General features: G+C 62.2%; 52 protein-coding genes (1 of these 52 running past the window's edge). 24 read left to right on the top strand and 28 right to left on the bottom strand.

Annotated features, from left to right (window positions below):
* The 4 genes from SADO_RS16440 to dbpA form a co-directional block, all read right to left on the bottom strand.
* Positions 1 to 147 carry the beginning of a restriction endonuclease gene (locus SADO_RS16440; protein WP_353113384.1) on the bottom strand. Its footprint begins 534 nt before the window's first position, so only the first 147 of its 681 coding nucleotides appear in the window; the start codon lies at positions 145 to 147; the stop codon falls past the left edge of the window.
* Between the two features lie 336 nt (positions 148 to 483).
* The gene (locus tag SADO_RS16435) at positions 484 to 1,236 is read right to left on the bottom strand and encodes a Bax inhibitor-1/YccA family protein (RefSeq protein WP_353113382.1); all 753 of its coding nucleotides are present in this window, start codon (positions 1,234 to 1,236) and stop codon (positions 484 to 486) included.
* A gap of 166 nt (positions 1,237 to 1,402) precedes the next feature.
* A complete protein-coding gene (locus SADO_RS16430; RefSeq protein WP_353113380.1) occupies positions 1,403 to 2,419 on the bottom strand; it encodes a WD40 repeat domain-containing protein in 1,017 nt (338 codons plus the stop codon).
* 383 nt (positions 2,420 to 2,802) lie between these two features.
* Positions 2,803 to 4,194, bottom strand: coding sequence for an ATP-dependent RNA helicase DbpA (gene dbpA, locus SADO_RS16425; RefSeq protein ID WP_353113378.1), 1,392 nt, complete (start codon positions 4,192 to 4,194; stop codon positions 2,803 to 2,805).
* 143 nt (positions 4,195 to 4,337) lie between these two features.
* Here dbpA and SADO_RS17220 point away from each other — a divergent pair, with 143 nt between their 5' ends.
* Positions 4,338 to 4,580 carry a hypothetical protein gene (locus SADO_RS17220; RefSeq protein ID WP_434547923.1) on the top strand — a complete coding sequence of 81 codons (243 nt, stop codon included), beginning with the start codon at positions 4,338 to 4,340 and terminating at the stop codon, positions 4,578 to 4,580.
* A 109-nt stretch (positions 4,581 to 4,689) separates the two neighbouring features.
* Here SADO_RS17220 and SADO_RS16420 read toward each other — a convergent pair whose 3' ends face one another.
* On the bottom strand, positions 4,690 to 5,346 hold the full coding sequence (locus tag SADO_RS16420) for a dimethylsulfonioproprionate lyase family protein (protein ID WP_353113376.1): 657 nt from the start codon (positions 5,344 to 5,346) through the stop codon (positions 4,690 to 4,692).
* A gap of 248 nt (positions 5,347 to 5,594) precedes the next feature.
* On the opposite strand from SADO_RS16420, the gene SADO_RS16415 reads away from it, so the two are divergent.
* Together SADO_RS16415 and SADO_RS16410 are read left to right on the top strand one after the other, a co-directional pair.
* On the top strand, positions 5,595 to 6,287 hold the full coding sequence (locus SADO_RS16415; protein WP_353113374.1) for a uracil-DNA glycosylase family protein: 693 nt from the start codon (positions 5,595 to 5,597) through the stop codon (positions 6,285 to 6,287).
* 166 nt (positions 6,288 to 6,453) lie between these two features.
* Positions 6,454 to 7,653 (top strand): CynX/NimT family MFS transporter, encoded by a 1,200-nt coding sequence (locus SADO_RS16410; protein ID WP_353113372.1) that lies wholly within the window; start codon positions 6,454 to 6,456, stop codon positions 7,651 to 7,653.
* A 22-nt stretch (positions 7,654 to 7,675) separates the two neighbouring features.
* Here the strand turns inward: SADO_RS16410 and SADO_RS16405 are convergent, their stop codons facing one another.
* Positions 7,676 to 7,948, bottom strand: a complete 273-nt coding sequence (locus tag SADO_RS16405; RefSeq protein WP_353113370.1) for a DUF4235 domain-containing protein — start codon at positions 7,946 to 7,948, stop codon at positions 7,676 to 7,678.
* A gap of 185 nt (positions 7,949 to 8,133) precedes the next feature.
* Positions 8,134 to 8,895, bottom strand: coding sequence for a glutathione S-transferase family protein (locus SADO_RS16400; RefSeq protein ID WP_353113368.1), 762 nt, complete (start codon positions 8,893 to 8,895; stop codon positions 8,134 to 8,136).
* 616 nt (positions 8,896 to 9,511) lie between these two features.
* Between SADO_RS16400 and SADO_RS16395 the strand changes: the two genes are divergently transcribed.
* The 3 genes from SADO_RS16395 (at position 9,512) to SADO_RS16385 (ending at position 13,026) form a co-directional block, all read left to right on the top strand.
* Complete coding sequence (locus SADO_RS16395; RefSeq protein WP_353113366.1) at positions 9,512 to 10,573, top strand: 3-deoxy-7-phosphoheptulonate synthase; 1,062 nt, start codon at positions 9,512 to 9,514, stop codon at positions 10,571 to 10,573.
* A gap of 225 nt (positions 10,574 to 10,798) precedes the next feature.
* Positions 10,799 to 11,536 (top strand): SURF1 family protein, encoded by a 738-nt coding sequence (locus SADO_RS16390; RefSeq protein WP_353113364.1) that lies wholly within the window; start codon positions 10,799 to 10,801, stop codon positions 11,534 to 11,536.
* Between the two features lie 290 nt (positions 11,537 to 11,826).
* Complete coding sequence (locus tag SADO_RS16385; protein WP_353113362.1) at positions 11,827 to 13,026, top strand: GGDEF domain-containing protein; 1,200 nt, start codon at positions 11,827 to 11,829, stop codon at positions 13,024 to 13,026.
* 52 nt (positions 13,027 to 13,078) lie between these two features.
* Here the strand turns inward: SADO_RS16385 and SADO_RS16380 are convergent, their stop codons facing one another.
* Entirely contained in the window at positions 13,079 to 13,396 is a 318-nt protein-coding gene (locus tag SADO_RS16380) for a YMGG-like glycine zipper-containing protein (protein WP_353113360.1), read from the bottom strand.
* Between the two features lie 247 nt (positions 13,397 to 13,643).
* Here SADO_RS16380 and SADO_RS16375 point away from each other — a divergent pair, with 247 nt between their 5' ends.
* Positions 13,644 to 14,843, top strand: a complete 1,200-nt coding sequence (locus SADO_RS16375) for a M24 family metallopeptidase (RefSeq protein ID WP_353113358.1) — start codon at positions 13,644 to 13,646, stop codon at positions 14,841 to 14,843.
* 267 nt (positions 14,844 to 15,110) lie between these two features.
* Here the strand turns inward: SADO_RS16375 and SADO_RS16370 are convergent, their stop codons facing one another.
* Together SADO_RS16370 and SADO_RS16365 are read right to left on the bottom strand one after the other, a co-directional pair.
* Positions 15,111 to 16,229, bottom strand: a complete 1,119-nt coding sequence (locus SADO_RS16370) for a GGDEF domain-containing protein (RefSeq protein WP_353113356.1) — start codon at positions 16,227 to 16,229, stop codon at positions 15,111 to 15,113.
* Positions 16,230 to 16,454: 225 nt separating this feature from the next.
* Positions 16,455 to 17,033 (bottom strand): DUF2452 domain-containing protein, encoded by a 579-nt coding sequence (locus tag SADO_RS16365; RefSeq protein ID WP_353113354.1) that lies wholly within the window; start codon positions 17,031 to 17,033, stop codon positions 16,455 to 16,457.
* Positions 17,034 to 17,220: 187 nt separating this feature from the next.
* Between SADO_RS16365 and SADO_RS16360 the strand changes: the two genes are divergently transcribed.
* Positions 17,221 to 17,694, top strand: a complete 474-nt coding sequence (locus SADO_RS16360; RefSeq protein ID WP_353113352.1) for a DUF6918 family protein — start codon at positions 17,221 to 17,223, stop codon at positions 17,692 to 17,694.
* A gap of 859 nt (positions 17,695 to 18,553) precedes the next feature.
* Here SADO_RS16360 and SADO_RS16355 read toward each other — a convergent pair.
* From SADO_RS16355 to SADO_RS16345, 3 genes are all read right to left on the bottom strand, one after another.
* On the bottom strand, positions 18,554 to 18,751 hold the full coding sequence (locus SADO_RS16355) for a hypothetical protein (protein WP_353113350.1): 198 nt from the start codon (positions 18,749 to 18,751) through the stop codon (positions 18,554 to 18,556).
* Between the two features lie 139 nt (positions 18,752 to 18,890).
* Positions 18,891 to 20,696, bottom strand: a complete 1,806-nt coding sequence (locus SADO_RS16350) for a putative bifunctional diguanylate cyclase/phosphodiesterase (RefSeq protein ID WP_353113348.1) — start codon at positions 20,694 to 20,696, stop codon at positions 18,891 to 18,893.
* 256 nt (positions 20,697 to 20,952) lie between these two features.
* On the bottom strand, positions 20,953 to 21,624 hold the full coding sequence (locus tag SADO_RS16345) for an OmpA family protein (RefSeq protein WP_353113346.1): 672 nt from the start codon (positions 21,622 to 21,624) through the stop codon (positions 20,953 to 20,955).
* 449 nt (positions 21,625 to 22,073) lie between these two features.
* Here SADO_RS16345 and ada point away from each other — a divergent pair, with 449 nt between their 5' ends.
* Positions 22,074 to 23,153 (top strand): bifunctional DNA-binding transcriptional regulator/O6-methylguanine-DNA methyltransferase Ada, encoded by a 1,080-nt coding sequence (gene ada, locus SADO_RS16340; protein WP_353113344.1) that lies wholly within the window; start codon positions 22,074 to 22,076, stop codon positions 23,151 to 23,153.
* 31 nt (positions 23,154 to 23,184) lie between these two features.
* On the opposite strand, the gene SADO_RS16335 is transcribed toward ada, so the two are convergent.
* A complete protein-coding gene (locus SADO_RS16335) occupies positions 23,185 to 24,012 on the bottom strand; it encodes an SDR family NAD(P)-dependent oxidoreductase (RefSeq protein ID WP_353113342.1) in 828 nt (275 codons plus the stop codon).
* 36 nt (positions 24,013 to 24,048) lie between these two features.
* Here SADO_RS16335 and SADO_RS16330 point away from each other — a divergent pair, with 36 nt between their 5' ends.
* Together SADO_RS16330 and SADO_RS16325 are read left to right on the top strand one after the other, a co-directional pair.
* A complete protein-coding gene (locus SADO_RS16330; protein ID WP_353113340.1) occupies positions 24,049 to 24,891 on the top strand; it encodes a hypothetical protein in 843 nt (280 codons plus the stop codon).
* A 358-nt stretch (positions 24,892 to 25,249) separates the two neighbouring features.
* Entirely contained in the window at positions 25,250 to 26,848 is a 1,599-nt protein-coding gene (locus tag SADO_RS16325) for an isocitrate lyase (RefSeq protein ID WP_353113338.1), read from the top strand.
* A 143-nt stretch (positions 26,849 to 26,991) separates the two neighbouring features.
* On the opposite strand, the gene SADO_RS16320 is transcribed toward SADO_RS16325, so the two are convergent.
* The 3 genes from SADO_RS16320 to SADO_RS16310 form a co-directional block, all read right to left on the bottom strand.
* Complete coding sequence (locus SADO_RS16320) at positions 26,992 to 27,513, bottom strand: hypothetical protein (protein ID WP_353113336.1); 522 nt, start codon at positions 27,511 to 27,513, stop codon at positions 26,992 to 26,994.
* A gap of 128 nt (positions 27,514 to 27,641) precedes the next feature.
* A complete protein-coding gene (locus SADO_RS16315) occupies positions 27,642 to 28,013 on the bottom strand; it encodes a DUF4186 domain-containing protein (protein WP_353113334.1) in 372 nt (123 codons plus the stop codon).
* Positions 28,014 to 28,025: 12 nt separating this feature from the next.
* Complete coding sequence (locus tag SADO_RS16310) at positions 28,026 to 28,667, bottom strand: class I SAM-dependent DNA methyltransferase (RefSeq protein ID WP_353113332.1); 642 nt, start codon at positions 28,665 to 28,667, stop codon at positions 28,026 to 28,028.
* Between the two features lie 281 nt (positions 28,668 to 28,948).
* Between SADO_RS16310 and SADO_RS16305 the strand changes: the two genes are divergently transcribed.
* The 4 genes from SADO_RS16305 to SADO_RS16290 all read left to right on the top strand — a co-directional run bounded on the left by SADO_RS16305 (position 28,949) and on the right by SADO_RS16290 (position 34,469).
* Positions 28,949 to 29,416 carry a GAF domain-containing protein gene (locus SADO_RS16305; RefSeq protein WP_353113330.1) on the top strand — a complete coding sequence of 156 codons (468 nt, stop codon included), beginning with the start codon at positions 28,949 to 28,951 and terminating at the stop codon, positions 29,414 to 29,416.
* A 52-nt stretch (positions 29,417 to 29,468) separates the two neighbouring features.
* A complete protein-coding gene (locus SADO_RS16300; RefSeq protein WP_353113328.1) occupies positions 29,469 to 30,164 on the top strand; it encodes a gamma-glutamylcyclotransferase in 696 nt (231 codons plus the stop codon).
* A 118-nt stretch (positions 30,165 to 30,282) separates the two neighbouring features.
* The gene (locus tag SADO_RS16295; RefSeq protein WP_353113326.1) at positions 30,283 to 32,886 is read left to right on the top strand and encodes a sensor domain-containing protein; all 2,604 of its coding nucleotides are present in this window, start codon (positions 30,283 to 30,285) and stop codon (positions 32,884 to 32,886) included.
* 206 nt (positions 32,887 to 33,092) lie between these two features.
* On the top strand, positions 33,093 to 34,469 hold the full coding sequence (locus SADO_RS16290; RefSeq protein WP_353113324.1) for an NAD-dependent succinate-semialdehyde dehydrogenase: 1,377 nt from the start codon (positions 33,093 to 33,095) through the stop codon (positions 34,467 to 34,469).
* Positions 34,470 to 34,566: 97 nt separating this feature from the next.
* Here SADO_RS16290 and SADO_RS16285 read toward each other — a convergent pair whose 3' ends face one another.
* The 4 genes from SADO_RS16285 to SADO_RS16270 all read right to left on the bottom strand — a co-directional run bounded on the left by SADO_RS16285 (position 34,567) and on the right by SADO_RS16270 (position 39,168).
* Positions 34,567 to 35,667, bottom strand: coding sequence for a diguanylate cyclase (locus tag SADO_RS16285; protein WP_353113322.1), 1,101 nt, complete (start codon positions 35,665 to 35,667; stop codon positions 34,567 to 34,569).
* Between the two features lie 419 nt (positions 35,668 to 36,086).
* A complete protein-coding gene (locus SADO_RS16280; protein ID WP_353113320.1) occupies positions 36,087 to 37,667 on the bottom strand; it encodes a BCCT family transporter in 1,581 nt (526 codons plus the stop codon).
* Between the two features lie 270 nt (positions 37,668 to 37,937).
* Positions 37,938 to 38,360: an alternative ribosome rescue aminoacyl-tRNA hydrolase ArfB gene (gene arfB / locus SADO_RS16275; RefSeq protein WP_353113318.1), complete on the bottom strand. Its 423-nt coding sequence runs from the start codon at positions 38,358 to 38,360 to the stop codon at positions 37,938 to 37,940.
* A gap of 10 nt (positions 38,361 to 38,370) precedes the next feature.
* Positions 38,371 to 39,168: a formate/nitrite transporter family protein gene (locus SADO_RS16270; protein ID WP_353113316.1), complete on the bottom strand. Its 798-nt coding sequence runs from the start codon at positions 39,166 to 39,168 to the stop codon at positions 38,371 to 38,373.
* Between the two features lie 158 nt (positions 39,169 to 39,326).
* Between SADO_RS16270 and SADO_RS16265 the strand changes: the two genes are divergently transcribed.
* On the top strand, positions 39,327 to 40,160 hold the full coding sequence (locus SADO_RS16265; RefSeq protein ID WP_353113314.1) for an alpha/beta fold hydrolase: 834 nt from the start codon (positions 39,327 to 39,329) through the stop codon (positions 40,158 to 40,160).
* A 65-nt stretch (positions 40,161 to 40,225) separates the two neighbouring features.
* Here SADO_RS16265 and SADO_RS16260 read toward each other — a convergent pair whose 3' ends face one another.
* A complete protein-coding gene (locus SADO_RS16260) occupies positions 40,226 to 41,155 on the bottom strand; it encodes a mechanosensitive ion channel family protein (protein ID WP_353113312.1) in 930 nt (309 codons plus the stop codon).
* A 175-nt stretch (positions 41,156 to 41,330) separates the two neighbouring features.
* Here SADO_RS16260 and SADO_RS16255 point away from each other — a divergent pair, with 175 nt between their 5' ends.
* Together SADO_RS16255 and SADO_RS16250 are read left to right on the top strand one after the other, a co-directional pair.
* Positions 41,331 to 42,608, top strand: coding sequence for a putative DNA modification/repair radical SAM protein (locus tag SADO_RS16255; protein WP_353113310.1), 1,278 nt, complete (start codon positions 41,331 to 41,333; stop codon positions 42,606 to 42,608).
* 10 nt (positions 42,609 to 42,618) lie between these two features.
* On the top strand, positions 42,619 to 44,100 hold the full coding sequence (locus tag SADO_RS16250) for a UdgX family uracil-DNA binding protein (protein WP_353113308.1): 1,482 nt from the start codon (positions 42,619 to 42,621) through the stop codon (positions 44,098 to 44,100).
* A 235-nt stretch (positions 44,101 to 44,335) separates the two neighbouring features.
* Here SADO_RS16250 and SADO_RS16245 read toward each other — a convergent pair whose 3' ends face one another.
* Positions 44,336 to 45,184, bottom strand: a complete 849-nt coding sequence (locus SADO_RS16245; RefSeq protein ID WP_353113306.1) for a PEP-CTERM sorting domain-containing protein — start codon at positions 45,182 to 45,184, stop codon at positions 44,336 to 44,338.
* Positions 45,185 to 45,590: 406 nt separating this feature from the next.
* On the opposite strand from SADO_RS16245, the gene SADO_RS16240 reads away from it, so the two are divergent.
* A complete protein-coding gene (locus tag SADO_RS16240; RefSeq protein WP_353113304.1) occupies positions 45,591 to 46,520 on the top strand; it encodes an oxidoreductase in 930 nt (309 codons plus the stop codon).
* A gap of 110 nt (positions 46,521 to 46,630) precedes the next feature.
* Positions 46,631 to 47,284 (top strand): helix-turn-helix domain-containing protein, encoded by a 654-nt coding sequence (locus SADO_RS16235; RefSeq protein ID WP_353113302.1) that lies wholly within the window; start codon positions 46,631 to 46,633, stop codon positions 47,282 to 47,284.
* A gap of 12 nt (positions 47,285 to 47,296) precedes the next feature.
* Here SADO_RS16235 and SADO_RS16230 read toward each other — a convergent pair whose 3' ends face one another.
* Together SADO_RS16230 and SADO_RS16225 are read right to left on the bottom strand one after the other, a co-directional pair.
* Positions 47,297 to 48,058: a crotonase/enoyl-CoA hydratase family protein gene (locus tag SADO_RS16230; RefSeq protein ID WP_353113300.1), complete on the bottom strand. Its 762-nt coding sequence runs from the start codon at positions 48,056 to 48,058 to the stop codon at positions 47,297 to 47,299.
* A 31-nt stretch (positions 48,059 to 48,089) separates the two neighbouring features.
* Entirely contained in the window at positions 48,090 to 48,701 is a 612-nt protein-coding gene (locus SADO_RS16225) for a class I SAM-dependent methyltransferase (protein ID WP_353113298.1), read from the bottom strand.
* 119 nt (positions 48,702 to 48,820) lie between these two features.
* On the opposite strand from SADO_RS16225, the gene SADO_RS16220 reads away from it, so the two are divergent.
* Positions 48,821 to 49,477, top strand: a complete 657-nt coding sequence (locus SADO_RS16220; RefSeq protein ID WP_353113296.1) for a DsbA family oxidoreductase — start codon at positions 48,821 to 48,823, stop codon at positions 49,475 to 49,477.
* A gap of 14 nt (positions 49,478 to 49,491) precedes the next feature.
* Here the strand turns inward: SADO_RS16220 and SADO_RS16215 are convergent, their stop codons facing one another.
* Positions 49,492 to 50,583: a mechanosensitive ion channel family protein gene (locus SADO_RS16215; protein WP_353113294.1), complete on the bottom strand. Its 1,092-nt coding sequence runs from the start codon at positions 50,581 to 50,583 to the stop codon at positions 49,492 to 49,494.
* A gap of 135 nt (positions 50,584 to 50,718) precedes the next feature.
* Positions 50,719 to 51,699 (bottom strand): aspartyl/asparaginyl beta-hydroxylase domain-containing protein, encoded by a 981-nt coding sequence (locus SADO_RS16210; RefSeq protein WP_353113292.1) that lies wholly within the window; start codon positions 51,697 to 51,699, stop codon positions 50,719 to 50,721.
* A gap of 408 nt (positions 51,700 to 52,107) precedes the next feature.
* Between SADO_RS16210 and SADO_RS16205 the strand changes: the two genes are divergently transcribed.
* From SADO_RS16205 to SADO_RS16195, 3 genes are all read left to right on the top strand, one after another.
* Complete coding sequence (locus SADO_RS16205; RefSeq protein WP_353113290.1) at positions 52,108 to 53,853, top strand: alkaline phosphatase family protein; 1,746 nt, start codon at positions 52,108 to 52,110, stop codon at positions 53,851 to 53,853.
* 97 nt (positions 53,854 to 53,950) lie between these two features.
* The gene (locus tag SADO_RS16200; protein WP_353113288.1) at positions 53,951 to 55,480 is read left to right on the top strand and encodes a flavin-containing monooxygenase; all 1,530 of its coding nucleotides are present in this window, start codon (positions 53,951 to 53,953) and stop codon (positions 55,478 to 55,480) included.
* Positions 55,477 to 55,788 carry a DUF3253 domain-containing protein gene (locus SADO_RS16195; protein ID WP_353113286.1) on the top strand — a complete coding sequence of 104 codons (312 nt, stop codon included), beginning with the start codon at positions 55,477 to 55,479 and terminating at the stop codon, positions 55,786 to 55,788. The genes SADO_RS16200 and SADO_RS16195 overlap by 4 nt, the downstream gene beginning before the upstream one ends.
* Before the next feature lie 290 nt (positions 55,789 to 56,078).
* Here SADO_RS16195 and SADO_RS16190 read toward each other — a convergent pair whose 3' ends face one another.
* Positions 56,079 to 56,618, bottom strand: coding sequence for a hypothetical protein (locus tag SADO_RS16190; protein ID WP_353113284.1), 540 nt, complete (start codon positions 56,616 to 56,618; stop codon positions 56,079 to 56,081).
* Positions 56,619 to 56,870 lie beyond the last annotated feature (252 nt).

Genomic DNA, 56,870 nt, shown 5'->3' with positions numbered 1-56,870 from the left:
TATTGAGCGAGACGTTTGAAGTAGTTGAGCCCGGCGCCGCTTCGCCAGGAGCGACATCAAAGCGGCTAGAAGCAGCATCGCCGGTGCGGCATATTGGCCGATCATGCCGGCGACGCGTATGAACTGCGCAACAACGACGCCGCCCATCTCCGACACGCCCGTGGTTTTGGGTATCGGCCAATCAACAAGCGCTGCGAAACCGAAGTAAGCCGGTAGCGTCAGTGCGAGACATACCGGCCACGGAAGCTTCGCGAATAGTGCGACCCATTGTTCGAAATCGGATTTTCTTCTACGCCGTGCCATTTGCCGTTGTTCCGCTCAGGTGCCGGCTTACGCCGACGGTTTGTTGCAGGGTCTGAGCGATGTATCGACCAGTAAGATGGGGCTCTTCAGTATCGAAGTCGATCCAGTTGAAGATCTGTGCGAGGGGCTTTCGTTATGCGCCCCAACGGCTATCCGTCAGGCTTCATATTCCCATTCGTGTCAGCGACTACGCGCTTTCCCCAGCAGGCGCAGCATCTCGAGATAGAGCCAGATCAGCGTCACCAGCAGGCCGAAGGCGCCGTACCATTCCATGTAGGCAGGCGCGCCGCGCTCGGCGCCTTTTTCGATAAAGTCGAAATCGAGCACGAGATTCAGCGCAGCGATGACCACCACCAACAGGCTGAAGCCGATGCCGGCCCAGCCGCTGTCGTGGATGAAGCCGATCGGCATGCCGAACATTCGCAGCACGATGTCGATGAGGTAGACGACCATGATGCCGCCAGTCGCCGCGACCACGCCGAGTTTGAAGTTCTCGGTCGCGCGGATCAGGCCCGAGCGATAGGCCATCAGCAGGCAGGCCAGGGTGCCGAACGTCAGGGCGGCGGCCTGAAAAGCGATGCCGGGGAACTGCAGTTCCATCGCCAACGAAATGATGCCGATTACCACGCCTTCTACGATCGCGTAGACCGGGGCGAGATAGGGCGCCCAGTGCTTGCGGAAGATGATCACGATCGCAATGATCAGGCCGAGAATCGAGCCGCCGATCATCCAGGGCCCGAGCGCGCCCATGGGGCTATAGCTCGTCGTCAATGTCGTCAGGGCCATGCGCCAGGCCAGGAATGCAGACGCGGCGGTCAACAGCAGCAGGATGGCGGTCTTGTGCACGGTGCCATTGATCGTCATGCGCGCGCCGTTGGCGGCGGGCAGGGCGTCGAAAGTCTTCTGGGTCAGAGCAGGGTTGCCCGATGCCATGTGATGCTCCGAATACGTGAAATAGACGCCAGAGCGTCAATGGGCTGGAAGAGATTGCTTAGCGGTTTGTTTTCGCTTCGAAGCGCCAGTGAGCGGCTCGTGAAACCTGCTGAAACAGTGCTGGGCGCGGGCGCCTATGCAGCCCGCGCCCTGTAACCCACTCGCTTCAGGGGGCGTCGATCAGAACGAGGCTCTGGCTGTCGCCGCCGACGGCGATCTGCTGTCCGTCCGGTGAGAAAGCGAGAGCACGGACCGAATCGTCCACCAGCACTTCGTCCTGCGAAAGGCGCTTCAGGGGTGTCAGCTGCCAGACGGGAACCATGCCGTCTTCGCTGCCTGCGGCAAGACGCTTGCCATCAGGGCTGACCGTCATCGTGTAGAGCGAGGGCTGGGAGTAGGGTTTCACTTCGTCGTCGGGGCCAAGGAAGGCGTTGCCCATCGACTCGACTTTCTGTTCGTCGAGATCGATCACGGCCAGGCCGCAGGCCTGCTTGCCCATGCACATATCGCCAGCCGCGACCTTGCTGTCGCCGGCGAACGCGATCTGCCCGGCGCTCTTCATCGGCTCGACTTTCATGTCGGCAATGACCTTTTCGTCCGCGACGTTCCAGGCGATGAGCCGCGCATAGCTGTCCGCCGGGGCCGACATGGACGTGCTCGCGTTCTTGCTGCAGACGACCGTTGTCCAGCTGTCGTTGATCGCGCAATCGCCGCTGCGCGGTGCATCGTCGCTGAAACGCTTGAGGATCTCGCCGCTGTCCGTATCGAAGATCAGTGCGCCGCCGGCCGACGTGTTGGCCATGAACAGCTGGCTGCCGTCGTCTGACAGGCGCAGGGTCGTGGTGTCGCTGACGCGGGTCTGGTTGGGCTCGGCCGGCAAGAAACGCGTGCCGATTTCGCCGCTGGTCAGATTCAGAGCCACGGTCTGCGGCGCCGTGCCCGAGTTGCCGAGGAACACGGATTGGGCATCGTCGCTCAGCAGTACAGACCCGACCAGCGTATCGACCTTGATCCGAGCCGTACTCTTGCCGTCGGCCGTGTTGATGAGCGTCAGATCGCCTTGCATACCGCCGGCGAGCAGATGATCGCCGCTGCTGTCATAGGACACGGCATAGACGTTGTCCGGTACCGAGATGGGCTGCGGGGCGGCGGCCGTCGCGATCACCGGAACGGTGGTGGCCAAGGCGGCGAGCAGCGATTTAATTTTTTATTCATGGGGATAGGGGTAAAAAGCCAGGCCGCATTCTAGTCGTTGGGTAATACATGCGCTAGCGTGGGTATTGCCATCTTCCCGTTGGGTAACAGCACGCCCGACCCCTTGGCGGCCATCGGGCATGGAATAGCCGAGCGTGCCTTTCAAGCTTAGTGATGAGCTGATGATTTGGTCGCGGGCGCGCGATGGGGCGTAGCCGTGAGTTCGCGACACACGAGGCCGGAAATCGCCGCTCGGCGACTACGACGAGCGAGCCGCGAATATTTCGGAACGACGTGTCGCAGAGCGGGTAGCCAATGAGCGTAGCTTCCGATCGTCGATCGGAGCCTCCGCCAGCTATTGAAACGCCAAGTTCAGTCGCCGAGCACGCCCACTCGGAAGCGCCGCTTCTTGATGCCGGCCTGGCGCAGCCGGTCGCGAGCGGGCTTGGCCTTGGATCGCGCGACGGCCACATAGGCACGCACAGTCGTGATCTCGATCTTGCCGACGTCGTCGCCCGAGAGGCCGCCTTCGCCGGTCAGCGCGCCGAGAATATCGCCCGGACGGAGTTTGTCGCGGCGACCGCCCTGGATGACCAGCGTGGCCATGGGCGGTTGGTCGCGTGCCGACCCCTCGTTATTCGGCAGGCGCGACCAGCTCAATCGAAAGCCGGCGGCTACTGCAATGCGCTCGGCGCGTTCATGCTCGCGCGGCGTGCAGAAGGACACCGCGCGTCCCGACTCGCCGGCGCGCCCGGTGCGGCCGATGCGGTGCGTATGGGTATCGATATCGCGGGCGAGATCCACGCTCACGACCAAGGGCAATGAAGCGATATCCAGACCGCGTGCGGCAACGTCGGTGGCGACCAGTACCGCACAGCTCTGGTTGGCGAAGCGCAGCAGCACTTCGTCGCGCTCACGCTGTTCGCGATCGCCATGCAGAGCCAGCGCGGACACGCCGCGTGAGTTCAGATGCGTGCTCACGCGGTCCACGTCATCACGCCGGTTACAGAACACCAGGGCCTGCGTGAACGTCTTCTGGCGTCGTTGCGTATCGGCCAGCACCCGTTCGAGCGCGGCGAGCTTGTCGGTATCCGCGACCTGATGAAAGATCTGCGCGATCCGCTGCGGCGGGCCATCGCCCGCGGCGGCAGTGATCTGCTTCGGATTACGCTGCAGTCGAGTCGAAACGCTGCGTATCTCCTCCGGCCAGGTGGCGGAGAACAGCAGCGTCTGTCGATCGGCCGGTAGACAGCCGACGATGGCCTCGATATCGGCAATGAAGCCCATATCGAGCATACGGTCGGCTTCGTCGAGCACCAGCGTCTGCAGCGCGCTCGTGTTCAGACTCTCGCGCCGCAGATGCGCGAGGATGCGGCCGGGCGTACCCACGACGATATGCGGCGGCTGGGCCAGCGAATTGACCTGCGCGCGCATCGGCGTGCCGCCACAAAGCGTCATCAGCTTGATGTTCGGGATGGTGGCGGCGAACTGGCGCAACGCCTGGCCGACCTGATCCGCGAGTTCGCGGGTCGGGCACAGCACAAGCGCCTGGGTTTCGGCCTGTTCGGCGGCTAGTTTATTCAGCAGGCCGAAGCCGAAGGCTGCGGTCTTGCCGCTGCCGGTCTCGGCCTGGGCCAGCACGTCCTCGCCGGCGAGTATCGAGGGTAGCGTCTGTGCCTGTACCGGCGTCATGCGGTCGAAGCCGCGGGCCGAGGCACTGTCGATCAGTTCGCGGCGTAGCGCGAGCGTTGTGAAGTCAGTCATGCGACATGATCCCACGACTGGCCTATGGCCGCGGCGGTTTCGGTGTCGCTGTTCGCGAACGCGCTTATGAAAAGTATTTCGTTCTTCGTGATCGAATTAGGACTAGACTGATTTGAACGGCACACACCGCCGGCGGGTCGCGAATCGATCGCGGCTTTCAATCGCCGACGGGTGGATGCCCGAGGCCGAGCGGCAGGCGGCATGCCTGCCGGCGGGCCGACGGCCAGTATTGCCAAAAGTTTTTGCCACCCAGTGAACAGCCAGGAGCATGTGTCATGAGTAAGGGAATGGACCGAAAGAAAACGGGCAAGAAAGCACCCACCCGCACGTTGAAAGAAAAGCGAGCGGAGAAAGCCGCCAAGACTGAGAACAAGAAGTTCATCTAAGCCGTTTGGCAACAACGAACCAGGGCGTCGGCGAAAGCTTGCGAGTGCAAGATGCGACGCCCTCGGCGCCGCTTACGGGGGCAGCGACCGGCTCGTGCGCCGTGCTGCGCTAGGGCGATGAAAGCTTGCGGCTGAAGCTCATCTTCTGGCCGATCAGCTTGTCGCGTTCGCCGGCCCATGCGTACGCCAACAGCACCGGCTCGAAATCGCCGGTGGTGATGCGATGCATATGATTGGGCGGGTTGTAGAGCAGCGAGCCGGGGGCATACACGCCGACATCGTTCTCCGACAGCGTGCCGCTCAAGCACAGATAGGATTCAGTGATGCCGTCGTGGGCGTGTGACGGATAGGTACAGCTAGGCGCGAGCATTACCAGGTCAAGGATTAGTCGCTCGCTTACGACCGGGCCGCTGGGGCCCATGATCTCGGCGAATGCGTACTTGTTGCGCAGGCCGCGCGGTACCCGGTCGTAGCCGTAGCGCCAGGAAAGCGTGGGTGCAATACGCGCCACGCTGCGCACTAGCGACGCGGTAGGCGCCTGGGTGCCCTGGTCGAGCGCACGGCCCAGCCAGTCGGTGACGGGCAATCGCTGCGGCTCGAGCTCGACGACCTGCGGGTCCGTCAGCATCTCGGCATTGAGCCGATTACGCACATCCTTGAGATGCGCACGGATCGGCTTGCTGCCGCCGGCCGAGCCGAAGCGATACGCCTGCCATAGCTCGCGCAACAAATAGTGCCAGTCGATATGGACAGAAAGCGTTCCCATGATTCGCTTCGGGGGCGGGCTGCGATGCGCATTCTACTTCGACCGATTGCATGCAGCGAGCGAAAGACAAGGATGCCGGCCCATGCTCGATGTCCGCGGCCCGGATCGCCTGGCGCAACATCACCAATGCGCTTCCGAATTTTGTAAGTGCTGACGCCTTCAAGTTGGAGTGCGAACACTGTATTGCCGGCGGGCGGAAGGGCGCATAGGCTGCGCGCTTTCAAGTAGTTGCAGGAAGCCAGCCGGCCATGCCGATTACCGACGACCAACGCCAGACCTTTCGCGCACTCGCGGCCGAGACCGACGGTATCGATCTAGAGACCTACGCCCGTTTCGAGAAGGATCCACTGGAGCCGATCATCGGCCTGGGTCGGCCGAATGCGCGTATCGGTTTCTTCGGCCGTGATCCGGGGCGGGACGAGGTCAAGCACGGCGAGCCGTTCATTGGCGCCGGCGGCCAGCTCGTGCGCAAGACCGTGTATCGCCATCTCCACGGCGAAGAGATGCCGGATTTCGACGCTTCGCGGCGGCTTGGCGAATCCTTTTTCTGGATCAATACGGTTCCTTACAAGCCGCTGGGTAACAAGGCCTGGTCGATGAAGGTGAAGCGCCGGTTTCATCCGCTTATGAATGCACTGCTCGTCGAGCAGTGGCAGGGCCGATCGTTGATCACGCTCGGCCGCGAGGCGTTCCTGTGGTTCGGCATCGGCCAGACGAAAGACGAGCGGGCGCGTATCGAGGCGTTCTGGAACAGTCCGGACCGTTTCGAGACCTCGATCGAAGTCACGCTTAGCGCGCCCGACGGCGCCGCTCGCGGTTTCGATATTCATCCTCTGCCGCACCCGTCGCCGCTGAATGCGACCTGGTACAAGCGTTTCCCTGATCTGCTGCGCCAGCGCCTGACGCAGCTGGATGCTCGCGAAGACAACCTGATCAGCTGATCGCTCCGCGACCGGGTCGAACGATCGTCGGATGCATCGCTCCCGCCGATTCGCAAAGCACGAGTCGGCGCACTATGTTTGTCTGCATTGCGCAGCTATGCCGCGACGCAGACAATAGCCGGCTGTTCTACCAGCCGGCCGCTCCGGGGCCGATCGGATTGTCTGCATGCCCACGCCGCGTCCTGCCCGCCACGTCGTCCTGATGTTGCTGGGCCTGATTCTCGTCGGACTGAATCTGCGTCCGGCTTTGACCAGTGTGTCTCCGGTACTCGTCGAGATTGGCCGCAGTTTGGGGCTGGGTTCGATGGGTCAGGGCGTGCTCACCACGTTGCCGGTGCTGTGCCTGGGTCTGGCTGCACCGATCGCACCGCGTGCCGCCCGGCGTATCGGCGACGAGACCACAATTCTGTGGACGTTGTGTGTGCTCGCGTTGGCCCTACTGATCCGGCCCTGGACCGGCACCGCAGGCCTGTTCGCCGGCACCGCGGTGGCGGGTGGCTGTATCGGCGTGATGGGCGTGCTGCTGCCGGGCCTGGTGAAGCGCGATTTTCCGAATCAAGTCGGCGTGATGACCGGCCTGTACACGATGGCGTTGTGTACCGGCGCCTCGGTGGCCGCGGGGGCGACCGAGCCATTGCGCCTGATCTTTGCCGGCGAATGGCGTTGGGCGCTGACGTTCTGGCTGACGCCGGCGATTGTCGCGGGGCTGGTGTGGCTGCCGCAGCTACGGCGCCCGCATGTGCCGCGGGCCCGCGTGGCTGATCAAACGAGGCTGCGTAGCAGTGGTTTGGCCTGGCAGGTGACGTTGTTCATGGGGCTGCAGTCGTCGTTGGCCTACTCGGTATTCGGCTGGTTGCCGACGATCCTGCAGGACCGCGGGCTCGACGAGGTCGACGCCGGGCTGTTGCTGTCGCTTTCGATCATCGTTCAGCTGATCTCGGCGATCGCGGCGCCCTGGATCGGCGGGCGCTGTCGCGACCAGCGCGGCGTGGTAGCGGTAGTCATGATCCTGACCTGGGCCGGCCTGCTGGGGTGTCTCTACGCGCCGGTTGCGAGCGTCGGCCTCTGGGCGGTGGTGCTCGGCCTCGGGCAGGGCGGCACGTTCAGCATGGGGCTGACGCTGATCGCGCTTCGCGCCGCCGACAGCCGGACCGCGGCCGACTTGTCCGGGATGGCGCAAGGCATCGGCTACGTGCTCGCGGCCATGGGCCCGCTGTTGGTCGGCGTACTGCACGACCTGACCGGTGGCTGGCAGAGCACGGGCGTGTTGTTCAGCGTGATTGTGATCGTGGGCCTGATCGCCGGCCTCGGTGCTGGTCGGGATCGACAGGTGGGCGCGCCGCCCGCTGCCGATAGGGACGGCTGACGCCGAGCCACGTTGCCGTCCTCTACTTGGCGGGCGGGTTACGCCCCAGGGCATGACGCCAGGTTTCGCTGGCCACGCCGCGGCCGACTACGCGGGCGAAGGCCACACAAAAGCCGCTCACCGCAGCCCACGCCAGTACGTGTGACCACTGCACGTCGCGGTCTTCCACGTTAAGCGGCGGCTCCTCGTCCAGGGCGCGGCGCCATGCGGCGCCCGCTCCGCGCCGCGCGAGCATGCCGGCGCCAATGGCTGCGCCGGCGCCCAAGGCAAGCCAGACTGTACGTTCTCGATTCATGGACATCGCGCTACGGGATCGCCGTGCGTCGTTGAAAAATTCTGAAATCATCGTACCGCAGATAACTTACGCCGGACTCGGTAGGACACCGGATAGCAACGCAAGCCCGAACATAACGGCCCCGCGTATTCGCGAAACGGATCGATCATCAGCGTGCACGACGGGCCCGGCGATGCGGCGGTGCCTCAAGCAAACGCATCGAGCTCCAGATAGTCGCCGCTGGCCTCACGAATGGTGCGGCCCTGTTCGAGTACTTCTTCCGATACGCGCTTGAAATGGTCGCGTTCCGCCATGCCATTCAACCACTGTGCGACCTGCGGGTAGCGGTCGAACCGATAGCCGACGGCCACGATCTGATACAGCTCACAGGTGATGGTGAGATCGGCCAACGTGGGGTGAGCGTCGCCACACAATGTGGGTGCGGCGGGTGTGTCCTGCGGCTGTCGTTCGAAATGGGCCTCGAGCGTGGCCAGTCCCGAACGCAGACCGTCCTGTAATGGCTTGAGGGCGGTGCTCTGTAGTTCGTATTTGAGCATCGGCAGCGTGAGATGCAGGTTCATGATGTCGTGGAACATGTCGTAGCGCCGAATGCCGTTGTGGTGCCACGCCATCCACTGGTCGATACGGGCGCTGCGTCGCGCATCGCGATCGCCCGGGTACCAGTGCTGCGCGTTCTCGGCGTCGCCGCCGGCATCCGCAGCGATACGGCAGAGATAACGCATGATGGCGTGGCTCTCGCCGAGTACGAAGTCGGGGTCGTCGCCGGACACGACTAGCGCCGGAATGGTCTGGAAAGGATTGATCTGCTCGGCGAAGTGCGGCTCCCGGGTTTCGCCGTTCGCGAAATCAACTTCCTGCCAATCGTAGGCAATGCCGAGTTCGCGTAGCAGTATTTCGGCTGCACGACTGGGCTGGGACAGGCGGTGGGCATAAAGGCTGATCGTCATCGTTTCTCCAGGGGATTTGTCGCGGCAGGTGATCACCATAGTGGTCGCGGATCGCATATTTATTAGCGGGCAGGGTACGAATTACGACGCTAAGAATCTGTGCGGATTTATCCCGAGATGCGTGTTTGTCCACGACGCTGGATAGCCATGACAAAGGGATCGATACGCCTGCATAAGCCGATATGACGTATTGAGCGTAGCTGCGAACCGGCGTAGGCTAATCTCGCAACAGGTCAGGAAGTACACGTCATGCATACGCTGCAATTGAAAACACAGCAGATGACAGCCGCAACGCGCGGTGCGGATGCGCGTGCGACCGCTATTTATTACTACGGATATTGGTTTAGCCGCTTAGGCGTCTGATCCGAATCCGGACAGGCGCCCCAGCACTCGGGACGCCTGCCAACGAAAAACCCCCGGTTGGCGTTCCAACCGGGGGTTTTTTCGTTTCAGGGCCACAAGATCGGCCAACGCACGACAAGGAGAACGCTCATGGTTCGCGATTATCGCTTCGAGTATTACGGCTGGCGATTTATTACCGGCCGCACGGCCACCGCCGCTTTCGACCCCTCTATATCGCTCGCGCATGCTGCGCCCGAATGCTCAAGGAATTGCCATGAACGCCTCTGTTGCCACTGTCCGTAACGATCTCGATAACTGCCTCGCCAACCCGGCGCGGCGTGCCTACGCTTTGCCCACGCCGGCCGGGCTACGCGAATCGCTGCCCGTCCAGCCGGCCTTGGCGGCTCGTATCCAGGCGCAGCGCGCCGCGGTGCGTGCCGTGCTCGACGGCACCGACGACCGCCTGCTGGTCATAACCGGTCCCTGTTCACTGCACGACCGCGAATCCGCGCTCGACTACGGCCGCCGTCTGGCGGCGTTGAACGAAGAACTCGGTGATCGACTGCTGATCGTGATGCGTGCCTATGTCGAGAAGCCGCGTACCACGGTGGGTTGGAAAGGCCTGCTGCACGACCCGCGCCTCGACGGCGGCAACGATTTGCACGCCGGTTTGCACGCGGCCCGCAGCCTGCTCATCGAACTCGGGGAACTCGGCCTGCCGCTGGCCACCGAACTGCTCAGCCCGATGGCGGCGCCTTATCTCGAAGACACGCTCAGCTGGGCGGCGATCGGTGCGCGCACGACCGAATCGCAGACGCACCGCGAACTGGTGAGTGGTCTCGACCTGCCGGTGGGCTTCAAGAACGGGACCGACGGCGATCTGGGCACGGCGCTGGATGCCATGCAGGCGGCCGCGCATTCGCACACGCAATTTGGCACGGACGACCACGGCCGAGCGGCGCTGGTCGCGACCGCGGGCAATCCGGATACCCACCTGATTCTGCGCGGCGGACGGGCCGGGCCGAACTGCGACGCGGCAAGCGTGCGCGCGGCCGCCGAACGGTTGGCGGATTCTCCAATTAATCCGCAACTGGTAGTCGACTGCAGCCACGCCAATAGTGGCAAGGACCCGTTGCGCCAGTCGACCGTGGCGGATGACGTAGTCGCCCAGCGGCGGGCCGGCGAGCGGGCGTTGGCCGGCATCATGCTCGAAAGCCATATCGAAACCGGCAAACAGGCGCTGAGCCCGGCGCTGCAGTACGGTGTGTCGATAACCGACGCATGTCTGGGATGGTCCGAAACGCAGCAACTCCTGCGTCGGCTGGCGGCTGGCTAATCAATGATGCAGTCATGCGGTGACACCTGGGAACAATGCCCGACTGTCTTGTCGAACATGGCAGTCGGGTGTCGTTCTCTTCGGCGCGCCGGCGCGTTACGCCATCGGCATGAATCGCATCCATTCGTGAGCGGCACGGGTTCTGCGGGCAATCGCAGTCGACCGGACGGGAAAGATCGCATGGAGGCCTGCACTGGAGTTGGACGTGGTTGAAGAAAGAAACCAATGAATCTGGGGCGTTACCGGTTCTCGCCGCCTTGGTGGGGCGTGCTCATGTTCGCCATCGGCGCCGTGATCTTCTGTGCGATGGGCGGCTGGCAAATCGAGCGCGCGCACTACAAGCAACGACTGGTGGCGGCAGAACAGGCCGCCCAGGCGGCGGGGACGCAGACGATACCGTCGAGGGGCGATGCGGGGGTCCCGGATCTCGTGCAGGGACGTGAATATATCGCGGCCGGCCGTTTCGACACCCGTCACCAGATTCTGCTTGCCGATCAGCTGCGCGGTACGCAGAGCGGGTATCACGTGTGGACGCCGTTGGTGCTGGATAACGGCGCTCGTGTGATGGTCGATCGGGGCTGGATCGAGCGCCCGCCGCGCGGCGAGGCGCTGCCGAATCCGACGGCGACGAATGACGCCGTGCGCGTAAAAGGCATTTGGGCCGGCTTCCCGCAGCCGGCATTGCAGTGGGGCGCAGCTTCGGCCTGCGATGCGCAAGGCTGGCCGCGCGCCTTGAGCTACCCGGACGTCGCGGGGATTCGTTGCCAGTACGACGCGCCGGTGCTGGACGGCCTGCTGCTACTCGACCCGCGGGGCGCCAACGGTTTCGTGCGCGAATGGGACGAAGACCGGGATCCCATCGGCCTGCGCCCATTCGGCCACTACGCCTACGCATCGCAATGGTTTCTGATGGCGATCGTGGCCGGCGTGATTCTCGTGGTGGTGAATCTGCGTCGTCGGTGAACGATGCATCGCTCGAGTCGTCCGTGCGAATCAACTGCCAACGCCTGACCAACGATCCGCAATAGAGCGCGGACAATATAATGGCGCCTCGCTGGCGGGCTCGCGGAATACTGCCTATAGTCGGGAATTCATTATTCGTTTCGCGGCCCGCATCAAGTAATGATGTGCCCGATATGGACGGCGGGATGAGGCAGGTCGCCGGTACGCAATGACGACTGCGCCCCAGGTGGTGGCGTAGCTGGCACGTGTGACTAGTGTGCGACGTCGATAGCCGCGGCATGCCGCGTAAATTGGCCGAGGGCATCAGCGCTCCGGGGGGAGTCATGTCGATTGAGCGATTGCCGCGTCGGACCACGGCGCATTCGGCGTTCTGGATGATGGTGCGCCGTGTGACGGTCCTTGCCGCGTGCGTGGACGTCGCTTTGTTCTGCTTCTTCCTGGCCGTGGGTTCACCGATTCTGGCGTGGATCAACGTGATCAGCGTGTCGCTGTACCTCGTGGCCTATCGGCTGCTCCAGCAGCGGCGTAATCGGGCGGCGTTGATCCTGATCTGGACCGAGGTGCTGGGCCATGCCGTCCTGGGGACGCTGCTGACCGGCTGGGGCGCCGGGTTCAACTACTACCTGCTGATGTTCATTCCCGCGATCATGGTCAGTGGGAACTGGCGAACTGTTGTTCCGCCACTGCTGGTTCTGTTCGCCGCGTACGTCGGACTCCATGAAGTGTCGCGGTTCTACGGTGCGCTCGAGCCGCTGGGCGCCACGGCGCTCACCGTCCTCTATGTCTTCAATATCTCGGTCTTCTTTGCCATGGCCAGTTCCACGGCGCGCTTCTACTACGCGATGGTGCGCAAAACCGAAGGCAAGCTCCGGGATCTGGCGACTCGCGACACGCTCACTGGCCTGTTCAATCGGCGTCATCTCATGGAATTGGCGCATGTAGAACGCAGGCGCGCGGATCATGAGGATGTGCCCCTGTCCCTGGTGATCGCCGACATCGACGACTTCAAGCAGATCAACGACCGACTGGGCCACGATGCCGGGGATCTGGTGCTACGACAGGTTGGCGAGGCCTTGCGTGAAAGCTGTCGCAGTCATGACACCGTCGCCCGCTGGGGCGGCGAGGAATTCCTGTTTCTTTTGCCGCAGACGAGCGCCGAAGCAGCGCGCGATTTTGCCGAGCGGGTGCGTCGGGCGGTCGAGGCCCTGGGCATCGGTCCGGACGCGCAGTCGTTCCACTGCACGGTATCGCTGGGCGTGGCTACGCTCGATGCGGACGAATCTCTGGAAGAGGCGATCGGTCGTGCTGATCATGCGCTGTATCGGAGCAAGGCCGAAGGCCGTAATCGGGTCACCGCCGCTACGTTGGAGGCGGATGTTGCCCTGGGCCAGGACAGCGCGCAGGTGATCGATCTGCACCCGGAGGCAACCGGGCTCGACGGGGGACCGGAAGATCGCCCCAGGCCGGGAGGGGTGCCGCTAGCCGGCTGAAAGAACGCCGCCCGGAGGCGGCGTTCATGAAGGTACCGTCGAGGGCTGCATCTCAGCGGCGATAATCATAGCGTCCGTAGTCGCGGCGCCGTTCCGCGCGGTAGCGGCGGTTATCGTAATCGCGGCTATCGTAGCGGTTGTCCTCGCGTTCGTTGATCAGCCACGAGCCGCCGGCGGCGCCGGCCGCGGCGCCGATCAGTGCGCCCTTGCTACCGCCGATTTCATTGCCGACAGCCGCGCCGAGCGCGCCACCGATGCCGCCGCCCAGTGCCTGGGAAAGCGTGTTGTTATCGAGCGCAAGCGCCGGGCTGCTGGCGAACGCGGTGAGTAGCGTGCCGACGGCGAGGCTGTTTCGGATCTTTGTATTCATGATGTGTCTCCTGTCTTTTCTACTGATACGTATTGTTCGTTCAGTAGGGAGTTAACGATAGGCAGCATGAATCGTTCATGAATCGGGCAACGCGGGTTCGTTTCCGTAGAAACGTGCTCGTCGGCATCGGCATTAAAGTGCGGGCGAGAAGGCGGCACCGGTGCGTGCCAATATCGTCATCGCCAGGCTGGGAACGAACGCGGTAGGGTGGCTGACGAGACCCTGCCCGCATTATCGGAGCCTGACGATGGACTACGGCGCGTATCGCGATCGCTTGCAGGAACGGCTGGCATCGCCCGAGCTGGCGTTTGCCGAAAGTGAGTATGAATCGCGGCTTGCCGCCCTGCGGCGGGCCGTGGACGCGCAGGGCTACGAGCTGTTGATGCTCAGCGACCCGTCCGACCTGTGTTATCTCACCGGGTACACGACCTTCGAAGTCTCGGTTCAGTGTGTGCTGCTTGTGTCGGCGCAGACGACCGTGCTTTTCGTGCCCGCGATCGAGATCGGGCCCGCCGTGTACCTGAGTCGGGTCGATACGGTGATTGGCTACGCCTGGGAGTCGCCGATGTCGGTAGCCCGCCAGCTCGCAGGCGAGATCCGCAAGGTCGCGGCCGGCACCGCGCCGCGCATTGGCGTAAGCCTGTGGAGTGGATCGTTGCGGCCGGGTCTGCTGACGGCGCTGCAGGCAGCGCTCGACGGTGTTCGGTTCGACGATATCGGCGCACTGCTCGATCGCATCCGTCTGGTGAAGTCTGCGCCTGAACTCGAGTACCTGAAACAGAGCGCGGATATTACCGGCGCCGGGCTGGATGCGGCATCCACCGTGATTCGCGAGGGCGTTGTCGATCACGAAATCGCTCGTGCCGGAGCCAACGCCATGCTTGGAGCCGGCAGCGAATTCATGAGCATGCAGCCGATCGTGACCACGGGCTTTCGCAGCGGCATCATTCACACCAACCATGCCGGCCATCCGGTCGACCGGGGGGACATCGTCTTCACGGAGTTCGGCGCGGTGCGGCGGCGTTACACCGCACCGATGATGCGTACCGCGGTCGTCGGCGCGCCGACCGACGACATGGTTCGTTTCCATGAGATCGGCCTCACGGTCCTTCAGGCAGTGATAGACAACGCACGCACGGGCGAGACGTTCGATCGCGCCGCTCGGGCCGGTTCGGATGCGCTTAAGCCGATTGTCGATCAGGCCTTCTTTTCCGGTGTCTACGGCTATCCGGTGGGTATCCAGTTTCCGCCGTCCTGGGTCGCGGGGGCGACTTTCATAGCCGAAGGCAGCGATGCGCTATTCGAGACCGACATGGTCTTTCATCTCCCGATCTGCCTGCGAAAACCCGGAGAGTTCGGCATCGGATTCAGCGAGACAATCCGGGTGACGCCGTCCGGGGGCGAACGGATCACGCGTAACGACCTCCGTTTGCATCGTTACGACTGAGAGGCGACTGATCGGTGTTCTAGCGGCTTGTGAAAGCGGGCGGCTGAGCACTTGCCCTGCAGGACAGCCTGCTGCAAGAGGCTGTCGATAGTCGCGTTTATGTGTCCACTGGGTGCCACTACCTTGAGACACTGCCACGGTTTGGCGGCGATGCCGTCTCTCCGTGGATCGAGCGCGCCGTTGCGTTGCGACACCGTGAAGGAGAGCCGTGGTGATCCATCGGTTCGCCAGGAGATTGGGAACGCGCGATCGATCGCCCAACCCCACTCAGCGCGTGCCGCTTGCAAGCCGCACGCAATTGCGGCCTGCGGCTTTCGCGGCATACAACGCCTTGTCGGCTCTCTTCAGGATAACGCCGGTTTCAAGTGTGGTGCTGGTTTCGCTGTTTGCGACGCCGATAGACGCGCTCACGGTGAACGGCCTGTTCTCGTCGTCCAGGAATGACAACTCGGCGATGCGGGTGCGCAGTCGGTTGGCGGCGATCGTAGCGGCGTCGGCATCCGTCATCGGCATGATCAAGAGAAATTCTTCGCCGCCGAAGCGTCCGAAGGTGTCGACGCTGCGGATCATGCCTTCGACCGCATTCGCGCAGGCGATGAGTACCCGGTCGCCCATGGGATGGCCGCGCTCGTCGTTGATCCGCTTGAAGTCGTCGAGATCGAACAGGCAGACACTGAACTGGGCATCGCCGCGCGCGGCGCGCGCGACTTCGCTCTGTAGAACCTCCATCAGGCGGCGGCGGTTGTATATGCCGGTTAGCTCGTCGCGTACCGCCATGTCGGAGATCTTCTCCATCGCGTCGTTGAGCTGTTGGTTCTTGCGCCGTAGTGATCCGCGCAGACCGCTAATGAAGCCGCCGATCACGCCGATCTGGGCCAGCAGCAGCGCCAGCGTGATGAGGACGATCCATTCGTTGGGGTTGTCGTAATAGGCGATGTCACGCGCGCCGGCGAGAAGGAACACGCTGAAATACGCTACGAAGTAGGCCAGTGCCGCAGTGAGAAAACGACCGATCGACAGATCGAGGATGCCGTAGAGAAGCGGCGCGATCACGGTCAGCAGGATGCCGGCGCGTACCGGCAGAGAATCGATGTTATAGAGCAGATAGATCGCTGGCGGCAGCGGGCTCAGCACTTGGATGAAGGTGAGGTTGGGTTCCCGAGAACGCAGATTCAGACCGCTGCGAAAGACAGCGAAGAACACAAGCACGAGTAGCGATATGCCGAAGACGTAGTTGAACGCCGTCGACCAGGCCATACCGCCGAGCGCTGCGGTGCAGAGGGCCACGGAGGCCTGCAATACGTAGGACACGGTCGCCCTGCCCAGCCGTTGCAGCCGAATCTGTTGATGTCGCAGGACGCGCGGGTCCGTGATCTTGGTTCGCATGGTTCCAGACCCGTTGGGCTGCTGCCGCGTGATGCCGTGCGCAGGTTCGGGTTCTTTTGTCTCCCTTAGCCGGTATCGGCCGCAGGTGCGGAGCTTTTACTGTTCAATACGATATCATTCGGCGGGCATCGGTCGTCCGTGGTGAGAACCTGACGGGACGCGTTTCAGCAGTCAGGTTTAGCGGGCGGCAATTACGGTCGACCTTTCAGGCCCACCGCCTGCGCATCACTCAGCATCGCTGCGGGATCCATTCGTGAGAAGGCCTTGGGCCTGCTCGTACGACAGGCCACTGATGCCGGCCTGAGTCATCGACCGCCCCAGCGAATGGGCCACCGCGAAGGCGGAAGCGCGCCGATAGAAGTCGAAGCCGCGTTGATAGACGGGCAGCACGTCGTCCACCGTCTCGGCGTCCTGCAGTCTCTGTTCGAATGCGGCCCGTTTTTGTTCCAGATAAGCAAGGAAGTCTGAATCGGCAGCCATGGCGTCGCTGAGTTCCAGCGTCCAGGTCATGTCGTTGCGGAGCACGCAGGTACCGATGAAGCGCCCAGCCACCGATTCGCCGAGCATTCGCGGCGGCGTGAGACCCATCCAGAATTGCTCGTCCGCCCCGTAGAGGAAGTAGTGTTTCCCCGGCACCGGCTTGAAGCGGAATCGGCTTTCGAGCACGAATAACGACGTGAACAGCTCGGTGGTGACCTGATCGATCTGCTTGGGCGGCACGGCGAGGGCGCCGGCCCGTTGTTCCGAGAGCGTGGCGAGGACCACCGAGCCGCCTTTGCCTTGAGGATTCGGATTCTTGCTCATGACGGCTCTACAGTTACCAGCTTATTTATCGTTCATCGGGGCTCAGCTTAGGCGACGCTAGGCGAGGTTTCAGCCAAGTTGGCACGCGATGGCGCGCAGAGGCACGGCGATAGCGCGTTTATGTCAGGCAGTATTCATTCGTCTTGGGTAGCCTGAGCGACTTTACGCCCACTTCAGAGTTACAGGCATGGCCATATCAGACAGCGATTCCAACGCAGACACACTTTCGGGGCGATTGCTTGCCTCGTCGGTCTTCGAGCCTTTTGTCGGCGACTGTACGAAGCTGGTGAGATCGGAAGTCAAGCGCCGGGGTATCACGCTGCGGACCGCGTTCGGTGTGGTTGAAAAGATCAAGCCAAACATTCTCGAGCGCACGGTACGAGAACAGATGCCGGACTTGTTGCATGAGCTCGAGCCGCTGTATAGCGAACATCGCGCGAATAATGCGGACGCCACGGGTTTCGGGGCCCATCTTAATGCGCACGATGTTCAGGTGGCCGATGCGATTCTCCATGTGGCCGACCAGCGCGCAGAAAGCGTACAGAACGGTACGATACGTTCCGCTTACGGGCGGGTACGTGGGCGTGCGAAACGCGAGATCGTGTCAGCGGTGCCACCGTTGGCGAGCATTATCGAGCGCCATTTGAAGTCTTCCGCATAGCGAAAAATGTGTCCGCTCGGAGGGGTTCAGCGGACTATTGGCGCGACTGACGCGGATCCGCATGCCGCGGCAAGAAAATTGCCGCGGACGTCAGTAACGGGCGTTCAAAGGCCGGTTCGATTCCGCATAACCGTAGCGGCAATCAGCATGAAAGCGCAGCACCGCGCGAAGCGGCACTGCGCCGGTATCAAGCGCCGGGGTTCTATTGCGCGTAGTCGCTGGCCGTTTGCGGTCCTGCACCTGCGGCCGAGGCTGCGCTGTTGGCCGCAGTCGAATGGCCTTGATCAGTGCGGTCGCTCGTGAGGGAGTGTGCCCGCTCCGCTTTGGTCGTTGCATGCGCGCTATACACGCCGCGCGGCGAAACCGTGTTGGCGTGTGCCGACGTGCCCTGCGATGCGCTGGCCGCAGGACTTGCCGCACTGGCGACGCCGGCGCCCGCGGATGAGAGTGCTATGGATAGTGCAACGATCGACAGAGCATTTTTCATTTTGCTGTGAGTAAAGAACATATCGTTTTCCTCGAATAATATATTTCGTGCTACATGCAAATAAATGGGCTCTGCGAATTCGCTTTCAACAGCGCGGGAGATATCTGCGTGGGCCGTTGGTTCGGTTGTAAGTCGCGGTGTCTTTTGCCGACATAAGTGCGGTCAGACTTGGGCCGGCTGTCGCGCCAATAGGTAAACGCTCGTTTGCCGCGTCAGACGCACGAATGTAGCTGGGCACACTCGCCGGAATATTGGGCCGAAGCTATTGATTGGCAGACAATTCAGCCGATATAGAGCTCAGTAATCAGACGCCGCGCAAGGAGCACTATGAGTCTGGGGGTGGGGTCGGTTCTGGGCGTATCGATACTCGGTTTATGCTTGCTGGTCGTATCCGCGTGGCTTGGTCGCCGTGACCTGCAACAGCGCGCTCGTCTTGACGAGCAAACGCCAAACCGGACGCAGAGCCATGAGCGGAGAGGAGCGGTCGCGAGCCGGGACGAAGAACCGCTTAGCCAGCCGGGCCTTGAGTGAATAGGCACTGCCGGTGGAAAAGCTGGAGGTTTTTGCCAAGAACCTGGCCTTGCGGATCGCAGCGAGGTTGCGTCGAGTAGCGGTGCATGGCTCGCTGGCTCGCGGGTTGGCTGCATTCAGCGTCTCCGCGTCGCCTCAACGCTTCGGGCTTGCAAACGTCTTAGGCTGAACCTGTCATCTAATTGGCGACGCCCCGAGCCGCTACCCACGCGCTTAACGCATCCGCACGCAGCGGTTTGCTGAACAGATAGCCTTGGGCCTGCTCGCAGCCCCATTCGATCAGCTGGCCGACCGTGCTTTCGTTCTCCACGCCTTCTACGACGATCCGATAGTCGAGGTCTTGCGCGAGTCGTATGATTGCCCGGATGAGCGTCTTGCCTCGGGAATGCTCTTCCAGGGCCTGCACGAAGCGGCGGTCGATCTTGATCTTGCTCACGTTGAGTTTGAGCAGGTAAGAGAGGTTGCAGTAACCCGTGCCGAAGTCGTCTATAGCGGTTGAAACGCCGAAGGCGTGTAGTTGCTCGAGCTTGGGTATCACGGCATCCAGGTCGCGGATCAGCGTGCTTTCGGTGAACTCGAGCTCGAGACTTTCACCGGGCAGGCCGTGCTTTTCCAGGCCCTGGCACACGCGGTTAACAATATTGTCGTCTGCCAGATCGTAGGCCGAAAGGTTGACCGCGATCTGCAGTGTGAGGCCTTGTTCTTGCCATGCGATGCGTTGAGAAAGCGCGGCATCGATCACCCAGTTGGTCAGCGGACGCATGAGCGCCGTTTTTTCTGCAGCGTCGATCAGCTCGATCGGGGAAACCGGGCCCAGCGTGGGGTGTTCCCAGCGCAGGAGGGCTTCGACGCCAACACAGGCGCCCGTGGCTAGATCGATTTTTGGCTGGTAGACGAGATACAGCTGTTCGCTCCCCGCGAGAGCGTCGGGCAGATCCGTGAGCAGGCGTAACTTGCGTGCTCGAAGCGCATCGCTTTGCGGTTCGTAGAACGCCCAGTAACGGCTGCTGCCCCATGCGTCGTCGGCTGCCACCGATGCTTGGCGAAGGACTTCTTCAGCTGTCTCGCTCGAACGCGCAGTTATGGCGGTCACGCCGAGGGTGGCGCTGGGGGCCAGCAGCACGCCCACGCCGGAGTCGAAGGGTTCGTGAAGTTTCTTGACCAGGGCATTCAACTTGCGCTGCACGCCCGCGCCGATCGAGCCGCTCAGAAAGAAGCCGAAGCGATAAAGTCCGATACGGTAGAGATCGTGCTCGATGCCGATCGCGCTCGATAGGCGATCGATGCATTCGATGACGAATTTTTCGGTCTGTTCGTGCCCCATGACCTGGCTGAGGTCGTGCATCTGTTTGGGTAGGGCGACGTCGGCGATGCCGACCAGGCGTACGGCCGCGGATGGCTGTTTGTCGGCCTGCTTCAGTTCGCGAGCGATTTGTTCGATCATGCGTCGACGGGTAAAGACGCCGGTGCTTGCGTCTAGATAGCCGGCCGAGTCGCGGAGCTTGATCCAGGAGGACAAGATATCCGCGAGTTCGTGGAGCGTCTTGAGTTCGGCGTCCTGGAAGTCGTGACGCGGTTTTGTATCGAGCACGCAGAGCGTGCCGAGACTATAGCCTTCGGCGGAGCGTAGCGGCGCGCCCGCATAGAAGCGGACATGCGGCTCGCCCGCGACGAACGGATTCGTCGCAAAGCGGGCATCCTGCGTTGTGTCGTGGGCTACCGTGTCGACATCAGCATGGATGGCGTGCGTGCAAAACGAAGCGTCACGCGGTACCTGTTCGATATCGACGCCGACCGCCGACTTGAACCATTGCTTGGACTCATCGATCAGCGTGACCGACGCGATCGGCATGTCCAGCAATCGAGCGGCGAGCTGCGAGATACGATCGAAAATGGCGTCCCGCGGTAGATTCAGCAGGTCGGAGCGACGCAGTGCCTCGAGCCGCTCATCTTCATTCGTCGGGATACGCAGGGATTTCATCATACGGGTCGAGTTGCGTGAGTTGCAGCCCGTGGACTATCGACAGGCGGTGTCTCGCGGTGCGTAATTCGGCGACGCGGCCGACCTCTCCATTTCGCACCCGGCCTCTACAAGAATCGGCCCCGTGCACGAAAACTGAACGTTTGCACAAAAACGCTCGCGACTGTCCGGCATGTATTGCTCGTAACTTTACGCTTCGAATAAAAAAAGCCCGACACGCCAAAGGCATGTCAGGCCATTTTGCCGCCGCGGCCGACGATTACTGTCCCATCACATCCAGTTCCACCCGCCGGTTCTGGGCTCGGCCCGCCGCAGTTTCGTTGGTGGCCACAGGGCGACTTTCGCCATAGCCGCGCGTGGTCATGCGCGAGCCGTCGATCCCTTCGTTGACGAGATAGCGCTTCACCGAATCGGCACGGTTCTGCGACAACGTTTCGTTGTAGGCATCGGAACCGGTGCTGTCGGTATGTCCGGACACGCGGACCTGCATGGACTCAGACGACTGCAGCGCCTCGGCCACATTATCGAGCCGGCTTTCAGCCTGTGCGGTAAGCCGTGCGGAATCGAACTCGAAGGTCACACCCTTCAGCACGATCGGCGCCTGTTTCTCGATCGGGCAGCCGCGTGCGTCGACCTGTGTGCCCATTGGCGTACCCGGGCAGCGATCGCGCGAATTGGGCACACCGTCGCCGTCGTCATCGCCGTCGGTTTGTGCGACCTGGTCACCGCATTCTTCACGCATCTCGTTCTTTTCGACATTTGGCGCGTGCCAGCAGTTGCCGGCCGCGTCCTTGTAGACTTCGCCGTCGGGGTTGGTGACGTAATAGCCGGGTTCGGACTCGGCCGTGTCGGGGCTGGAAGCACAACCGAACAGCGCAAGCGCAGCAACGCCCGCGATGGCCAGGCGGCACCCATTCTGAAGCTCCTTCATCGCACTCTCCTCATATTTTCTGATTATTCTGCGATAGCGCCGATGGCGGTATTGCCACCGGAACGCGATTTGCTCCCCCCTCGACCCGCTCTTTGTCATGAAATCGTGGCCGACGGCGCGGTCTTCGCCATACAGACCGCTTTCGTTGGAATATCACGATAACCATTGGGCCGGCAATCTTTGTCTCTGGGGCCTGCGATCGACGATATACGTTGCGGCGCCGACGTTCGATACAGAGTGAGCAGACACACGCACGTAGGCGGATCAGTCTCGATGCATACGAAGATCATGGCGTAATCTGCCAACAATTCGCCTCGCTCGCGTTCGCCCGGAGACAGGCGCCGTGTGTTCACTTTGATGGGGGTGAATGAAACCGCAATATTCCGAGCGCCAGGCGGCGCCGTCTGGAATTATGCTGGGCCCCTGCAGTCCACCGACCGGGTGAGCCGATGAACGAAAACAGCGAACAGGGCAACACAGTTGACGCGGCCACGCAGGCAGCTCGCTGGCGAGCTGTGGTGGACGATGATGCGGCAGCCGACGGCAGCTTCGTCTACGCCGTTCGGACGACCGGAATCTACTGCCGGCCGAGCTGCCGCTCGCGCCTGCCGCGGCGCAAGAACGTGGTCTTTCATGCCTCGGCCGAGGACGCAGAGCAGGCTGGCTATCGGCCCTGCAAGCGCTGTCGCCCGAGCGAACGTTCGGGCGCGCAGGCCGATATTGCCAGAGTGGTGCGCGCCTGCCGTCTGATCGAGACCAGCGAGACGATCCCAGCTCTCGACGATATCGCGGCCGCCGCGGGTGTCAGCGCCTATCATTTTCAGCGTCTTTTCAAGCGCGCCACCGGGCTTACCCCGCACCAGTACGCGCGTGCCTGGCGAGAGGGACGCTTGCGTGAGGCGCTGGAAAGCGGCGCGCCGGTGACGGACGCACTCTTTGCCGCCGGCTACAGTTCCAGTGGACACTTCAGTGGCAACGCGGATAGGGCGCTGGGCATGCCGGCCCGGGCGTATCGCGCGGGCGGGGCGGATGAGTCGATCCGCTTTGCGGTGGGTGAGTGCACGCTCGGCTCGGTTCTCGTAGCCGGAACCGAGCGCGGCGTATGTGCCATTACGCTAGGTGACACGCCCGAACCGCTCGTTGAAGCCCTGCAGGCTCGATTTCCGCATGCAGAACTGATCGGTGCAGATACGTTGTTCGAGCGCCACGTGGCGCAGGTAATTGGTTTTGTCGAAACGCCGACAGCCGGGTTGGATCTGCCGCTCGATATCCAGGGCACAGTCTTTCAGCAGCGCGTCTGGCAGGCGCTCTGCGCGATACCGGTCGGCGAGACTGCCAGCTACGCCGAGATCGCCCGGCGTATCGATGCGCCGAAAGCGGTTCGTGCCGTGGCCGGCGTCTGCGGCGCGAACCATCTGGCGCTGGCGATTCCCTGCCATCGGGTGGTACGTACCGACGGCAGCCTGTCGGGCTATCGCTGGGGCGTCGAGCGCAAGCGCGCGATTCTGGCGCGTGAGGGCTCACGCTGACTGATTACGGTCGCTGTCCGCGAACGGTGTGTCATGGCGCGCCGAGCAGTGCGCGAATGCGATGACGCAGTAACCGGTGGGTGAAGGCCGGTGAAATCCGTTGCGCCAACCAGCCGAGGCCGACCTCGCTGCGCGGTGTGACACAGAACAACCGGCCCTTGCGGACATCGTGCAGTACGTCTTCTGCAACCTGATCGGGCGAAGCGCCTTTTCTTGCGTAATGCGATACCGCACGCGCCTGGTTCTTCAGCGCGTTGCCGCGCATCTGCGTGCGCTCGACGATGGCCGTGTTGATGGTGCCGGGGCACAGGATCGTCACGCCGATCGGGCTATCGTGCAGTTCCGCCGCGAGCGACTGCGACAGCCCGACGACCGCGTGTTTGGCCGCACAGTAGGGCGCCATGCGGGGCAGTGCGATCAGGCCGGCCGCCGAGGCCGTATTGATGATGTGTGAAGTGCCGGGTTGCGCCTGCATTCGCGGCAGGAAAGCGTGCAGGCCGTGTACGACGCCCATCACGTTGATGTCCAGCTGGCGGCGCCAATCGTCCAATTCACTATCCGCGATCAACCCGGCATGGCCGATACCCGCGTTGTTGAACAACAGATCGACGCGCCCATCCGAGGCATAGATCTCGGCGGCAAACGCCGCGACCGCGTCGCTGTCTGCCACGTCGAGCGTATAGGCCTGGGCGTTCGACAGGCCCGCAGCGACCGACTGCGCCGCCTCGCCGTCGATATCCGCGCAGTGAACGCGCGCCCCATGGGTCGCGAGCCGCTGTGCGATCGCACGGCCGATGCCCGAGCCGGCACCGGTGACGACGGCGATCTTGTCTTGGTAGTAACGCGCTTGTTTTGCCATGGAGTTGGGGCTGCCTTTTTTTGCGTCGCCTGGGCGATGACTGGACTCATTGCACCACACCGCGAGTTTCCGGCCTATCGTCGTAATTTCTGGCTACAAAAAGGGCGGGCGTCGTGCGATCGGTCGCTGAGCTGGGATAAAGAATCGCTCGTCTTCGCCGAAAACTTGGAAGTGTTCAGCATCGCCTGGAGTGTAGCGATGAAACGTCGTCATGCGGCCGGAGAGGGAATGCTGGAGCCCGCTATCATGGCCGTAGTACTCGTGGTGAGCGTGTTGGCGGGGCTGTTCTATATGGCGGGCTCGGATACACGATGGCGCGACGAGTCTCTGCGCGCAGAAGCTCAGGAGGCGCCGCGACCGGCGTTACGCGCGCAGCCATCTGCGCCGGCCGTGATGCGGTCCAACGCGCCAGCCATGTCGGCCTACCGGTCGCAGCCCCGCGGATTCTCGGCGACGGGATCCCGCGACGAGCAGCGGGCCCGCCTTGCCGCACTAGAGAAGACTTGTCGCTACTGGACGGAACAGAACACGCAGGGGCAGCACTGGGGTTTGCAGGCCAGCGCCTGCGGGGACATGCAGCGCTACGCGGCATCAATCGGCCGCTCGACCCAAGTGATGATTCGTAAACCCGGCGCACCCCACGCCCAGCGGCATCAGTCGACGCCCGGCGTTTCGGTAGTCATTCGGAACTGCGAACCGTTCGGTTACGGGTCGATCCGCTATCGCCGTTGTCGCGCTGCGGAGAAAAAACGGCTGCACGGCAAATGCCTCAGCCTGCAAGAGCAGATGAATCGCGTGCGCGGAGCCGAGTACCGGCGCCTCAAGCCATGGCGCGAGGCTTATTGCGTCGCTGATGCGCGCTATGTCGTCGTTAAATGATGGCTCTAATAGCGTGATGACGGGCATGAGCGGCGCATTGTCAGCGAGTCCGTGGACTTGATGTCATCTATCGCCTCTCGGTGGCCGACTTTTGCATGGGTGCCAGCCGGGAGTTCACGACGCCTGACCGCTCTAGTAAGGCGGCGCGAAGGACTACGGAATAACGCTAGCGCCATCACATGGTGTCGATGCTTACTAACATTCACGCGATGAATGTCCGATATCACCGATATTGACTGTTCGTATTCGCGAGGGATGCCTAGAATGCGCGGCAACCGAACGTTACGACAGATCGGGGTGCCGACGTGGCAGGCTGTCGTGGGTATCGGTATCCACATTCATAGCGAGAGGATTGACCATGTCCCAGTATTCCAACGACGTTGATGCCATCGCGTCGCTGCGCCAGGCGCAGGGTAGCGCCTGGGCTGCCATCAACCCGGAACATGCTGCGCGCATGCGCGCTCAGAACCGCTTCCACACGGGCCTGGACATCGCGAAGTACACGGCGAAGATCATGCGCGAAGACATGGCCGCCTACGACAAGGACTCGTCGCAGTACACCCAGTCGCTGGGTTGCTGGCACGGCTTCATCGGTCAGCAGAAGGCCATCTCGATCAAGAAGCACTTCGGCACCATGAAGAAGAGCTATCTGTATCTGTCCGGCTGGATGGTTGCAGCGCTGCGCTCCGAGTTCGGCCCGCTGCCGGATCAGTCCATGCACGAGAAGACCACCGTGCCGATGCTGATCGAAGAGCTGTACACCTTCCTCAAGCAGGCCGACGCGTGGGAACTGAACCACTACTTCCGTGACCTGGAAGAAGCCAAGGAAGCCGGCGACGACGTCGCGGCCAAGAAGGCGCAGGAGAAGATCGACAACTTCGAGACCCACGTCATTCCGATCATCGCCGATATCGATGCCGGTTTCGGCAACGAAGAGGCCACCTACCTGCTGGCCAAGAAGATGATCGAGGCGGGCGCCTGCGCGATCCAGCTGGAGAATCAGGTTTCGGACGTCAAGCAGTGCGGCCATCAGGACGGCAAGGTCACGGTTCCGCATTCGCAATTCCTGGCCAAGATCAACGCCGTGCGCTATGCGTTCCTGGAAATGGGTGTGGACGACGGCATCATCGTCGCCCGTACCGACAGCCTGGGTGCGGGCCTGACCCAGCAGATCGCGGTCTCCAACGAGCCGGGCGACCTGGGCGACCAGTACAACAGCTTCATCGCTGGCGAAGAGATCAAGGACGCTTCGGAAATCAATCCGAACGACGTCGTGATCAAGCAGAGCGGCAAGCTCGTGCGCCTGCAGCGTCTGGCCTCCGGTCTGTTCGAGTTCCGCAAGGGCACCGGCGAAGACCGTGTGGTCATGGATTGCATCGCCAGCCTGCAGAACGGTGCCGATCTGCTCTGGATCGAGACCGAGAAGCCGCACGTGAAGCAGATCGCGGGCATGGTCGACCGTATCCGCGAGGAAGTGCCGAACGCCAAGCTGGTCTATAACAACAGCCCGTCGTTCAACTGGACGCTCAACTTCCGCCAGCAGGTCTACGACGCGTGGTCCGAGGAAGGCAAGGACGTTTCGGCCTACGATCGCGACAACCTCATGGACGTCAAGTACGACGACACCGAGTTGGGTCAGGTTGCCGACGAATGGACGCGTGATTTCCAGAAGGAAGGCGCCGCCAAGGCCGGTATCTTCCATCACCTGATCACGTTGCCGACCTACCACACGGCGGCCCTGTCGACCGATCAGCTCTCCAAGGGCTACTTCGGTGATGAAGGCATGCTTGCCTACGTGAAGGGTGTGCAGCGCAAGGAACTGCGTGAAGGCATCGCCACCGTGAAGCACCAGGACATGGCCGGTTCCAACATCGGTGATGACCACAAGGAATTCTTCTCGCGTGAAAGCGCGCTGAAGGCTGGTGGCAAGGACAACACGATGAACCAGTTCGGCTAGACGCCGCGACGGGACATCATTGTCCGATTCGCGGCCGCGGCCGCGAACACGAAAAAGGCGGAGCCAATGGCTCCGCCTTTTTTATGCGTGGTTGGTTTGGGACGGGCCGGGTACGCCGCGCATACCCATGATCTTTAGTCGGCCTAGGAATCCGTCACGGGGGCTGCCGTACTGCTGCGTCGACGTTCGATGGCCCGGAAGAAAATCGCACCAAGCACGATGCCGAGTACGCCGCCGATGGCATGCGCCGCGGTCAGCGCGATCAAGGCTGCCAGCACCACGAATCCCGACAGTACGAGCACGAGCCCGCGGGCATGGGTGCTCTTCGGGCGGGCATAGAAATCGCGGAACAGTGCGCCGCTTACACCGGCGAGAAAGGCCAGGCCGAATACGCCGGGACCGCCCAGTGGTGCCTCGCTGGACCAGCGCAACATCACCAGCGCGGCAAAGGCGACGAGGCCATAACCGAGACAGACCACGAAGAAATCGAGTTCCTGGCGGAAGTGACTGGCCGGCGGCGCACCATGCTGGCGCTCTTTCTGGGAGCGATCGAGTGCGTCGTTGAGCAGGCCTTGCTGTGCCGGCGAGAAGTGCGCCTTGTCGCCAAGCCCGCTCAGGCCGTCGATCTTGTCGCTTAGGGCTTGCAGGTCGGGGTCCAGCGTCATGACGTACTCCTTGTCGATTTCAGAACATGCGTGTACCCCTACTTTCGCACGACCACCGTATGGATGGCAGGCGACAATTGTCGGGCCCGCTTGATTGGCCGTGCTTCCGGGGCGTTGCCGGGCGAGGGCTATTGGCTATCGGCGCCAGCGCGCGCCTGACCGCGCAGCCAACGCTCGATCACGTCCACGACGTATTGCTGCTCCTGTCCAGTCAGCTCGACGTCACGGGGCAGCCCATGCCAGCGCGCCAGGCAACCGCGGCAGCAGGTGCCGGTTGCATGCTGAGCGATGAATACCGGGTGATTGCGCATCGGAGTCTGGCGGCCGTCGTTTGTAGGGTGTGCCGGCGCGAGCCGCTCGGCGACGAATTTATCGGCGTGCTCGCGCACCGTTTTAAGGCCGCGTTTTTCCAGATATGCCGCTTCGCGCCGGCCGAGCTTGAAGCGGCTACGAAAACGCGAGCGCGCCAGACCGGCAAACAGGTTGTCGAGGTCTCGCATGATGCGATTGGCTCAGTCGAGCACTTCGTAGATATCCAGATAGATCGCGCTGTCCTGTCCGTATTCCGGATGATCGGGCAGGTAGGCGTGGGGGCCGGTATGCGCCCGGCATCGCCAGCGCCCGGCCTGAACCTGTGAGTCGAGTGCGGCTGCGAATGCCGCGTCGTAACAGTCGTCGCGTTGGGTGAAGACGACCAGCGCGCCCGGCTGACCGACACGGCAGAACGACGCCATGAGGTCACGTGGATTCTTCACGTAGGTCAGCGTGCCGACGCAGGCGATTGCGGCGAAGGCGTTGTCCTCGAAGGCCAGCGGCTGATCCAGGTCCTGGCGCTGGAGCGTGCCGTAGCAGGCTTTGGTACGGGCGATCGCGAGTGATTCTTCAGAAATATCAGCGCCGCTGATTTTGTCGTAGCCCAGCGCATGCAACGCCTGCCCCGTGAGGCCGGTGCCACAACCGGCATCCAGAATCGGGGCGTTCAGCGTGACGCCTGCTTCGGCGATATGGCGCGCGACCCATTGCGGCGCCTGATAGCCGAAAGCAGCCAGATCCGTATCGTAGCCGGCCGCCCATTGGTCGTAATAGCTGCCGATCTCGTCAGTGCTGGCGCTACGCAGCGCGTGCAGGCTGGTATTCGTGTTCGATTCGGTCATTGGCGTTGATCGTCTCCCGCGTAATTCGAGCAATTGACCAGCTTATGAAATATAGACTTGCCTGCAAGGTGCGATGGGCATCTCTGACCCGCTGAACGGTGAGCTCACGCATCTGCGTAATGCGTGGATCGGCTCGCGCTCGCCTTGGCATAGCCAGCCCGTCAGAGGACTTGTATGGTCTTGAAACAGTCTCCGGGCGGCGATGCGAAGCGTGACCTGGCGTGCCGGTACGCCACCCGGCGACTGCTTTTTTACATGTAACCCAGAACACGACACGCGCCATGACGAACGCCACGATGCACCGACGCCAACTGGCAGCGCTACTGGATACGCGCGACTGGCTGACCAATGCAGCCCAGACCTGCGCTTTCATCAAGCAACAGATCGACGAGCTGAACTGGGTCGGCTTCTATCTGCAGCGCCAGCCGCGGACGCTTGCGCTCGGGCCGTTCCAGGGGTTGCCGGCCTGCAATCCGATTCCTTTCGACCAGGGTGTGTGCGGGGTCGCCGCGCGAACACGGCAAACGCAGCGCGTCGACGATGTGCATGCGGTGCCCGACCATATCGCCTGCGACGCTGCCTCGCGTTCGGAACTGGTCGTGCCGCTGGTTGTGGGCGATCAACTCTGGGGCGTTCTCGATCTCGACAGCCCGCAACCGGCGCGCTTCTCATTCGAGGACCAGACGATGATCGAGGGGCTGTGTGCGGTTTTTCTCGAGGCCAGCGATATCGAGGCAATCGCGGCATGAGACCGCCGGAGGTGCGCGCCGATGTGACCGTTACATGGCGACGCGGCGCACAGTGAACGAAGAAGCCAGCGGCCCGGGGGACCTGTCGAGCGGTATCACCCGCTCCGTGCTCGAACGCGACGGCATTCGTGCTGCGCTTCAGATGAGGCACCCGGATGTGCCGCTGGCCTCGGATGCACAGCTGCGTGCGTCGATCGCTGAAACGAGGGCACTTTGTCCTGCACAGGACACGACAGGCGTCTGGGTATTCGCCTACGGTTCGTTGCTGTGGAACCCCTGCGTTGCGGTCGCCGAAGCGCGCCGTGCACGGCTCTACGGCTTTCACCGGGATTTTCGGCTCCAACTGGATTACGGGCGTGGCTCGCCCGAAGCGCCCGGGTTGATGCTGGGCCTCGTGCCGGGCGGCTCCTGTCGTGGCATGGCGCTACGACTCCCGGACAACGACCTCGATCACGAGCTGCTGATGGTCTGGCGTCGTGAAATGCTCACCGGCGTCTACAAGCCGCGCTGGCTTTCGCTGCGCACGGCCGACGGCCCTGTCACAGCGATCGCGTTTGTCGTCGATCCGACGCACCGTTGTCATTGCCAACTCGACGATCCGGAAGTCGTGCGGCTTTTGGCTACAGGGCATGGGATGCTCGGTTCGAGTGCTGATTATCTCGTCAATACTGTCGCGCATCTCGAGGCGGAGGGCATTCATGACAGCCGGCTCGAGGCCTTGCGTGCGCGCGTCACCCGCTGGCGCTAGGCCTAAGGTTCAGTAGGCTATTGCCGATAATTCCAGGAGAGTGTGCTGGCGCACGCCAACCGTTACGCTATAAAAAAAACAACACTCGGGCCCCTTGGGCGCACGGAGAAGGCATCACATGCCGACGTGGCTAAACACGGAACTGCCGAATGCAAGCAGCCTGGTGGCGCTCGTCACGGATTTCTATTGGGAGCGGGATAGAGCAGGGCGGTTCACCTGTGTCGAGGGGGAAGCGGTCGACGCCGGCACGATCGACCGCGCTGAATGGCTGGAAAAAACACCTGCCGATCTAGGTATGGGCGCCAACGGGCGTCAGAGCTGGCCGGAGCTACAGAGCCACGTTACTACCCGTAGCGTGCGAGATGAAATTGTCTTTTGGAGACGTGACAACGCCCCAGACTGTTATCTAAGCATCAGTGCCGAGCCGATTCGCGATGAGGCGGGGTTTATTGAAGGCTCACGCGGCTTTGGCAGGGATGTCACAGCATCGCGAAAAGACTTCAACGAATTAAGGCAGCTTCGTGCCGCCGTCGATACTACCCAGCTGATGGTTTTCGCCATCGATCGGGAAAGCATGCGCTTTGTCTACGCCAACGATGGCGCCTGCGAACTGATCGGTTGTGATCGCCACCAACTTATGACGATGTCGCCGCACGAACTGCTGCTCACGGACGCCGAAACGCTTGCCAGCCAATACGACGAAGTCATCGAGGCCGGGGGCATCACGACGGAGAGCCGCAGCCGGACGTATGACGGGCGGGAAACGATCGTCGAGTTGCATCGGCAGGCGCAGCTCGTGGACGGGCGTTGGATGATCGTGAGCGTGGTCAACGACATCATCAAGCGCAAGCGTGCCGAATTCACACGTGATCGCATGAGTCGTATGTACGCGTCACTGGGCGCGACGAATGAAGCGATCCTGCGTGCGACGACGCCGGACGATCTTTACGAGCAGGTATGCGAAGCGGCGCTCACTGGGGGCGGTATGCTGATCGCATGCATCATGCGGGTGACGGCAGACGCCAGCCGTCTGACAGTGACGGCCACGGCCGGTGTGAACGGTGCTGTGGCTCGCGATCTCACGGTGCCGCTCGACCCGAGCCATCCCGAGGGTCGCGGATTGGTCGCCCAGTGCTTTCGCGAATGTCGTCAGCAGATATGTGACGACTATATGCAGGATCCCCGTGTCGCGCCGTGGCGAAACGTCGGCGCAAAGATGGGCATCCGGTCGGCTGCCGCTGTCCCCATCGTGAAAGCCGGGGAGACAATCGGGGTGATGCTGCTTGCGGCTGATCACCCGCGTGCCTTCGACGAGGAGGGCGTGGGGCTGCTCAACCGCATGGTCGATAACGTGGTGTTCGCGCTCGAGAATCTCGAGCATGAGGCGCAACGCAAGGCGGGCGAGAAACATATCGAGTTTCTGGCCACCCACGACAGTCTCACCCACCTGCCGAACCGGACGCTTTTCAACCAATCGTTGTCTATGGCGATCGAGTCGGCGCGGCGCTATCGGCGATCCTTTGCGCTGCTATTCATCGATCTCGACCGTTTCAAGACGATCAACGACTCGCTCGGTCACGAAGCAGGTGATCAGCTACTGATCCAGATTGCGGAACGCCTGTCGCTCGCAGTGCGGGCCAGCGACATGGTCGCGCGTATTGGCGGCGATGAATTCGTGATTCTGGTCAATGACATCCAGCAGCCGGAGGACGCCGCCAAGCTTGCGCGCACTATCCTGAGCAAGATTCTCGAGCCGGTTGAGTTGCAGGGCCAGGAATACCGGATCACCACCAGTATCGGGATCGCGATCTATCCCGACGATGCGCTCGATGCATCGAGCCTGCTCAAACACGCCGACATGGCCATGTACCGCGCGAAGGAAGAAGGCAAGAATACTTTCGAGTTCTATTCCGCCCAACTCGAAAGTCGATCACTCAAGCGCATCAAGCTTGAGAATCATTTGCGCCAAGCGCTCGAGCACGACGAGTTCGAGCTCGCCTACCAGGCCAAGATCAGCCTGGAGAACGAGCAGATCATTGGCGTTGAGGCGCTGTTGCGCTGGCACAGTGCGGAACTCGGAGAGGTCACGCCAACACAGTTCCTGCCGTTGGCCGAGGAGATTGGCCTGATCATTCCCATCGGCCGCTGGGTGCTGCAAACCGCGTGTGAACAGAACATGGCCTGGCAGCGGCAGGGCATTCCGCCGCTGCGCATGGCAGTGAATCTCTCGCCGATGCAGTTCGCCGACCATCAACTCGTCTCTCACCTCGAATCCGTCCTGGAACGCACCGGAATGCCGGCGAGCTTGCTGGAACTCGAGATCACGGAAACCGCCGTCATGCACGATGTCGGGCGCGCGCTGGAGCTACTCGCCCAGATCAAGCGGCTGGGCGTTTATATATCCATTGACGATTTCGGAACCGGCTATTCCTCGCTGACCCAGTTGCGCGACCTGCCGGTCGACAGCCTCAAGATCGATCGCTCTTTTGTTCGAGACCTGTCCTCCAATATCACTGATCAGTCGATTGCCCGCGCGATCATCACCATGGGCAAGAACTTGAGCCTCAATGTGATTGCCGAGGGCGTCGAAACCGCCGAGCAGCAAAGCTTTCTGCGTGAGCAGCACTGCGACGACATGCAGGGCTACTATTTCAGCCGGCCCGGCAGCCATACGGCATTCGCCGATCTCGTACGATCCCATCGGGTGCGAAAGGCGCTCTGAGGCGCGTCGACGCGGTCCGGTGTTCGGGCCACACTACTGCCAACTATGGCCGATGGCGCGTGCCGCGCTGGTGTCGGGCTTGAACGGGCAGCGTTCCGCCGCCAAGTAGTTGCCAGACGCAGCGAAATCGTGCCGCCTGCAGGCGGCGTTTTTGTTTTCAAAGGACTGCGTAACTGTTTCTCATGAATGCACACGGGAGTGGCAACATGGCCCAGACCCACCAGACCATCAATCCGGCAACTGAAGAGGTCATCGCGACCTACGATCTCGCCAGCGACGAACAGGCGCTGCAAACGCTGCGTGACTCGCACGAGGCTTTCCTGCAATGGCGCACGACCAGCCTCGAAGAGCGCGGCAACATCCTGCGAGAAATCGCCAAGCGCCTGCGTGCCAAGAAAGATGATTATGCCGCGCTGATGACCCAGGAGATGGGCAAGCCGATTTCCCAGGGCGGCGACGAGATCGAGCTCTGTGCCGCGATCTGCGAATACACCGCCGATACGGCAGCGGATGAACTGGCCGACGAGGAGCGCGCGCTCGACGGCGGTCGCGCCTTGATAAGCTATCAGCCGATCGGCGTGATCCTGGGCATTCAGCCCTGGAACTTCCCGTTCTATCAGGTTGTTCGTTACAGCATCGCCAACATCATGGCGGGCAACACGGTACTACTGAAGCACGCGCCCAACGTCTGGGGTGCGGCGCTCGAGATCGAGAAGGTCTTCGCCGAAGCAGGGCTGCCAGAAAACGTTTTCCGCACGCTGCTCATCGATGCGGACCAGACCGGCCAGCTGATCGAGCACGAATACGTGCGCGGTGTGACGCTCACGGGTAGCCCCAAGGCCGGCGCTGCCGTAGCGGCCAAGTCCGGAGAAAACCTGAAAAAGTCGGTGCTCGAACTGGGCAGCAACGACGCCTACCTCGTACTCGAGGATGCGGACATCGACAAGGCCGTCGAAACTTGCGCCCAGGCGCGTGTCTACAACAACGGCGAAACCTGTGTCGCGGCCAAGCGCTTCATCGTGGTTGATTCGGTCTACGAGGAATTCCGCGACAAGTTCGTCGAGAAGATGCGCCAGATCGAGTACGGCGACCCGACCGATCCCAAGACCACGCTCGGGCCAATCGCCCGTGGCGATCTGCGCGATACGCTGCACGATCTGGTCAAGCGTTCGGTCGATGCCGGTGCGACCTGCGTGTTCGGCGGCGAGATACCGGATGGCCCGGGCTATTTCTACCCGAGCACCGTGCTGGAAGACCTCAAGCCGGGCATGCCGGCCTACGACGAGGAACTGTTCGGCCCGGTTGCATCGCTGATCCGCGTATCGGACGAAAACGAAGCCCTGCGCGTGGCCAACGATTCACGCTATGGCCTGGGCGGCGGCATCTTCTCGAAGGATGAGAAGCGTGCCATCGATATCGCCCGTAACCTGTTCGACACCGGTATGGTCAACATCAATGGTTACCGTCTCGCCCAGCCGCATCTGCCGTTCGGCGGCGTGAAGGACAGCGGCTACGGTCGCGAACACGGCGGCTTCGGCATGAAGGAGTTCGTGAACGCGAAAACGGTGATGATCATCGAATGATTGCTCTGGCCAAGCGGCGAAGCCCGTTTGGCGCAGTGATGAAATTAGGCCCGTGCCCTGTGGGGTGCGGGCCTTTTTTGTGCTCGGCGACAACGCCTCAGCTTACCGGTCGCAAAGGCGATATCGGCAGTGTCGCCAACGAGCGGCTGTCGGCAAGCAGCGGAGGCGAGACCCGGTTGCGCCCATTGCGCTTAGCGGTATAAAGCGCGGCATCCGCGGCGTCGACCAACTCCGAGATCCGGTAGCGACCGAGCGTCCCGGCCATCGCGCCGACGCTGACCGTGACGTCGCGGTGGTCTGCGGCATTGACGTGAGGGATGCGGAAGGCCTCGATGGTACGGCGCAGACGCTCGGCGATACGGACTGTATCGGCCAGCGACGCATTGTGGAGCAGAATCAGGAACTCCTCCCCGCCGTAGCGAATCGCCAGGTCGTTGTCGTTACGCAGCTGTGCTGCGATCGCCCCAGCGACGCGCTTGAGACAGGTGTCGCCGGCTGGATGGCCATAGTGGTCGTTGAAAGCCTTGAAGTGATCCACGTCGACCATAAGCGCGCCCACGCTCACGTCCTGGCCTGTGCCGTCGCCGTAAAGCGCTTCGACCTGTTTCTCTAACTGGTAGCGATTCGACAACCCCGTCAGCGGGTCGCGATTGGCGGCGAGTTCTGCATCCTCGCGCCGTAGTCGATCCTGCAGTCGGCGCAAAAAGCTGTGGCGTGCATCTCGCTCCATGCGGAAGTTCGCATTTAGCGACAGATAGCAGGTGGCGATGATTGCGGTCAGGCCGACGAGCTTGCTGGCGAACGGCGCGGCTGAAGGCAGCAAGATCCAGATATAGCACGTCATGAGTGCCAGCGAAGTCGCCAGGGCAAAGCGGAAATCGAGTCGCTGATTAACGTTTGCGTAAATCATCACTGCCAGTACCAGATACTGGTAATGCTGTGCCGCAGGTTGATCGATGTTGATCGAATAGATGAACAGGATCTGAGCGGCCATGGCCAGGGGAACGCTCGCAGCCAAAGTTTCGCGAACAAGCAGCGGCGGTTCGCCGCGCGCCACGAAACCTGTCAGCAGCAATAACGGGGTGACCACTGCTAAATGACAGAACACTGCGAGCAGGAAGGTCTCGGGCAGCAACAGAAAATCTACAACGAGGAACAGGTTGTATATCAAGAGCGAGGGAATGACGGTGCTCGTCATCAATCGCGCACGAGGGCGCTGTGAATAAGTCTCGTATGCGCGTTCCACATTTGGTGGAAATTGCAGACTCCGATCGCAACGTTGGGCGATACACTGTTCAACCTGTCGCGCGTCGATCGTCGATGCCGTCATGGCGGTCCCCAACGGCTTTTTCATGAAGCCCGACGTCTACTTTTAGCACCGCGTTTGCGGCGGCGTGCAAGTCCGGAATACGAATTTCGAGCCGAAAAATCCATTGCCACATGAAGCAATGGGGTCAAGTGCCGGTTTCAAACAGGAAAAATCCGACAGGCGGCGCGAAACGAAAAAGTGTGAAAAATGATCGTTTCTTTTATATTCTTAATTCAAGCCCTTGCTTATTTGTAAAGTAGCGCGACAAAAGCGCCTGCGCTCGGGCAGGCGCTCGAGCCTTAGGCCGCCTAGTCAGCAACCCCCGAAGCACGCGCGGGTACGATGCCCTGGGCGCGTGCCATCGCATAGGCGGCTTTCGGCCCGGTCCAGAGCGAGGGCAGCAGTACCAACGACACCGGAATAGCGGTGATCACGATCAGTTGCTGAAGGGCGCTGATCTGGCCACGGCCCATGTAGAGCAGAATCGCGGCCATGATCGCCATGGTGATGCCCCAGAATGCGCGCATGGCAGGCGCGGGTTGATCGTGGCCGGCCGTGACCACCGAGATCGCATAACTCATCGAGTCACCGGTGGTGGCCACGAAGATGGAAGTCAGCACCATGATTGCCAGCGCCATGGCGGCACCGCCCGGCAGGGCCTGGGCGATTGTGAGCGTGGCGACGTCAAACTTGAAATTGGCCAGCGCGTCGGTGAGATCGAACACGCCGGTCATCTGATAATGGATGCCCGAACCACCAAGCAGGGTGAACCAGAGCGTCGTCGCAATCGGCGCCAAGATCGCCACCGAGACGATCATTTGGCGAATCGTGCGTCCTCGCGATATGCGCGCCACGAAGATCGCCATAAGCGGGCCGTAGCCCAGGAACCAGGCGAAGAAGAACACCGTCCACCACTTCATCCACCAGGCCGGCGCCGTCTGCGACGACATGGTGGCCATAGTGAAGAACGAACTCAGATACTCGCCGAAGGCCTGGACGTAGGTGTTCACAAGGAACAATGTCGGCCCGAACACGAAGATCACGGCCGCGATTGCGAGCGCGAGAAATACGTTGAATCGGCTCAGGGTCTGGATGCCGCGATTGATGCCGGTCACCGCTGATGTGACATAAACCACGCCGAGCACGGCAAGAATCGACAGCTGGGTCGGGAGCCCTTCGGCGAAGCCGAAGATTTCGTGCAGGCCGTAACTGACCTGGGTGGCGAGAAAGCCGATCGGCCCGACCGTGCCGGCGACCACCGCGATGATGCACACCGCGTCGATCACGCTGCCGACGGGACTATCGACGACGCGTTTACCGAGTACGGGCAACAGCAGACTACGCGGACGTAGCGGCTCGCCCTTGTCGTAATGGGCATGGGCCAGAACCACGGCGGTCAACGAACCCAGTATCGCCCAGGCCAGAAACCCCCAGTGCATGAACGACTGCGCGAGCGCGTCAGAAACGGCCGCTGCCGTGCCGGCTTCGGTGTCGAAGGCCGGCGGGGTTGTCAGAAAGTGATAGACCGGCTCGCCAGCGGCAAAGAACACGCCGCCGCCTGCAAGCAGGGTGCACATGATGATTGACAGCCACTTGAAGGTGCTCAGCTCTGGCGCGTCGAGACCGCCGACGCGCGCATTCGCAGCGGGCGTGCAGGCCACGCCGATGCCGATAAAGAACGTTGCGAGCAAGAGCAGTTCGAAATAGGTGCCCAGCGTCGCGGCGGTCCAGGCGAAGCCGATTGAAATCGCGTCGGACACGCCCTCAAGATCATAGAGCGATAGCCCAATGAAAAGGAGCACGAAACCCACGCTGAGTACGAGCGTGATCGGATCGCCCCAACGGGATACCGTCGAGGTGCGAGAGGCAGGCGTGGCTGCTTGATTCATCTATGTTTTCCCGGGCGGGACGGGGAATGTCCTGCGCGTGTCGCTCGATGCGCTCCATGCCTGGCGTACAGGCGTAGCTTTGCGGCGACCGGTGTGGTGATCGGTCGATAGCATCGGCTGCGGTGGCGTCGAAGACGACGCAGATCCCCGTGGCAGCAAACGTGCTGCACTGCAAAATAATGGTCTTATGATACAGGACGGCGCAAGCGACGCATCCCGCGCCCGCCGTGGCAGTCACTGAGCGGCTCGGCGGGCCTCGTTTTTCGGGCTCTAGTCGTCGCGCGATGGACGCCCACGCAGTGTCTTGGTTCGGCCGCGTTTTGTCTTATGGTCCATGCGCTTGCGCTTGGCGCGCCGCGACGGTTTGGTGGGCTTGCGCCGACGCGCCACGGCGGTCGCGCTGCGCACGATAGCCTGCAGACGGGCCAGGGCGTCTTCGCGGTTCTTGTCCTGACTGCGAAACTGTTGTGCCTTGATGACGATGACGCCGTCGCGGGTAATTCGACGGTCGCGTCGGGCCAGCAATCGTTCCTTGTAGAAATCGGGTAGCGACGACGCCTGGATATCGAAACGCAGGTGCACCGCCGTGGCGACCTTGTTCACGTTCTGGCCGCCTGCGCCGGAGGAACGCACGGCGTGCCATTCGATCTCGGAATCGGCGAGGCTGACCTGATTGGAAATGACTAGAGGCATGCGCGAGAGCCTAATCGATTTCCTGCCGTACTTGGCCATAGGCCAGCAGCGAGAACAGCACGGTACCGCCCAGCACGTTGCCGATGAGGGCGGGCAGCAGGCAGCCCCAGAGCGCGTCGATAATATGCACTTCCCCGGCGAGCAGCAGCAGGAACGCTTCCATGGAGCCGACCACAACATGGGCGAAATCGCCCAGGGCGATCATGTAGGTCGCAATCACGATCACCCAGATTTCCGATCCGCGCGCGTTCGGCAGCATCCAGACCATCGCTGCGACGAAAAAGCCGGCAGGAATGCCATGCAGTAACGTCTCGATCCAGCCTTTTTCCAGCAACGGTCGGGATACATCGTGAAAAGCGGCGAGCTGTTCGGGCGTTGCAAAACCCACGACATCGGTGAAAGTCGCCGCGACCAGTGTGCCCACCATGTTGGCGATGAATACCACGCTCCATAGCCGCGCGATGCAGATGAATGACTCGCGATTGGTACGAGTCATAAGCGGCAGCACCGCTGTAATCGTGTTCTCGGTGAATAACTGCGTGCGGCCGAGCACGACAAGCACGAAGCCTACGCAATAGCCGAACGCTTCCAGCGATGGGCGCCACGCGTTGTCGGGCAACGTCTCGTGAAGCAACCCCTCGGCAATAACCGACGTCGAGACTGCAATGCCGGCCGCCACGCCCGACCACCACAGCGAACCCACCAGCCGCGCCATTTCCTCTTCACCGTCACGCCGGATGGTCTGATAGATCGCACGAGCGGAAACGCGGGCATTGGGCGTGGGATGTCGGTTATCTCGGTCAGCCATCGAGTTGCGCGCTATTGAATGTTTCGGTGCACAAGATTATCGCATCCGGTCAGCCGGTCGATGTCGTACCGGGGTAGACAGGTTGCGCGCAACCGGTTGTGTTGGCGAGTTCTCGACCCAAGATCTTGGACAGGTTTCGAAAATAACGGGATAACGCTATGGCATTCCTGGAAGTCGATCGCGAGAACAACGCGCCTGTTGAGCTTTATTACGAAGACTATGGCAGCGGCAAGCCGGTCGTCCTGATTCACGGCTGGCCGTTGAGCGGTCGTTCCTGGGAGAACCAGGTGCCGGCACTCGTCGAGGCCGGTCACCGGGTGATCACCTACGATCGGCGTGGCTTCGGTAAGTCGTCGCAGCCGTGGACCGGTTACGACTACGACACCTTTGCCCAGGATCTGAACACGCTGCTCGAGCATCTCGACTTGAATGACGTGACGCTGGTCGGCTTTTCCATGGGCGGCGGCGAAGTCGCGCGCTATATCGGCACGTACGGCACATCGCGTGTAGCCAATGCTGTTCTGGCTGCTGCGGTTCCGCCCTATCTGTACAAGGCGGATGACAACCCGGATGGCGGCTTGGACGATGCCACCATCGAGCAGTTCGAAAATGGCGTGAAGAGCGATCGGCTCGCCTTCTTCGAAGACTTCGCCACCAACTTCTTCTCCACCGAAGACGGAGGCCTGCTGGTGAGCGAAGCGAGCCGGCAGTATCACCGCGATATCGCCTGGTTCGCTTCGCCGAAGGGCACGCTGGATTGCATCGGCGCATTCGGGCGCACCGACTTCCGCGACGATCTGGCGAAGTTCGATGTGCCCACGCTGGTCATTCACGGCGATTCCGACGGCATCGTGCCGTTCGAAGTCAGTGGCAAGCGTTCGGTCGACGCGATTGCCGACAGCTCGCTGAAGTTGATCGAAGGCGGGCCGCATGGCATCAACGCCACGCACCCCGAGGCCTTCAACAAGGCGCTGGTCGATTTCATCGGCTAGAACGATCGGACGCAGTCGATCGTGAGAAGGGCGGCCCGCGGGCCGCCCTTTTTTATGCCGTTCGTTTAGCGGGAATCGTCGCTGGCGGATGTCGCGGCCGTCGACTCGCCAATCAATGGCAACGGCTCGGCGAACGTCAGCGTGCGATAGGGGAAGGGAATTTCGATTCCGGCAGCGTCGAGCGCGGCCTTCACCGCCACGACGATCTCGCTGCGCGAGCGGCGTACGCCCAGTGGTGTCGAATCACACCACCAGGTCACTTCGATATCCATGCTGCTGTCGCCGAAACCGCGAGCGAAGATCTGAACGGGTTGGCCTTGAATAATCGTCTCGCACGCCGTTACGGCCGTTTCGATTACGCCCAGCGCCTGCGCGAGATCCTCGCCATAGGCCACCCCCGTCATCACGGTGATACGTCGCATCGGCCGATCGGTCAGGACCTCGGTCGGGTTCTGGAACAGCTTGGAGTTCGGCACGAGTAGCAGTTCGCCGCTCACCTTGCGCAGCAGCGTCATACGGATATTGATCTCCTCGACTCGCCCGAAGATTTCGCCGGACTGGATGAAGTCGCCGCTCTCGAACGGATACTTCCAGAGCATGAGCATGCCCGCGAAGAAGTTCTCGAAGGTATCCCGAAACGCGAAGCCCACCGCGACGGATAAAAGCCCCAGGCCGCCGAGTGCCTTGGTCGGTGAAAGCCCGGGAAAGATCACGACGGCCACCAGCAGCAGGCCCAGCCCCCAGATACCCAGCGCAAGCAAGCGCTCGATCAGCCGGCGCAGCGATGCACGCGCGCGCTGGCCGACGAGCAGCGCGGCCGCCCTCTGGCCGAGCCAGGCCGTGCCCCAGGTCAGTAGCAGGATAAGCAGACCGAGGCCGAGAAAAGGCAGGTGATCGACAAAATCGCCCCAGGCGACGAGCACGGTGTTGTGGATCGAGCCCACGACTTCGTCCAGGGAGTCCGGCGCAGCTTGCGCTTGTTCAGTCGGCGCCATCGTATCCCCCGATGCCTTGGTTGGCGGTCACCACTGCATTGTTATCGGCGCCGAGCGTACTGGCAAGCATCAACGCGGCCGGCATTGCGCGGCAAAGCGTCGTCGCGCTTGCGGGCCAATAAAAAGCGCGAATGAGTGAATCCAAAACCGGATTTGCTGTATATCATTACAGCTTATGGACATCCTGCGAAAACTCGAAATACTGGCGGATGCCGCCAAGTACGATGCTTCCTGCTCATCGAGCGGCTCGCGATCACGTCACTCGCTCGGCGGCAAGGGTGTGGGTTCGAGCGAGGGCTCGGGCATTTGTCATGCCTATGCGCCGGACGGACGCTGCATCTCGCTGCTCAAGATATTGCTGACCAACTTCTGTATCTACGAGTGCAGCTACTGCATCAATCGCAACTCCTCGAGCGTCCAGCGCGCGCGCTTCACGGTCGATGAAGTAGTGCGCCTGACGCTGGATTTCTACAAGCGTAACTATATTGAAGGGCTGTTCCTGAGTTCGGGTGTGATCCAGAGTCCGGACTACACGATGGCGCAGCTGGTCGAGGCTGCACGGCGACTGCGTCTCGATCACGATTTTCGTGGTTATATTCATCTCAAGACGATTCCCGATGCCGACGGCGAACTGCTTGCCGAGGCCGGGCGCTTCGCCGATCGGCTATCGATCAATGTCGAACTGCCCACGCAGATCGCGCTCGACGATCTGGCGCCCGAAAAGGATCACCGCACCATCAAACTGTCGATGGCGCGTATCCGTGCACGCCAGGACGAAGACGCCGAGCAGCGTCGTGCCGCACGGCGCACGACCAATCTGACGCCGAAACCGAAAACCCTGCCGCGATTCGCACCGGCCGGACAGTCCACGCAGATGATTGTCGGCGCGGAGCCGTCGACGGACGCCCAGATTCTGTCGACGACGGCGAACCTGTATTCCTCGTACAAGCTCAAGCGCGTCTATTTTTCGGCGTTTTCGCCGATCGCCGACGCATCGGCGAAGCTGCCGGCACGGCGCACGCCGCTCATGCGGGAACATCGGCTGTACCAGTCCGATTGGCTGATCCGTTTCTACGGTTATGGCCATGACGAGATCACCGCGGGGTCGGACGATACCGCGGCGGCAGGTATGCTCGATCTCGATGTGGACCCGAAGTTGGGGTGGGCACTGCGCAATCGCGGCTTCTTCCCGGTCGATCTCAACCGGGCGTCGCGTGAGCAGCTGCTGCGTGTGCCGGGCCTCGGCGTGAAATCGGTCAACAAACTGGTCAAGATTCGCCGTTGGCAGAAGATTCGGCTGGAAGATCTCGTTGCCCTCAAGGCCGGTATCAAGAAAGCCATGCCGTTCATCGTGTGTGCCAACCATCATCCCGGCCTGCAGGAAATACCGAGCGCGCTATTACGCTCGCGTTTCGCGCCGCCGGCGGCCGCGCAACAGGTCTTCGATTTCTAGGGCGCCCGGCATGGATAGGCAGCCGTCATTGTTCGGAGAAGCCGATACCGGCGACGCACAGGTGGTGGCGCGTTTCGCGCCGACCTTCCTCGCCTGGAAGGATGAAGCGCGCCAGCAGCTCGCCAGCGACATCCGGCCCGATCAAATCTGGTGGCAAGCCGAGCCCGGTAAACACAGCGGCGAAGGCGATGCTGAAGCCGGGCATACCGCGCGTGTGCCGAAAGCATTCGTCGATATGGCGCGGGCGGCGAGCTGTCATTGCAGCCCGGATCGCTGGGCCCTCCTGTACCGAATACTCTGGCGACTGACGCACGGCGAGCGCCACTTGATGCAGCTCAGCGGCGACACCGATGTCGCACGACTGACCCGTTACGCCAAGGCCGTGCGCCGGGACGTTCACAAGATGAAGGCTTTTGTCCGGTTTCGTGCGGTGGCCGACCCGCAGGCCGATGACGGCGAACCCCGCTATGTCGCCTGGTTTGAACCCGACCACGGCATCGTCGAATACGCCAGCGGCTTCTTCAAACGCCGCTTTGCCAACATGCGCTGGTCGATTCTCACCCCGATGGGCTGTGCCCATTGGGAAGGGGCAGGCGAGGTCTGGTTCTCGCCTGCCGTCGACAAGAGCGCGGCGCCCGACGGCGATGCGCTCGAAGACGCCTGGCGGATCTACTACCGCAGCATCTTCAATCCTGCACGGGTGAAGATTCGGGCGATGCAGTCCGAGATGCCGCAGAAGTACTGGAAGAACATGCCCGAGGCGCATCTGATTCCGGGGCTGATCCGCGACGCGGATCGGCGGGTGGCCGCCATGGAAGCCGAAACCAAGGATCAGGATGCGATGCACTGCGGTCCGCGTCCTGCGAGCCCCAATGTCGAGAACGCTGCAGCCGTTGCACGAGCGGCGCCCGCATCCCTTGAGCGGCTCGCACTGCAAGCGACCACCTGCCGTAATTGCCCGCTCTGGAGTCCGGCGACCCAGACCGTATTTGGGGAAGGGCCGAGCGATGCACGCATCATGCTGGTTGGCGAGCAACCCGGCGATCGCGAGGATCTCGCAGGTCGGCCGTTTTTGGGGCCGGCCGGGCAACTGCTGGATCGCGCGCTGGCCGATGCGGGTCTCGTGCGCGAACAGCTTTATCTCACCAATACGGTGAAACACTTCAAGTTTGCGAGCAGGGGCAAGACACGCTTGCACGCCAAGCCCGATGAAACCGAGGTAACGGCGTGCAAACCCTGGCTCGACAGCGAGATCGGCCTGGTCGATCCGGCGCTTATCGTTTGCCTAGGGGCCACTGCGGCACAGGCGCTGTTGGGCGGCGCGGCACGAGTGACCCGAGATCGCGGCCGTCCGATTGACTGGCAGGATCGCCGCTACCTGCTCACCGTCCATCCGGCTTATCTGTTGCGACGTGGTAGCGCGGCAGCGAATTCTTCCGAGTACGCGCGTTTTGTGACAGATCTCGCACAGGCGGTAGCTTGGTCGGCGTAAGTCGCCGGTTCCAGAGGCCCGCGAGAAATTCCAGAGCTCGGCCGCCGGGTGAAGGTCTGCCCTAGTCGGGTGAGCGGTGTGCGTGTCGCGCGTCCGATCAGGAGGATCCAGGGCGCATCCTCGCCCGTGTGCCGGTCCATGCCGTCTGGCTGCTAACGAGCTGCAGGCAAAAAAACCGCTCTCCAAGGAGAGCGGTAAGTCTGCACACGGGTTCTATTCGTTCAAGGAGCCTTGTTTAGATCGCGAGCGTCGGGTCGGTACGACGTGAGCGGCGAGCTACAACACCGACGCCAATCAGGCCGAGGCCGAAGAGCGCGAGGGCCAGTTCAGACGGTTCCGGGACGTTGACCGACGTGATCGATTCGGCGATGAACACGAAGTCCTGGAAATCCTGGTCCGTGCCGTCTTCCCAGCCGAAGATATACTCGTTCGAACCCCACACACCGGAGGAGCTGTCGGCGATCTGAATTACTTCTTCGTCATTACCCTGGTAGACCACGGAACGCTGCTGGCCGCCTTCATTCAGCCCCGGCGCCGAGTAGAAGATCCCGTTCGGGGTGTCGAGATAGAAGCCGAACAAGCTGTCAGCGAAGAACGTACCCGTATTACCGTCGAGGCCGAGTATGACTTCGTTGGAGGCGCTGAAGCCGATCAGCTGTTTGCTGCCCGTCGTGTCTGCGCCACTGTAGAGTTCGACCCGATTGTTTTCGTCGGCCGCGTCGAAGATACCGAGCGTGTTGCTCGAAGAATTGGCGGTAATTTCGATGATGATCTGGCTGAAGCTGCCCCCCGAGCCCTGGACCTTCCAGAAGCTGCTCGGTGAGAATTGATCGTCGTTCACATCGATGAAATTGTCCCCGTCGACCGCGATGTCGTCGAGGATCTGTTGGAGCGACGTTTCGCTTCCGGTTTGTACGGGAACCGCAAAAGCCTGACCGGCGAAAAGCATTGAGCCGGCTGCGGCGATGAGTAGATGTTTGAAAGTTTTCATGATGCCTTTTCCCTGAATGCCTGTGGGTGTTGAGGCCACTTGATTTCTTGCGGCAGATCGCCGGCAGAAGGGGTGTTGCAATCGATGTGCCAAAACTCAGAGCATTGATTAGTAAGATAAAAATATCGCGCGCTGGGGGTTTCAAGAGAAAGTTGTAAGGCCTGTCGACGTTTTCCATGTCAACCGATGCGCGCAGGATCCAGTCGTGTGTCCGAATGCGCTTGGCAACTTTTTACAGGCCGGTCCGGCCCAGGCGATAACGTGATGAAATGAAAGGCGATAGGACGACGTTTTTCGACGTGCCTACGCCACAGGCGTGTAAGTGGGTGGCGAATGCGTGGCGTATAACGATCGTCGTAAGGTTTGGCGACATATAAGCCCGTTCTCGCTTTGCCTCGTAGATCGGCGGCGAACCAGGAGTCAGTTCACAGCGCTGATTGATGGCTATCGGTATAGCGGCTTACGGTCCCGGGAAAGCTTCGAACAATGAGAAACGATAATGAGTGACTGGGACATCGCCGACATACCGCACCTCACAGGCAAGACAGCGGTTGTGACCGGTGCAAATAGCGGACTCGGGCTGGAGACCACCCGCGCACTGGCCGGTGCCGGAGCGCAGGTGGTGATGGCGTGCCGCAACGTCGGTAAGGGCGAGCATGCTGCCGAGCAGATTCGACGCGATCACCCGGCCGCGCGTGTTCAGGTCATGCCGCTGGATCTGGCGAATCTGTCGAGCGTGGAATCGTTCGCAGCGGATTTCCTGGCGAGTCATGAGCGGCTGGATATTCTGGTCAACAACGCCGGCGTGATGGCGTTGCCGTTGCGGCGCACGGCCGACGGTTTTGAAATGCAGATCGGCACCAACCATCTCGGCCATTTCGCACTGACCGGCCGGCTCCTGGACCGGCTTCGGGCCACGCCGGATGCCCGCGTTGTGACCGTATCGAGCCTTGCGCATACCTTCGGCAGTATCGATTCCGGTGATCTCAACTGGAATACGCGCCGGTACAAGCGCTGGCCGGCCTACGGACAGGCCAAACTCGCCAATCTGGTGTTCGCGTTGGAGCTTGATCGGCGTTTGCGTGCCTCCAGCGCCGATGTGCTGAGTGCGGCGGCCCATCCGGGTTACGCGGCCACACATCTGCAGCTCGCCGGGCCTGAAATGACCGGTTCGCGGTTGGCGGCGACCGGCATGCGCGTGGCCAACCGGGTATTCGGCCAGTCACAGCGTCGTGGCGCATTACCCAGTCTTTATGCCGCGACTGCAGGCGATGTCGAAGGTGGTGACTATTTCGGCCCGGACGGGTTTCGCGAGTTCTGGGGCAAGCCGACGCGCGTGAAGCCGGCGGGTCGTGCGCTCAAGCGTGACACGGCCGAGCGCTTGTGGGCTGTGTCCGAGCAGCTCACTGGCGTGTCCTACGGCATGTGACGGCCTGGCGCGGCGCCGCACCAATGGGCGAGCCTCGTCATTCGCGCGCAGCGCGGGCATGATCGGTAACGCCAGAGCGCGGTCCGTGCCGCGCCGATACAGGAGCATGCATGGCACGCAAACGCGACGGTGAGCGCAGCAGCCTGCTCGGTCAGGTCACCAGCTTGACCAGCAGCCTTTCCAAAAGTGCGTTGAGTGCGCTCGCCAGCCGGGTGGGCGGGCTGACGCTGGATATCGGCCGGACGATCATCCTCGATCGCGCCCAGCGCAAACTGTTGTCCGAAGAGCAGCGGGCCTGGATGGTGCGCGGTGGCGAAGCGATCCAGGATGCGCGCCAGACGGCTGGGCTATCGCGCGACGATCTGGCACGGGCTCTGGATCTGGAAGACAAGACCGTTCTGCAGGCCATGGAGCAGGGCTCGGCGACGGTGTCTTTCGATCTGCTGCTGCGTCTGACGTCGCTGCTTGCCCGCAACGATCCGATCCCGTTTCTCATCCAGCTCGTGCGTGGCTTCAACCCGCGGCTCTGGGCGCTGGCCGAGGACTGGGGCGTGGGCCGGCTGCCGACGATGGTCGAGCGCGATCGCAAGTGGATCAATATCTATCGTGGCAACGAGGCCGCGCGTCAGTTGCCCGAAGCCGACTTCGACGAAGTGATCGCCTTCTGTGAAAGCGCGCTGACCATGGCCGTACAGTTCAAGCAGACCGGCCGGGCACCCAGCGTTGCGGACCCGACGGACATGGCCGACGACGACGCCAGCTGACCCGCGGCCAGCTCAGTCGAACCGCCCGCCGCGCCCGGCGCCGCGCACGAAGCGATCAGCTCCCCCCGCCGCCTGATCGATGGACTCGAGACCGTGGCGGAATTCGTTGTCGAGCGCCGCGTCGTGGTCGAGCGACCACTGTTCGATCGCCGAGGCGCGGTCATGGCGCATGCAGTCTTGCGGAAAACCCGCGATCTGTTCGGCGAGTTCGAGCGCTGCCTCGAGTGCGGTGCCGTCGTCGACGACTCGATTGGCCAGCCCCCAGGCCAACGCCTCCTCGGCGCCGACTGCACGACCGGTCAGGATCATGTCCATGGCGCGCGAGGCGCCGATCAGTCGTGGCAGGCGCACGGTGCCGCCATCGATCAGCGGCACGCCCCAGCGCCGGCAGAAAACGCCGAAAACCGCCGAGCGTTCCATCACCCGTATATCGCACCAACAAGCCAGCTCCAGGCCGCCGGCGACCGCCGCACCGGCCACGGCGGCGATCACCGGCTTGGACAAGCGCATACGGCTCGGGCCCATCGGCGCATCGCCTTCAAGGTCGATACGGTTGCGTCGCTCACCAGAAGCCACGGCCTTGAGATCGGCGCCGGCACAGAAATAGCCGCCGGTGCCGGTCAGGATCGCCACCCCTAATGTGTCGTCGGCCTCGAACTCTCGGAAAGCGGCGGCCAGGGCGTCAGCCGTGGGGCGATCCACGGCATTGCGCGCCTCGGGCCTGTCGATGGTGACGATGAAGACCGCGTCGCGACGTTCGGTGGTTACAGACATGCGTGTGTTCCGATCGGGAGAGCGGCCGTGATCAGACGGCTTCGCCCCAGTAGTTGTAGGTCAGCACCCGCGGTCCGGGAATATAGCCTTGCTGCAGATCATCGACGCTAAAGCCGGCGGCATCGAGCAGTGCGGGTACGTCGCGATCCATATGGCAGTCGCCCGCAATACGTCGCCACGCTGGCGTAAGGCGGCGTTGCCAGCGCGCGACGGATGGCTCGGGCGCGAGGCCGTGCTCGCAGAACAGCAGTCGGCCGCCGGGCCGCAACGTGCGTTTCATCTCGCGCAAGGCGGCGACAGGATCGGGGATGCTGCACAGCGTGTAGGTGAGCACGACGGTGTCGAAACGGTCGTCTTCGACCGGTATCTGTTCGGCCGATAACGTCATTAGTTCGAGATCGAGCCCGGTGCCAGCCAGCCGTTTACGAGTGGTGCGGTTCATCTGGGTGGCCGGGTCCAGGCCCCAGATACGTTCGATCTGCTCGGCGCGATAGTGAGGCAGGTTCAGCCCGGTGCCGATGCCGACTTCGAGCACCTCGCCGCGCGCCAGTGGCACGATCTTGTCGCGCTGGCGACGAACCGGTCGCACGCCGCAGGCGAAATCGAGCAGGCGGGGCAGGCAATAGCGTTCGTAGAAAGTCATGGTCGGCCAACGAAAAATGCTGGCCCCTGTTTAGCATGCGGACGGCGCCGACGCATGCCGGGGTTGAATCGGCCGGATTCAAGGGCAGGTTCAGGGGTATCGCAAACGAGGTTCGTCCCATGCAAACAATAAAGATCGATCTGGTATCCGATGTCGTCTGCCCCTGGTGCGCCATCGGCGATGCGCGCCTGCAACAGGCGATGGATCGCCTCGCCGACGAATACGAATTCGAGGTGGAATGGCATCCGTTCCTGCTCAACCCGGATGTCCCCGCCGAAGGCCGCGACATCCTCGAACACTTGAGCGCGAAATACGGGCGCAGCGTTGAGGAGATGAAGAGCTCGCAGTACGACATCATCAACGCCGCGCGCGAACTGGGTCTGAACTTCGAGAAAGCGCTGGAGCGTCGCTCCTGGAGTACCTTCGATACCCACCGCGTGCTCGCCTACGCCAAAGAGCATGGCCAGGACGCGGCGTTCAATCGGGCACTGTTCGAGGCCTATTTCGGCCGCGCCGAAAGCCCGACCGACCCGGAAGTGATCGTGCCGATCGCCGAATCGCTGGGTCTGGACGGCGCGCGTGTTCGCGAAATTCTCGCTTCGGACGAATACGCCGAACAGGTCGAGCGCGAGATTGCCCATTGGCAGTCGCTGGGCGTGTCCTCGGTGCCGTCGTTCATCGTCGACAACAAGTATCTGCTGGCCGGCGCTCAGCCGCCGGAAACGCTGGCCGATGCCCTGCGCCAGATTGCCGGCGAGCGCGCCGAAAGCGCCTGATCGTTATTCGATGACTACTCGGTAGCCCCGGCCGGCGGGCGCGTTGGCTCCGGCACGTCGGTGTCGCTGACTCGAGCGCGCACGTTGGGTAGATAGTCCGGATAGTCGCGCTGGATGAAGTCCAGCAGCGCCTCGCGGATACGACAACGCAGATGCCAGAGCGCGACCGAATCATTCGAGCTCATCAGAAAACGAATCTGCATCGCGTGCTCGCCGGACTCGACGACCTGCGTGGTGCCCATCAGTTCGTCCCAGGTATCGTCGGCCTTGAGCAGGCGTTCGAATTCGGCGCGTAGCGGCGGCACGGGCATGCGGTAGTCGAGCCACATGAAAACCGGCCCCATCAGGCTGGTGGGGCGGCGGGTCCAGTTCTCGAACGGGTTTTCGATAAACCATTGCAGCGGCACGATCAGCCGGCGCAGATCCCAGGTGCGTAGCACCACATAAGTGGTGGTGACTTCCTCCACCCAGCACCATTCGTCCTTGAACCTGAGCACGTCCTCGATACGAAACGGCTGCGACAGCGCGATCTGCAGTCCCGCGAGCAGATTGGACAGCACCGGCCGTGCCGCAAAGCCGATGATGAGGCCGCCAATGCCCGCCGAGGCGAGCAGGCTGGTGCCGAGCTGGCGTATCGAAGGAAAGGTCATCAACGCGGCCGAGATGCCGATGATGGCAACGAGAACGGTCAGCCCGCGGGTCAGGAAACGGGCCTGGGTCTCGACCCTGCGCGCGGCATGGTGCCGGCCCTCGACCGCCGGATTGAGGCTGACGATGACGTCGCCGATGGCGGTGATTGCCTTCAATGCCGCCCAGGTCAGCGCCAGAATCAGGCACAGACTGTTGATGTGCCGTAGCGCTGCAAGCCAGGGGAGATCGTTGTCACTGGCATGCCAGACCGCCTGCAAGGCAAGCAGGAAGACCACGACGCCGCCGGCGCGATCGCACTGGCGAAGAAATTCGCGGGCGATTGCACGACGCTGGATCAGCCGGTAACCGAGGCGGATCAGCAGAACATAAACAGCGATTACGAGTATTGCCGTGCCGACGGCTGTGAACAGGGTCATGGCCGAGGCGCTGAGGGTCGGGTCTATGGCTTCAAGCATTCAAGGTGTTCCGTAGCCGGGCCGAAGCGTGGACCGACATGCGTGACAGAGAGACGATCTGTCACGCAGTTTCCCTGCCATAGGCTGTCGCTGGCAATCGTGTTGTAGCGCTCGCCCCGGGGGACGAGGCGGTCTCTAGGCCAGCATGGCGCCCAGCGAATACAGCCCGAAGCAGGCGCCGACCAGCAACGCGGAAGCGAGTGTAATCAGCGTACCGTTCACGCAATACTTGATAGTGGTATAGCGCCTCGGGTTGGTTTGCTTGAGCTCGCGCGTATTCGACAGTACCGGTGCCAGTTTGGCGAATACGGTGTTCGCCAGGCCGCGTTCGTCTTCGGCCGTGTTGGGCACCACAGTGGCGCGCATCAGGCCTTTATAGAAGAAGTTCACCAACGGCCCGACGATACGGGTCGGGCGCTCCACGTCGCACATCAGGATCACGCGGTCTTCTTCGGCGTCGTTGTGCGCGTAGTGCAGATACGTCTCGTCGAACAGCAGAGCCTTGCCGTCGCGCCAGGAGTAATCCTCGCCATCGATGTTGATGTAGCAGGGATTGGCGTTCGGGGTCGCCAGGCCCAGGTGATAACGCAGCGAGCAGGCCGCAGGGTCGGCGTGGCGCGTCAGCTTGGAGCCGACCGGTAACACGGAGAACATCGCGCCGTTCACGCAGGACACGCCTTCGAGCAGACGTGTGGTCTCCGGGCACATGCGTTTGGCGGAGTTGTGCGTGGTGCCGTACCAGCGCAGGTAGAACTTGCTCCAGCCGTATTTGTAGAACGTACGGAAACCGATGTCGTAATAGCCGCCCGATCCGGCGCTCTTGGTCTGCTCGAAAACGTCGTTTCGGTGCAGGGCCAGCGCCTCTTCGCGGATGACTTGCCAGTTGCGCTGGATGACCTCGAGTTCCGGAAATCGGTCGAGATCCATGATCGGTTGGCGTGCCCGTCGCTGCGTGAACAGGTAGAGCAGGCAGTTGAGCGGGCTGAACATCGGCCAGCCCTTGCGCAGGTACTGCTTGAAGCTGTCGTAGCGCACGTCGCCGCGAAAACGATAGACGTAGAGAATCGATCCTGCGACGAAAAGGAACAGGGTCGAGAAAGTCAGCAATAGGGGCACATCGGCTCCTCTGGCGTGGTCGCTGCGTGGTACGGCCCAACGCATTGTCGTTGCCATGGGCAGTAATCCGAACCTGCACGATGCCTGCAGCCGTATTAGCAAAGCATCAAGGGTGTAGTGCACATAAAGCGTGCTACGCCGATATGTCGAACGCGTGTCGGTGTGCGTGCCGACCCGCCGGTGCGAGTCGCTCCTGCCGGGCGGAAATCGGCTGAGAATTGCCTATGCGCTATCTTGTACGGGCGATTCGTTCAGCGTGGGGCCATTGGGGCTACGCAAGGCTGTGAGTCGCAGAAGGCGTTGGGGCGCCTGTTTCGACGTGATATTCCGCTACCGGTCGGCGCCGGCGCGGGAAAGCTATGCGCGCCGCGTAGAACCTGGCGCGCAAATGAAAAGAAAGGGATACGCATGCTGAATAACCGCAAGTCTTCGGGATCGATCCGCCGAGCCGTGATCGGCCTCCACCTGGTTTTGCTGCCGCTGTTGATGGGCGGCTGTGTCTGGCAGGCCGCACAGTTCTGGGTTGCGGGCGAACAGGTTGAACTGCGCGAAACCGATCCGGACGAACGCCCGGCGCCGGCTGACAAGCCCAAGCTACTGATTCTTGCCATCGACGGTATCGATCGGCCGTTGCTCTATCGCATGCTCAAAGACGGCGAACTCCCGGAGCTTGCCAAACTGCTGGGTGGTGATGGCAGCGGCGACGATTTCCCCCATGCCTATTTCGAGCGCTCGATGGTCAGCGTTCTGCCGTCGTCCACGGCCGTGTCATGGGCGACCACGGTGACTGGCGAAGATCCGGCCCACCACGGCGTCGCCGGCAACGAGTACTTCATACGCAAGACCGGCACGTACGCCGCGCCGGTGCCGGTCACGATCTCGAACGCCGAACAGGTGCTCAAGATCTATACCGAGGGCTATGCGAACGATCTACTGGAAGCGCCGACCGTGTACGAGCGCATGCGTGAGACCGATCCCGGCGTGCGCGTCTGGGTGGGTATGCACCAGTTCTATACTGGCGCGGATCGCCTGATTCTCACCGATCGCACGGCCATGCTTGAGGCGTTCCAGTCCTACTTTCAGGAACACGTGGTCTCGCACCTGACCGGCAAGGAAGCCCTGTCGCTGTTCCGGGAACTTGACGAAGAGGTCGTCGAGAACATGGATGACCTCATGGAGAGCGAGCCGCCGGCAGACGTCATCACGATCTACATGCCGGGGCTGGATCACTACGCCCACGTGGCCGACCGCGACCCGGACGAATCGCGTACCGAGTATCTGGAGAAAGCGATCGAGCCGATGATGAAGTCGCTACGCGAGACGCTCGAGGAAACCGGCGCGCTTGAAGACCGTTATGTACTGCTGACATCTGACCACGGCCATACACGAGTCACCCACGACGACCGCAACTCGTTGGGACTCGACGGCGAGGGCGAACCGCCACAGGTGCTGGAAAAAGCGGGCTTCACCGTGCGGCCGTTCGATCTGGAGGTCGACGAGGAGACGTTCTTCGATACCGCGCTCGCCTACCAGGGCGCGCTGGCGTATGTATACGTGGCCGATCGCAGCACTTGCAGCGACGGCGAGTCACCCTGTGACTGGTCCGAGCCGGCGCGCGAGGAAGATGTCGAGGCTGTGGCCGAGGCTTACTGGCGCAACAACCGCGACGGCGATCTTGTGCCCGAGATGCGGGATACGCTCGATATGGTGCTGGTTCGCACCCGGGCTTCTGATGAAGGTGAGGGCGATGTCTTTGAAGTCTATCTGGGCGACGGCAAGACCCAGCGGCTAGCCGACTATCTGGCCGCGAACCCGCACCCGAACTACGTCGACATGCCCGAGCGCATGCAGGGGCTCGCAGACGGCCCGCACGGCGACCGCGCCGGCGACGTGATCTTGGTTGCCCACAACGGCAACCGCGACCATCCCGACGAGCGCTTCTACTTCGCGTCCCTGTATCAGTCCTGGCACGGCAGTCCTTCGCACCGGGATTCCGACATTCCGCTGATCGTGGCAAACGCCGACCGTAGCAGCGCCGAGATCGAACAGACTGTCCAGAAAGTGCTCAAGGGTGAGTCCAGCCAGCGTCTGATCGGCGATTTGATACTGAATCTGCGCACGGGCGAGAAATCGAGTCGTGACGACGACCAGTAGTACTCCACCGACGCGGCCACCGACGAACGGCGACTGCCGCGGCCACGCCGACTGTTAGTCTTCGTGCACCCGTCTGAATAATAAGAACCGCGTCGCCATGCCAGCCAGTCGCACCGATCACGCCACCTCGCCGCACATCGCCATCATCGGGACCGGTTTCGGTGGGCTGTGCATGGCCATGCAACTCGTCAAGGCAGGCATTCGATCGTTCACGCTGTTCGAGAAAGCCGCCACGCTCGGCGGAACGTGGCGCGACAACACCTATCCGGGCGCGGCCTGCGACGTGCAGTCGCATCTGTATTCCTATTCCTTCGAGCCGAAGAGCGACTGGTCGCGCAAATTCGGCACCCAGGCCGAGATTCGCGAGTACCTCGAAGACTGTGCGGCCAAGTACGGGCTGCTCGAGCATATCCGCTTCGAGTCCGAAGTCAGTGGTGCCGTCTTCGATGACGCGCGGCAGAATTGGCGGCTGGATTTGGCTACGGGTGAAAGCGAAGTCTTCGATGTCGTGATCACGGCCTGTGGCCAACTCAATCAGCCGGCGTACCCGAATATTCCGGGCCGCGAGACGTTTGCGGGGCAGAGTTTTCATTCCGCGCGCTGGGATCACGAGGTGGATCTTGCTGGCCGCGACGTCGCCGTCGTGGGCACGGGCGCGAGCGCTATCCAGTTCGTGCCGCAGATCGTGGACCGGGTCGGCCGCCTCAAGCTGTTCCAACGCTCGGGTGCGTGGGTCGTCTCCAAGCCGGACCGGCCCTTCAAGCCGTTCGAGCAGAAGTTGTTCGCGCGCTTCCCGTGGTTCGATCGCGTCTATCGCACGCTGATCTACTGGAAGAACGAAAGCCGTGCGCTGGCCTTCACGCGCTTCGGTTTCCTGCTCGAGACTTTCGCCTGGATGGCCCGTTTCCAGGCGTGGCGGCAGATGGACAATGCAGACAAGCGCCGGCGTCTGATTCCGGATTACAAGATCGGCTGCAAGCGCATCCTGCTCGCCAGCGACTGGTATCCGGCTGTCGATCGCGACAATCTGGATCTGATCACCGACGGTATCGACCACATCGAATCGGACGCCGTGGTCATGAAAGACGGCACCCGCCACACGGCCGATGTGCTCATCTATGGCACGGGTTTCCATGCCACCGATTTCCTCGCGCCCATGGCTATATCGGGCCGTAACGGCGCCAGCCTGAACGACGTCTGGCGCGATGGCGCCGAGGCCTACAAGGGCATCAACGTGGCCGGCTTCCCGAACCTGTTCATGCTGTACGGGCCGAATACCAATCTGGCGCACAGCTCGATTGTGTTCATGCTCGAATCCCAGGTGCGCTATGTCATGCAGTGCGTGCAGGCCTTGCGCGACCCGCAAGTCGCGACCATGGACGTACGTGCCGATCGCCAGCAGGCCTACAACACCGATATTCAGAACCGGCTCGACGGCACCGTCTGGACCGCCGGCTGCGACTCCTGGTACACGAACGCCTCCGGTAAGCAGACCAACAACTGGCCCGATTTCACTTTTGCCTTCCGGCGCATGACTGCGCATCTGGCGCTCGACGACTACCAGCTCGACGCGCCGCGCGTGCCGAGTCGCGCCTCGACACCGCAGCGCGCGGCCGGTGGTGCATGACCGCGCAGCCGCTGACGACCGAAGCGCGCGAACGCATCATCGCCGTGCTCAAAGCCCTTCTGGCAGAACGTGGCCCCCACAAAACGATCTGCCCCTCCGAAATCGCGCGCGAGCTGGGCGCCGGGAGCGACGCCGAGGCGAGCCAGCAGTGGCGCGCGTGGATGCCGGTGGTTCGTACCGTCGCCGGTGAACTGGCTGCCGCTGATGTGATCGTGGTCACGCAAGGTGGCGAGCCGGTGGATATTCGCAGCGTTCGCGGGCCCGTGCGTATCGGTCGGCCTTCGGCAGCAACCAAGGCGTCGAACTAAGATTTCGAGCTTAGCCGAAGGCTCGGTCGGGTCGCCGTTCTCCGACGGATACGCCGCACGAAGCCCTCGGTCTCGCCCACCGCGAATGTAGTTGCCGCGGCGAACTGGCTGCTCGAACGGCAGGATCAGGCCAGAGACGAAATTGTTCACGATCGTCTGCAGGCGGAAACCGATGCCGACCGACAGCGCCGGCAATGAAGGCCCGCTTGCTCAGGTCCAGGCCAACATGGCTGAGCAGAACCAGCGCGGTGATGACGAACAGCACATGGCCGGTAACGGTAGAGCCTGCCTCACCGGTAAGGGTCTCCATTTGGCGTGCGCACCAACCACTGGTTTTCCATGCGCCCGAACGGCCAGCGGATCAGCGTGGCGACGACAACCGGAATCATCGTGCCCATCAACAGCCGCGCGGGGATGACGCGCACCTGGCCGACGTTGAACCCGGTCCAGGCAAAGGAGCGCAGCAGGTCGAAGCTCGCGCGCGACAAGCCCCACAGCTGCAGCACGACAAGCGGTAGCGCCAGCCAGATCAGCACGTGGATGAGGGCCGCGAACAGCTCTGCCTCGCGAAAGCGTTCGTCGTGCTCGACGCGCAGCATGTGGCGAAGCCGCCGCTGCCAGCGATAACGGCCTTCGTTCAGACCGTCTGCCACCCGATCGACGGTACGGCTGGCGAGCCAGGCGACGAGCACGGCGGCAAGTGTCCCCGCGGCGGGGCGTAGCGGCAGATCGGTGAAACGACCGGGTTGGAGCCGGTCGGAAATGCTTAGGCCGACGGCGGTCAATGCCAGTGCTGCGACCAGCAGCGTGAGAAACGTATAGCGGGCCACGTACGCGCGACCTGCGGATACAGGGCCGGTAAGGGTCTCCATTTGGCGTGCGCACCAACCACTGGTTTTCCATGCGCCCGAACGGCCAGCGGGTCAGCGTGGCGACGACAACCGGAATCATCGTGCCCATCAACAGCCGCGCGGGGACGACGCGTACCTGGCCCACGTTGAAACCCGGTCCAGGCAAAAGAGCGCAGCGGGTCGAAGCTCGCGCGCGACAAGCCCACAGTTGCAGCACGACAAGCGGTAGCG

Source organism: Salinisphaera dokdonensis CL-ES53, from assembly GCF_040361215.1.
In the GTDB taxonomy this organism is placed as follows: domain Bacteria; phylum Pseudomonadota; class Gammaproteobacteria; order Nevskiales; family Salinisphaeraceae; genus Salinisphaera; species Salinisphaera dokdonensis.
This window is presented reverse-complemented; position numbering and strand designations above follow the sequence as displayed.

Coding starts and splice junctions, on each gene's coding strand:
- SADO_RS16235 (WP_353113302.1), top strand. CDS start 46,631: ATGGCACGCAAACGCGACGGTGAGCGCAGCAGCCTGCTCGGTCAGGTC.
- SADO_RS16390 (WP_353113364.1), top strand. CDS start 10,799: ATGAATCTGGGGCGTTACCGGTTCTCGCCGCCTTGGTGGGGCGTGCTC.
- SADO_RS16410 (WP_353113372.1), top strand. CDS start 6,454: ATGCCCACGCCGCGTCCTGCCCGCCACGTCGTCCTGATGTTGCTGGGC.
- SADO_RS16375 (WP_353113358.1), top strand. CDS start 13,644: ATGGACTACGGCGCGTATCGCGATCGCTTGCAGGAACGGCTGGCATCG.
- SADO_RS16250 (WP_353113308.1), top strand. CDS start 42,619: ATGGATAGGCAGCCGTCATTGTTCGGAGAAGCCGATACCGGCGACGCA.
- SADO_RS16320 (WP_353113336.1), bottom strand. CDS start 27,513: ATGACGCTGGACCCCGACCTGCAAGCCCTAAGCGACAAGATCGACGGC.
- SADO_RS16255 (WP_353113310.1), top strand. CDS start 41,331: ATGGACATCCTGCGAAAACTCGAAATACTGGCGGATGCCGCCAAGTAC.
- SADO_RS16220 (WP_353113296.1), top strand. CDS start 48,821: ATGCAAACAATAAAGATCGATCTGGTATCCGATGTCGTCTGCCCCTGG.
- SADO_RS16230 (WP_353113300.1), bottom strand. CDS start 48,058: ATGTCTGTAACCACCGAACGTCGCGACGCGGTCTTCATCGTCACCATC.
- SADO_RS16270 (WP_353113316.1), bottom strand. CDS start 39,168: ATGGCTGACCGAGATAACCGACATCCCACGCCCAATGCCCGCGTTTCC.
- SADO_RS16260 (WP_353113312.1), bottom strand. CDS start 41,155: ATGGCGCCGACTGAACAAGCGCAAGCTGCGCCGGACTCCCTGGACGAA.
- SADO_RS16265 (WP_353113314.1), top strand. CDS start 39,327: ATGGCATTCCTGGAAGTCGATCGCGAGAACAACGCGCCTGTTGAGCTT.
- SADO_RS16280 (WP_353113320.1), bottom strand. CDS start 37,667: ATGAATCAAGCAGCCACGCCTGCCTCTCGCACCTCGACGGTATCCCGT.
- SADO_RS16310 (WP_353113332.1), bottom strand. CDS start 28,667: ATGACCGAATCGAACACGAATACCAGCCTGCACGCGCTGCGTAGCGCC.
- SADO_RS16225 (WP_353113298.1), bottom strand. CDS start 48,701: ATGACTTTCTACGAACGCTATTGCCTGCCCCGCCTGCTCGATTTCGCC.
- SADO_RS16330 (WP_353113340.1), top strand. CDS start 24,049: ATGACTGGACTCATTGCACCACACCGCGAGTTTCCGGCCTATCGTCGT.
- dbpA (WP_353113378.1), bottom strand. CDS start 4,194: ATGACTGACTTCACAACGCTCGCGCTACGCCGCGAACTGATCGACAGT.
- SADO_RS16405 (WP_353113370.1), bottom strand. CDS start 7,948: ATGAATCGAGAACGTACAGTCTGGCTTGCCTTGGGCGCCGGCGCAGCC.
- SADO_RS16195 (WP_353113286.1), top strand. CDS start 55,477: ATGACCGCGCAGCCGCTGACGACCGAAGCGCGCGAACGCATCATCGCC.
- SADO_RS16285 (WP_353113322.1), bottom strand. CDS start 35,667: ATGACGAGCACCGTCATTCCCTCGCTCTTGATATACAACCTGTTCCTC.
- SADO_RS16350 (WP_353113348.1), bottom strand. CDS start 20,696: ATGATGAAATCCCTGCGTATCCCGACGAATGAAGATGAGCGGCTCGAG.
- ada (WP_353113344.1), top strand. CDS start 22,074: ATGAACGAAAACAGCGAACAGGGCAACACAGTTGACGCGGCCACGCAG.
- SADO_RS16315 (WP_353113334.1), bottom strand. CDS start 28,013: ATGCGAGACCTCGACAACCTGTTTGCCGGTCTGGCGCGCTCGCGTTTT.
- SADO_RS16420 (WP_353113376.1), bottom strand. CDS start 5,346: ATGGGAACGCTTTCTGTCCATATCGACTGGCACTATTTGTTGCGCGAG.
- SADO_RS16395 (WP_353113366.1), top strand. CDS start 9,512: ATGAACGCCTCTGTTGCCACTGTCCGTAACGATCTCGATAACTGCCTC.
- SADO_RS16205 (WP_353113290.1), top strand. CDS start 52,108: ATGCTGAATAACCGCAAGTCTTCGGGATCGATCCGCCGAGCCGTGATC.
- SADO_RS16325 (WP_353113338.1), top strand. CDS start 25,250: ATGTCCCAGTATTCCAACGACGTTGATGCCATCGCGTCGCTGCGCCAG.
- arfB (WP_353113318.1), bottom strand. CDS start 38,360: ATGCCTCTAGTCATTTCCAATCAGGTCAGCCTCGCCGATTCCGAGATC.
- SADO_RS16335 (WP_353113342.1), bottom strand. CDS start 24,012: ATGGCAAAACAAGCGCGTTACTACCAAGACAAGATCGCCGTCGTCACC.
- SADO_RS16295 (WP_353113326.1), top strand. CDS start 30,283: ATGCCGACGTGGCTAAACACGGAACTGCCGAATGCAAGCAGCCTGGTG.
- SADO_RS16400 (WP_353113368.1), bottom strand. CDS start 8,895: ATGACGATCAGCCTTTATGCCCACCGCCTGTCCCAGCCCAGTCGTGCA.
- SADO_RS16240 (WP_353113304.1), top strand. CDS start 45,591: ATGAGTGACTGGGACATCGCCGACATACCGCACCTCACAGGCAAGACA.
- SADO_RS16360 (WP_353113352.1), top strand. CDS start 17,221: ATGGCCATATCAGACAGCGATTCCAACGCAGACACACTTTCGGGGCGA.
- SADO_RS16200 (WP_353113288.1), top strand. CDS start 53,951: ATGCCAGCCAGTCGCACCGATCACGCCACCTCGCCGCACATCGCCATC.
- SADO_RS16345 (WP_353113346.1), bottom strand. CDS start 21,624: ATGAAGGAGCTTCAGAATGGGTGCCGCCTGGCCATCGCGGGCGTTGCT.
- SADO_RS16415 (WP_353113374.1), top strand. CDS start 5,595: ATGCCGATTACCGACGACCAACGCCAGACCTTTCGCGCACTCGCGGCC.
- SADO_RS16435 (WP_353113382.1), bottom strand. CDS start 1,236: ATGGCATCGGGCAACCCTGCTCTGACCCAGAAGACTTTCGACGCCCTG.
- SADO_RS16215 (WP_353113294.1), bottom strand. CDS start 50,583: ATGCTTGAAGCCATAGACCCGACCCTCAGCGCCTCGGCCATGACCCTG.
- SADO_RS16305 (WP_353113330.1), top strand. CDS start 28,949: ATGACGAACGCCACGATGCACCGACGCCAACTGGCAGCGCTACTGGAT.
- SADO_RS16370 (WP_353113356.1), bottom strand. CDS start 16,229: ATGCGAACCAAGATCACGGACCCGCGCGTCCTGCGACATCAACAGATT.
- SADO_RS16290 (WP_353113324.1), top strand. CDS start 33,093: ATGGCCCAGACCCACCAGACCATCAATCCGGCAACTGAAGAGGTCATC.
- SADO_RS16365 (WP_353113354.1), bottom strand. CDS start 17,033: ATGAGCAAGAATCCGAATCCTCAAGGCAAAGGCGGCTCGGTGGTCCTC.
- SADO_RS16380 (WP_353113360.1), bottom strand. CDS start 13,396: ATGAATACAAAGATCCGAAACAGCCTCGCCGTCGGCACGCTACTCACC.